Origin of the sequence: Kitasatospora sp. NPDC094028, from assembly GCF_049543595.1 — a bacterium.
Classification (GTDB): Bacteria; Actinomycetota; Actinomycetes; order Streptomycetales; family Streptomycetaceae; genus Kitasatospora.
Map to the genome: position 1 here is coordinate 1 of NZ_JBMVFA010000041.1, position 57,671 is coordinate 57,671.

Here is a 57,671-nt window from a genome sequence, read left to right on the forward strand (position 1 = left end):
CAGGGGGGACCCTGTGGGAGAGTAGGACGCCGCCGAACAATTCTTCAGAGAAACCCCCATCCGGATTCCGGATGGGGGTTTTTCGCGTTTCCGGCGGGGCGAACGCCGGCACCGCATCCCCGATCCCCGAGTGCTGCCGTGACACCTGCAGGTGGTGCTAGGTCCACCTCGGAACTGGGGTGTCATGGCCAGTGTGCGGGTCCTGGTGGTTCGTGAACACTGTGAGTCGACGATCGGTACCGGTGTCAGGAGCTTCCGTGACGACGACAGAGACGCGAACGAGTGCTGCCTCGACGCACACACAGGCCGGGGCGGCGCTGGCCGCGGGCGGCGAGGCCGTGCTGCGGCTGGCGACACTGGTCCTGAGGGCGACGCCGGCGTTCGTGCTGCCGCTGGTGGCCGGCTGGCTCGCCGCGGCGAGCACGGTGGGCCTCCTGCAGCGCTCCGCCCTGGTCGTGCCCTGTGCCATCGCCGCGGGGCTCCTGGGGGTCGGCGTGGTCGGCGGAGCCCTGTTCGTGCGCCGGCCGGCGGCCGGCACCCGGCGACAGCTGGAGGGCTGGTACGGGATCCGGATACCGGCGGTCTACCAGCCGCGTCCGGAGCTGGAGCCGGACGAGCGCGGTCACTGGTGGACGGGGTACTCGTACCACCGCTCGCGGTCGGTCGCGCAGGTCGCGCAGCTGCTGCACTGGGCGTTCCGGGACCGGGCGACCCGGAGCGAGATCCTCTGGATGTTCGTCAATCCCGCGGCCGTGTTCGCGCTGGCCGGGCCGGTGGCCTTCCTGCTGGGGTTCGGGGCGGTCTACGCCCTGGTCGGGCCGCGGTTCGGCGGCCCGTTGAACGGCGGTAGGGAGTCGCTGCTGGTGAACGGTGCGCTCGGGCTCGGCATGATCGCGGTCGGAGTGCTGATCGCGCCGTACGCGGTGCGGGCGTACGCCACCGTGGCCCGCCGGGTGCTGGACCAGGACGGCCGGGCGACGCACGCCCAGCTGACCAAGCGGGTGGCCCGGTTGACCGAGACCCGGGCGGACGCGGTGGGCAGCCAGGCGGCCGAACTGCGGCGGATCGAGCGGGACCTCCACGACGGTGCGCAGGCCCGGCTGGTGGCGATCGGGATGACCCTGAGCACCATCGAGCACCTGATGGACACCGACCAGACCGCGGCTCGCACGCTCCTCGCCGACGCCCGGCAGTCCTCGGAGCGGGCCCTGCAGGAGCTGCGGGACCTGGTGCGCGGGATCCACCCGCCGGTGCTGGCCGAGCGCGGACTCGGCGACGCCGTCCGGGCGTTGGCGCTGGACAGCGCGCTGCCGACCGAGGTGTGCGTGAGCGTGCCGGAGCGGCTGCCGGCCCCGGTGGAGGCGGCCGTCTACTTCAGCGTCTGCGAGCTGCTGACCAATGCGGCCAAGCACTCCCGGGCGGACCAGGTATGGGTGGACATCCTGTACCGGGCGGGCTCCCTGCGGGTGGCCGTGACGGACGACGGCGTGGGCGTGGCCGATCCGTCACGGGGAAGCGGGCTCCGCGGCATAGAGCGGCGATTGGGTACCTTCGACGGTGTCCTCGCCATCGACAGCACGTCGGGCGGTCCGACCACTATCACCCTGGAGCTGCCGTGCGAGTTGTCCTCGCCGAGGACCTCTACCTCCTCCGCGAAGGCCTGATCCGGCTGCTGGAAGCGCACGGCTTCACGATCGCCGCCGCCGTCGAGACCGGCCCCGAGCTGCTGGACGCGCTGCTGACCCACCGCCCGGACGTCGCCGTGGTCGATGTGCGGCTGCCTCCGACGCTCACCGACGAGGGGCTGCAGGCCGCCCTAAAGGCGCGCCGGGAGATCCAGGGCCTTCCGGTTCTGGTGCTGTCCCAGCACGTCCAGCAGCTGTACGCACGGGAGTTGCTGGCGGACGGCACCGGCGGGATCGGCTACCTGCTGAAGGACCGGGTGTTCAACGCGGGACAGTTCATCGACGCGGTCCGCCGGGTGGCGGCCGGCGGGACGGCGATGGACCCGGACGTGATCGCGAAGCTGATGCACAGCACCTCGCGCCGCCCCGGCCCGCTGCAGCGGTTGTCCCCGCGGGAGCGCGAGGTGCTGGAGCTGATGGCCGAGGGCTGTTCGAACTCGGCGATCGCCGCCCGTCTGTCGGTGAGCGACGGCGCGGTGGCCAAGCACATCGCCAACATCTTCACCAAGCTCGAACTCGCCCCCGCCGATGACGCCAACCGCCGGGTGCTCGCCGTGCTGACCTACCTCAACGGCACGGCCGGGCCCACCGCCTGACGGTTCGCCCGGGCGCCCGCCCGGGGCCGGACCGGGCGCGCCGCCGGGTGGGGGACCGGCCGGGCGGTGACGGCCCAGGCTGCGGAAACGCCGAAACAGGCGTACGAGTAAACTCCGGTGAGCCGAGCCCGGAGGTCGCCCAGCCGTCCCGGAGGCCCGACCACCGACGACCGACCACGGGAGACCGGCGGTCGGCGGTCGGCAGTCGAGGCAGCGTACGGCAGCAGCCGACATCCAGGGGTTGATAGACGTAATGGCACGCCCAACGCTCACCAAGGCCCATCGCGGCCTGCTCGGCCTGGTCGCGGCCGGCGCCTGCATCATCTCGGGCATCGGCTTCGCGGGCTCGTACAACGCGGTGCGCGAGCTGGCGGAAAAGAAAGGTTTCGGCGCTTTCTCCTACGCCTTCCCGATCGGCGTCGACGCCGGCATCGTCGTGCTCCTCGCGCTCGACCTGGTGCTGACCTGGCTGCGGATCCCGTTCCCCATGCTCCGCCAGACCGCCTGGCTGCTGACGGTCGCCACCATCGCGTTCAACGCGGCCGCATCCTGGGGTGACCCGCTCGGCATGGGGATGCACGCCGTCATCCCGGTGCTCTTCGTCGTCGTGGTCGAGGCCTCCCGGCACGCGGTCGGCCGGATCGCGGCGATCACGGCGGACCGGCACATGGAGTCGGTCCGGGTGATGCGCTGGATCCTCTCCCCGGTGCCGACCTTCCGGCTCTGGCGGCGGATGAAGCTGTGGGAGCTGCGCTCCTACGACGAGGTCATCAGGCTGGAGCAGAACCGCCTGGTCTACCGGGCGCAGCTGCGCTTCCGGTACGGCCGCGGCTGGCGGCGCTCGGCGCCGATCCAGGCGCTGCTGCCGCTCAAGCTCGCCAAGTTCGGCGTGCCGCTCGACCCGGCGCTGCTCGACCGGCTGGACGACGAGGGCCGGGAGCTCGCTGCCAAGGAGGCCGGAACGACGCCGCAGCCCGAGCTGGAGGCCCGGGCGCCGGAGGTCCAGCAGGTCCAGGAGACCCAGGCCGCCGCGGCCGTCGCCCCGGCGGAGGCGGCTGCGGTCCCGCACCAGCAACTCCGGCAGCAGGCCCTGCACCCGCAGCACCCGCAGCCGCAGTCTCACCCCGAACCCGTGCAGCCCCAGGCCCAGGGCGAGCCCCAGATCCAGGCGCAGGCCCAGGTCCAGCCGCACCCCCAGGCGCCCCAGCCGGTGCCGGCCCAGGTCACGGCTCAGCCCCAGCAGGCCCAGCCCCACCCCCAGCAGGTCCAGCCGCAGCAACCGCAAGCCGCGGCCCCCGCTCCGGTGACGGTTCCGCCGGTGCCCGTGGAGGTGGCCGGGCCGGTGCTGGCGAAGCTGGCCGCCGTGCGCCGGCGCGCCGAGTCCGAGCCGGCCGGCGAGCCGGAGGAGACCCCGCAGCAGCGCGGCGAGGAACTGGACGTCTGGGCCGCACGCCAGGTCCGCCCCGCCGGCCACCGGCCCGACGCCGCCCCGGCGGCGCCGGCCGTGCCCGCCGCCCCCGCCGCTCCCGCCGGCCCGGTGACCACCCCGGCCCCGGTGCACCCCACCCCCGCCGACGCCGCTCCGGTGGCGCCCGCCGTCCGGGCGCCCGGCAAGTCCTCGCCGTGGTTCAACGCGGCGGCCCCGGGCCCCGAGGAGCCGGCCGTCGCTCCGGTCGAGGAGCCCGTCGTCGCCGAGCAGTCCGTGTCCGGTCCGGCGCCCGCGCACCTGGACCTCGACGTGGCGTACGAGGGCCTGCTCTCGTACATCGACAACCACGGCCACCAGCCCGACGCCCAGCGCCTCGCCGAGTGGCTGACCACGGAGTACGGCGTCAGCGGCAAGGGGCCGGACGGTTCGGTCCACCCCAAGGAGGTCGCCGACCTCTACCCGCGGCTGAACGAGCGCTACCAGGCCGCCGGGAGGGACTGACCGACCGCCCATTGACGGCCGATCCCGCCGGGACTACCTTCGCCTCAACAAATTGTTGAAGCGAAGGTTCGGCATGGGAGGCCGCGATGGCGCAGGTCGAGGTCGACGGTGACGGTCCGACGGGCGGAGCCTCCTTCTCCGCCGCCGCCCGGGCCGCCGTGGAGGCGCTGCTCGCCCCGGTCGACGCCGACCTGGCGCGCCGCTACCCGGGCGAGCCCGGGACCAGGCAGCCGGTGCACACCGTCTACGTCCCCGCCGACGCCTTCGGCGCCGACACCGTGCGGGACTGGGGCCGCCGGGCGCTGGAGGCCTTCGACACCCACGCCGCGACCCCGGCCGAGCTGGCCCGCGCCCTCGGCGTCGCCGACGACGACCTGCTCGCCGACGTGCACGCCCGGGTCCGCGCCAAGCTGGAGCGCGAGCCGGTCGAGGACCTGCGGATCGACTTCGAGGACGGCTACGGCCCCCGCCCGGACGCCGAGGAGGACGCGGCCGCCGTCCGCGCTGCCGAGCTGGTCGCCGCGGCGGTGGCCGAGGGCTCCGCGCCGCCGTACCTCGGGATCCGGATCAAGTGCCTGGAGGCGTCCGTCCGCGCCCGCGGCATCCGCACGCTGGAGCTGTTCCTCGCCACCCTGCTGGCCGGCGGGGGCCTCCCGGACGGCCTGGTGCTCACCCTCCCCAAGGTCACCTACGCCGAGCAGGTCACCGCGCTGGTCCGGCTGCTGGAGGACTTCGAGCGCCGGGCCGGGCTGCCCGCGGGCCGGCTCGGCTTCGAGATCCAGATCGAGACCACCCAGGCCGTCCTCGGCCCGGACGGCCGGGCCACCGTGGCCCGGATGATCGGGGCCGCCGAGGGCCGGGCCACCGGCCTGCACTACGGCACCTTCGACTACAGCGCCGCCTGCGGCGTCAGCGCGGCCCACCAGAGCATGGACCACCCGGTCGCCGACCATGCCAAGGCGGTCATGCAGGTCGCCGCGGCCGGTACCGGGGTCCGGCTCTCGGACGGCTCCACCAACGTGATCCCGACCGGCTCGACCGCGCAGGTGCACGCGGCCTGGAGGCTCCATCACGGCCTGGTCCGCCGCTCGCTGGCCCGCGCCTACTACCAGGGCTGGGACATGCACCCGGCGCACCTGCCGACCCGCTACGCGGCCGTCTACTCCTTCTACCGGGAGGGCCTGGGGCCCGCCGCCGCCCGGCTGGCCGCCTACGTCGCCAGGACGGGCGGGGACGTGATGGACGAGCCCGCCACCGCCCGCGCGCTCAGCGGCTACCTGCTGCGCGGCCTGGACTGCGGCGCCGTCGACCCGGCCGAGGTCACCGCGCTGACCGGCCTCGACCGCGCCCGGCTGGACGCCCTGGCCGGCCGCTGACCCCCGGCCGCGCGCCAACTAGGCTGGCGGTGCCGCCCCTCGTGCTCGGGCGGCGTCGCCAGCCGTCGCCGTTCCCGGGAGAAGCACCGCGCCATGTCCGCCACGCCGGAACCCACCGCCAGGCCGTACCTCACCATCCGGCGGGCCGGCAGCCACGAGATCGAGATCAAGAAGTCCCGGTTCATCTGCCACCTCGCCCGGGTCGCCGACGAGGACGAGGCGCAGGCCTTCATCGCCGGCATCCGCAAGCAGTACTGGGACGCCCGGCACAACTGCACCGCCTTCGTGGTCGGCGAGGAGCAGCGCCGCGAGCGCTCCAACGACGACGGCGAGCCCGGCGGCACGGCCGGGGTGCCGATGCTGGAGGTGCTGCGCCGGCGCGGCCTGACCGACACCGTCGCCGTGGTGACGCGGTACTTCGGCGGGATCAAGCTCGGCGCGGGCGGCCTGGTCCGGGCGTACGGGAGCGCGGTGTCGGAGGCGGTCGACGAGATCGGCCTGCTGGAGCGCCGGCCGGTCGCCCTGCTTGCGGTGGCGGCCGACCACATGCGCGCCGGGCGGGTGGAGAACGACCTGCGGGCGGCCGGGTACGCGGTGAGCGACCTCGCCTACGAGGCCGCCGGGGTGCGGATCGAGGTGGGCGTGCCGGAGCCGGAGGTGGCGGCGTTCCACACCTGGCTGGCCGAGGCGACCGGCGGCACCTCGGTGGCGGTCCCGGCCGGGCGGACGTACGTCGAGGTCCCGGTCTGACGGAACGGGTGCGGCGCGGCCACCGGGGGCGGGGGCCGCTCCCCGGCGGTCGCCCGGCGTAGCCGAGGCGTCGCGCCACGCGGGGTACCGCTTGAACAGATTCACCCGAACGTAGGGACGTGTCCCGGAGTCGGAACTTCGGCTCCGGGTTGTGGCGTTTCCTGGGCAAGGTTCCGGCAGAACCGGACGAATGACCCATCGATGGAGGACACAGGACCCCACGCCGCACCACGGAGGTACGCGCATGACCTCAGCCCGCTTCCCGTCGCGGACCGGCACCGACCCGGCCGGCCCCCGAGGGCCCGCGACGCCCTACCGGATGACCGTCACCACCGCGCTCCCGCACGCCGAGGCCGTCGCCCTGGCCGACGAGCAACTCGCTTCCTGGCTGAAGCAGGAGGGCTGCGAGGAGCCCCCGCCCGCCCGCCGTGCCGACCCCGGACGGGCCGCCACCGAGCCGCCCCCGACCGGACCACTCCCGACCGAGCCGCCCTCGACCGAACAGCCCGTGGCCGAACGCCTCCGCCTCGGCGACCGCGTCCTGCTCGACCGCGACCGGGGCCCGCTGCGCGGCGGCCGGGGAGCCGGCCGCTACGACCGCCGCCGCCTGCGAACCCCGGCCCCGCACGGCACCGGTCAGCTCACCCTCACCGTGGCCACCGCGGCCGGCGGCCCCACCTGGGTCCGGCTGGAGGCCGAGACGCACAGCACCGGCAGCGGTGTGCGCACCCCCTGCCGGGTGCCGGTGCCCGAACTGGCCTACTCCCTCCTCCCGCTGCTGGACGCCGCGGACGGTCCGGCCGCCGTCCACCTCGCCCCCCGGGTGATCACGGCCGCCGAGGTGGACGGGCTGATCGACGAGCTCTGCGACCCGGAGCGCCGGCTGCCCACCGTGGTCGCCAGCGTCCCGGCGCACCACGAGCTCGACGACTGGGTCGAGCAGGTGGTCCGCCCGCTCTGCCTGCAGCTGCCCGGCCTCGCCACCACCTACGTGCTGGACGCCGACGCCCGGCTCGGGTTCAACGTCGCGCTGGAGTACCACAGCGTCTACGGCGGGGCGGTGCGCACCTACCTGCCCGAGGTCGACCCGGCCTCCCGGCAGGACGGTGCCCGGCACCCGGTGCTCGTCCGGGGCCGAATAGAGCAGGACGTCCGGCGCGCCGCCGGGCTGCTCGCGCGCGAGCCGCGCCGGCTCGCCGCCGAACTGCCGCTGCCGCCGGCGCTCGCCGCCGTCCCGGTGCTGCGCGTCCCCCCGCCGGCGGCCCCCGCCGCCCGCAGCGAGGCGGTCGCCGTGTCCGGCCCGGCCGGCACCGGCGAACTGGCCGCGCTGGCCCGCGAGGAGCGGCAGGACCGGGCCGAACAACAGGCCAGGGCGGACGAGTTGGAGCGGGTCCGGCACACCCTGCGGCAGGAGCGCCGGGAACACCGGGAGCACACGGGCCGGCGCGAGGCCCACGAGGGGCGCCTTTGGTCCGCCGCCCGCGCCCTCACCGGCCGCCACTGCACCGTCCCGCCCGGCCCGGCCGGGCGCCCGGCCGCACCGCCGTCCACCGGGCCCGCCGGCCGCTCCGGCAAGCCCGAGACCTTCACCGAACTCATGGCCAGGCTCGCCGAGTTCCCGCTGCTCACCTTCACCGGCGACCAGAAGGCCGCACTCGCCCTGGACGGGCTGCAGTGCACCGGCGCCGGCTGGGCCCGGCTCGCCTGGGACGGGCTGACCGCCCTCCAGGAGTACGCCGAGGCGGCCGTGCGCGGCTCGGCCGGCGGCGACTTCAAGCAGTGGTGCGAACACACCCCGGCCGGCTGCCACCGCTTCCCGCCGCGCAAGGCGGTGCGCGGGGAGTCCCGGACGGTGTTCAGCCACACCAAGTGGAAACGCGAACGGATGCTGCCGGTCCCGGAGTCCGTGGACTCCTCGCGGCGCGCCTTCATGGGCGCCCACCTGCGGATCGGCGGCGGCCGCACCGCGCCCCGGCTGCACTACCTCGACGACTGCTCCGGCAGCGGCCGGATCTACGTCGGCTACATCGGTCTGCACCTGACCAACACCCGCACCAACTAACGCGCGCGGCCGGCCCCGGCCCGGGGCCGACCGGGACCGACTCGGAGGCCTGGCTGACCGCCGAGCCGGTTCGGTGGACAATGTCCGACAGGGGCGTGGCCGAAGGGCCACCGGTCGCCCCGGGCAGGTGTCGGACGAGCATGGGGGAACGACGACCGATGCAGTACTCAGCAGACGGCCGGCCCGACGGCAGCGCGACCGCGCAGTTCCCCCAACCGGGCTTCCTGGCCTCGGTGTTCCACGACCTCGGCGTCGACCAGGACGTCGACCAGGACGCGGACCGGGGCCCGGGCCAGGACCCGTCCCGGGCCCCGGAGCCGGACCTGGCCGCCGCCGAGCCGGAGGCCGCCGCCGAGCCGGACGGCGCCACCGCACCGCCCGGTGACGGCCCGTCCGGTTCCGAGGAGGAGGCGGTCGCGGCGCACGCCCGGGCCGCCGCCCTGACCCACCACCGCACGCAGACCGTCCGGACCGAGCACGACCGGCTGGCCGACCTGCTGCGCCGGGCCGCCCTGCCCGTCTCGGCCATGGACTTCGAGAGCCAGCTGCGCCGCTACGAGCCCCGCCCCTTCGCGGCGGACGGCCCCGGCCCGGACACCGAGGCCGAGCCCCGCTGGGAGGACTTCGCCCCCGCCGAGCCGCCCGCGGCCGATCCCGAGAGCGGCCCCTCCCGCCGCCTGCTGGACTCCGGCTACCAGCGCGAACTGGCCCGGGCCCGGCTCACCCACCAGCGCGCCCTGCGCGAGTTCCGCACCCGCCGGGCCGAGGCCGGCAGCCCGGCCGCCGACGACGCCCGGCGTGCCCACGAGGAGGCCGAGGAGGCCCGCGCCCGCGCCGTGCGCGAGTACAACGACAGCCTGGAGGAGTGCCGCCGGGCCTACCGGCTGGCCGAGCCGGCCGCCGTCGAGTCGCTGCTGGAGCGGGCGCTGGCCGCCGCCGAGACCGCCACCCAGGACCTCCCGGCCCCCTGTCGCGCGGTGTTCCGCCCGCTCACCCGCACCGCCGTCCTCGACCTCGACCTGCCGCCGCTCGACCTGGTGCCCTCGCTCACCGGCTACCGGCTCGGCCCGGACGGCGAGATCGCCCCGGTGCCGCGCCCGCCCGCCGACCGGGCCGCCGACTACCTGCGACTGGTCGCCCGGCTCGCCCTGCGCGCGCTGCAGGCCGCCGACGCCGTCGACACCGACGAGATACTCGCCGGGGTCGTCCTCAACGGCTGGCTGCGCGAGCCCGGTTCCGCCGAGCCGCTCTGCCTGGTCAGCGTGGACGCCGACCGCGACGCGCTGGCCCGCACCCGGCTGCTGCCGCCCGCCGCGCCGTACGAGGAACGCGACGACGAGGGCGTCTACGCCGACGCCGAGCAGGACGAGGCGCTCGTGCGGCTGCGCCAGCTCGGCGCCGCCGTCACCCCGGACCCGTACGCCCGGGCCGCCGTCCAGCCCGCCGCCCGGGCCGGCGCCGCGGTGCCCGCCGCGGCCGACCTGTCCGCCAACGAGTTCGCCCAACTGGTGCGGGACCTGCTCACCCGGGGCGGTCTGACGGAGTGGAGCGTGCGGCTGCGCGGCCCGGCCGGGCTGGTCGCCACCGCCGAGGGCACGCCCGGCAGCGCGCTGCCGGGCCGCTGGATGGTCTGGGCCTCCCGGGACGCCGAACCGGTCGGCACCGACCACATCGCCACCCTGGCCGAGGGCGTCCGCGAGGAGTCCGTCGAGCGCGGCCTGCGGCTGACCACCGGCCACTTCACCGACCGGGCCCTGGACCTCACCGCCGAGGAGAGCCACCGGCACATCCACCTGGTCGACGGCGACGGCCTGCGCGAACTCGCCCGCACCCACCTCGGCCTGCCGTTCGGCACCGGCCGCTCGGTCTCCTGAGCCGCCCCGGGCCCGGGCCCGGCCCCTCGCGACGGCGGCTCACCCCGACGGCCCGCCCGGCGGGCGCCGCACCACCCCCGCCCGGAGGCTGAGGAGCGGGCCCGGCCGGACGGTACCCCGGCCGCTCTTCGTCGAACGGCCGTCCGGTACGGTCGGCGGTCGGCCCGGCCACGGGCGGACCCCGGGGGGAGAGGCATGGGCAGAGCGCTCGGCAGACCGTACAGCGGCACCAGGAAGACGGCCGGGCCGACGCAGGCGTCCGGGCAGCCGGCGGAGGCGGCCCGATGACCGCCGTCGCCGTCGCCGCCGGCGCCTTCCTGATGACACTGATCGGCGGCTTCGTCGCCCAGCGCACCGGCGACCGCCGCCACCTGGTGCTCGGCTTCGCGGCCGGCCTGATGCTCGGGGTGGTCGCCCTCGACCTGCTGCCCGAGGCGCTGCACCAGGCCCCCGACGAGGTGCACGGCGTACCGCAGGCGCTGCTGATGTTCGCGGCCGGCTTCCTCACCATCCACGTGGTCGAGCGCGCGGTCGCCATCCACCGCGGCCACGAGGGCGAGTACGCCGAGCACAGTCACGGCGGCCACCACCACGGGCGCCGCGAGGGGCGGCAGGGCCTCGGCCTGACCGCCGCGCTCGCCCTGGTCGGGCACAGCGTGATGGACGGCTTCGCGATCGGCGCCGCCTTCCAGGCCGGCACCACGGTCGGCACCGTCGTCGCCATCGCCGTGGTGGCCCACGACTTCGCGGACGGCTTCAACACGTACACGATCACCCGGCTCTACGGGAACAACCGGCGGCGGGCCCTCACCCTGCTCGCGGCGGACGCCCTCGCACCGGTCTCCGGCGCCGCGATCACCCTGGCCTTCACCATCCCGGAGCACCTGCTCGGCCTCTACCTGGGCTTCTTCTCCGGCTTCCTGCTCTACCTGGCGACCTCCGACATCCTCCCCGAGGCGCACAGCCCGCACCCGTCCCGCAGCACCCTGCTCTGCACCCTCGCCGGGGTCGGCTTCATGTGGCTGGTGATCGGCCTCGCCAACTGAGGCGCGCCCCCGGGCCCGCCGCCCGGGCGGGCCGCGCCGCGGCCGGGCTCAGCGCGCCGCACCGCCCGGCTGCGCGGGCCGCCGCGGCGGCCCGGCCGCGAGGAAGCGCACCTCGGCGGAGCGCAGCACCCGCAGCAGCACCGCCTGGTCGGCGGGGCTGACCTCGCCGAAGTACTCCTGCGCCACCTCGTCGCGGACCTTCCCGATCCGCTCGACCGCCGCCCGCCCGGCCTCGGTGAGCAGGATCCGCACGGCCCGCCGGTCCGCCGGGTCCGGGCTGCGCTCGACCAGGCCGGCCTCCTCCAGCGCGTCGACCACCGTGGTCGCCGAGCGCGGGGCGATGTGCAGCTTGTCGGCGAGGTCGCTAAGCCGCATCGCGCGGTCCGGCAGCTCGCAGCCGGGCGCGTGGGCCAGCGTGCGCAGCGCCCGGGCCTGGCCGGGGGTGATGCCGTACGGGTCCAGGCGCTCGCCGGTGCGGCGGCGGATGCGCTTGATCGCCCTGGTCATCGCGTCGGCCAGCTCGGCGGCGTCCAACTGCTCACCGGCCTGCTCACCTGCCTGCTCACCGGCCTGCTCACGGGCCTGCTCACCCGTACCGTCGTCCGCCTGGTCGTCGGTCGGGGCGCCCGCCGGGTCGTCGGTCGGCGTGGTGGTCATGGGCGGTCTCCTCGGCAGGCGTCCGCCCAAGCGTATCGGCGCCGGTCCGGGACCCGTGGCCGGTGGTGGAGAAGCGTCCGGAAAAATGTTGAGTCAAGCTCAGTATCTGGGTTAGCTTGTCCCTGAGTGAGGGGACCCTAAGTTCCCTCCCCGAATCTGGAGGGCCCATGCCCCGCTCCGAGGCGCGCGTCGCCACCGACCGCCCCGCCCGCTACGCCAAGCAGCTCGCCGCCCACATGGGCCGCAAGATCGAGGCCACCTTCTCCGAGGAGACCGGCCGCGGCACCCTCGTCTTCGGCGCCGGCACCGCCACCCTGGAGGCCCAGCCGGACGCCCTGCTGCTCGTCGTCGAGGGCGAGCGCGAGAACCTGCCCGGCCTGGAGGACGTCGTCGGCCGCCACCTCGTCCGCTTCGGCGCCCGCGACGAACTCGTCGTCGCCTGGCACCGCGACAACGGCGAGGCCGGTCTCGTTCACCGCAACGACGACCCCGAGGCCTGAGACCCCCGGCCGCTCGGCCGGGGCAGCCACCGGTCGAGCGCCCACAGCACCAGCACGGCCAGGCACCAGCTGGCCACCACGTCCAACAGCCAGTGGAATTCGCTCCACACCAGCCCGGCGCCCACCCCGAGCGCCGGCGCCACCGCACCCGCCGTCAGCCCCCGGGCCGTCCGCGGCCCGGCCGCCCGGGCCAGCAGCAGCGCCGCCACCCCGTACGAGAGCGTCGCCGTCGCCGTGTGCCCGGACGGGTACCAGCCCCACTGCTCCGGCGTCAGCGGCTCCCCGAGCGGGCCCGGCCGGGCGAACGCCGTCTTCGCCGGCACCACCAGCAGCGGGATCAGCAGCGCCGTCGCTGCGGCCGCCGGCAGCGGCCACCACCAGCGCGCCGCCCCCGCCCGCCGCCACCACCAGGAAGCCAGCACGCCGCACGCCAGCAGCACCGGCACGGCGGGGACACCGCTGCCCAGGTCCGACAGGGCGTGGCCGAGCGGGTCGAGGACGGCGTTCGGGCGGGCCGACCGCACCGCGCCGCGCACCGCCCGGTCCAGCCCCAGCAGCGGCCCGTCCACCACCACCTGCCAGGACACCACCAGCAGCAGCACCGCCGCGACCACCGGAACCGCGACCGAGCGGGCCGCCCGGCCCAGGGCAGCGGACAGCCGCCCCGGAGCAGGGGGGAGAGCTCCGGGGCGGCTTGGATGATCGCCGTTCCGTGCGCCCCGGGGGGTGTGGGTCGGACGGTCGGTCGATCGGTCTTCGGTGTGTGCCGACCCTCCCGGGGCGGCCTGGTTGTCCGTGCCGTGCGCCCGCGATCCCGCCACCGGGGGCGGCTGCGCAGGCGGCTCAGCCAGGGGCTGGGGCTCGCTGTCCATCTGTGATGACACTACGTCACCCGTCCTTCCCGGCCGAGCGCCTTCAGCGATTCCGCACATCATCTTCACCCCGCGCCGGGCAACCCCACGGTCGCCGAACCGGTCTCTTGCGCCGACCACCGGGGCACCCCGGCGAATCCCCCGGGACACCCCGCCGGGACACTCCCCGGACAACCGAACGGCCCGTGGGGACCAGAGGTCCCCACGGGCCGTTCAGCGCTGTCCGGACAACCCTCCGGCGGGAGTCGCCACCTGGCCGGCGGCGCCGCTCAGGCGGCGGCGAACGCGCCTTCCAGGATGTCCAGGCCCTCGTTCAGCAGGTGCTCCGGCATCACCAGCGGCGGCAGGAAGCGCAGCACGTTGCCGTACGTGCCGGCGGTCAGCACCACCAGGCCCTCGGCGTGGCAGGCCTTGGCGATGGCCGCGGTGGCCTCCGCGTTCGCCTCCTTGCCGCCCGGCTTCACCAGCTCGATCGCGATCATCGCGCCGCGGCCGCGGACCTCGCCGATGATCTCGTACTTCTCCTGCATCGCCCGCAGGCGGCCCAGCATGATCTCGCCGATCCGCTGCGCCTTGCCGTTGAGGTCCTGCTCCTTCATCGTCTCGATGGCGCCCAGCGCGGCCGCGCAGGCCACCGGGTTGCCGCCGTAGGTGCCGCCCAGGCCGCCCGCGTGCGCGGCGTCCATGATCTCGGCGCGGCCAGTCACCGCGGCCAGCGGCAGACCGCCGGCGATGCCCTTCGCGGTGGTGATCAGGTCCGGGACGATGCCCTCGTCGTCACAGGCGAACCACTGGCCGGTGCGGCAGAACCCGGTCTGGATCTCGTCCGCGACGAACACGATGCCGTTCGCCTTCGCGAACTCCACGATCGCCGGCAGGAAGCCCTTGGCCGGCTCGATGAAGCCGCCCTCGCCCTGGATCGGCTCGATGATGATCGCGGCGACGTTCTCGGCGCCGATCTGCTTGGTGATGACCTCGATCGCCTGCGCGGCGGCCTCGGCGGCGCAGTTCTCGGCACCCGTCAGCCAGCGGTAGGGGTAGGCCACCGGCACCCGGTAGATCTCCGGGGCGAACGGGCCGAAGCCCTGCTTGTACGGCATGTTCTTCGCCGTCAGGCCCATGGTCAGGTTGGTGCGGCCGTGGTAGCCGTGGTCGAACACCACGACGGCGGTGCGCTTGGTGTAGGCGCGGGCGATCTTCACCGCGTTCTCCACCGCCTCGGCACCCGAGTTGAACAGCGCCGTGCGCTTCTCGTGGTCACCCGGGGTCAGCTCGTTCAGCTGCTCGGCGACGGCCACGTAACCCTCGTACGGGGTCACCATGAAACAGGTGTGCGTGAAGGCGGCCAGCTGCTCGCTCGCTCGGGCCACCACGGCCTCGGCGCTGTTGCCGACGTTCGTCACGGCGATGCCGGAACCGAAGTCGATCAGCGAGTTGCCGTCCACGTCCTCCAGCACCCCGCCGTTGGCGCGGGACACGTACACCGGCAGGGTGGTGCCGACACCGGCCGCCACCGCACCCAGCTTGCGGGCCTGCAGCTCCTGCGACTTCGGACCGGGGATCGCGGTGACCAGGCGGCGCTCCTGCGGGAGCGGCGTTGCGGCGCTCATGGGGTTCTCCAGACTTCTCGGCTCGGTGCTTCGCAGGCTACGGCCGCCCTCACCGGCCCGGCATGCGCCACTCGGTAGCACTGAGCCGTCCGACTTGTCCGGCACGGCCAGCACGGGTGGCGCGACTACCCGCAGACCCGGCTCCACTACCCTGAGCGCGGGCGTGTCGCCGGCGCGGCGGCATGGGTATGGCGGCACCGACGGCGGTCGGACCGGGCGGGCGAGGGAGCGGGGCCGTACATGGCACAGGACGGGGCACACCACCACGGCGAGCGCACCACCACCAGCCGCCCCCCGACCCCCCTGCCGCACCAGCGGCCCGGCGACCCCGCCGCCTCCTCCTTCGACCTCGCCACCTGGGCCTGCGCCCCCCGCCCCGCGGCCGAACCGGGCATCTACCGGCTCGGCTACCACCGGATCGACCCGGAACGAGCGGAGGCGGCACGGGTCGCGACCTGGCCGCTGCTGCTGCGGGCGGTGCTCAACGCGGTGGTGGGGTGGCTGGCCTATCTCTATGGCACACAGCTCCTGACCTACGTACTGGTGTGGTTCGGAGGGCAGACCGGCATCGGTCCGCTCGCCTCACCGTCCGAGTCCGAGGCCATGCTCACGCTCCTCGTGGTCAATGCCCTCGTCATCGGCATCGTCATCAAGGTCTTCGGCCGGATGGGCCGTTGGCCCGAGGTGTGGCGCCGGTACGTGGCTCCGCTGCTGTCGCGGGCGGTGACGCAGGAGGCGGCCGACCCGGCGGACGGGGCCGCCGCGGAGGTGGCCCGGGGGCAGGACCCGTGGGACGGGCTGCGGCAGGGCGGTGCGGCCGAGGCGGCGGCGCGGCTGGAGGCGGAGCCGGTCGGGGACATCGACTACGTGCGGATCCAGCGCGCCTGGGAGTCGGCGCAGGCGGACCGGGTGTTCGTGCCGGCCTTCGTCGACCAGGTGGCGGCGCGCGGGGCGGCGGCCTTCGCGCACCCGTCGGAGATGCGGGAGCTGCCCGCCCGCACCGAGCGGCACGATCTGCTGCTGGGCCAGGTGCGGCTCGGCACCGCCCAGGACGTGCCGAAGAACCCGGTGGACCACCGGGCGGCCGGCTTCGCGCTGGACCCGGCGGTGCTGGGCACCTCGCTGCTGGCGGTCGGCCCGGCGGGCACCGGGAAGACGGCCCGGCTGGCCCGCCCGGTGGCCGAGGCGCTGTGCCTGCAGGCCCTGGCCGGCACGGCCTGTGTCGTCGTGGTCGGGGCGGCGGACGCCGATCTCGGCCCCGACGCCTGGTACGACGTGGTGATCGCGCCCGGCGACCCGGGCTCGGTGTACGGGTTGGACCTGTACGGCGCGGCGCAGGATCCGGACGAGGCGGCCGCCCGGCTGGCCGAGGCGCTGCTCCCGGACGAGCTGACGGCCCGTGCGGAGCACGCCCGCACCGCGCTCCAGCAGGTGGTGGGCCCGTTCCACGCCGCGTACGGCCGCTACCCGGGGGTGCGCGAGCTGCGGGCGCTGCTGGGCGGGGATCCGGACGCGCTGGCGGCCCTGGTGAAGGCGCTCGGGGTGGCGGGCCGGCTGACCGCGTACGAGCGGGACCTGGAGCACCGGGAGCGCCAGCGCGGCCGGGCGGACGATCCGGGGGCGCTGCTGGCGGACCGGCTGGCGCTGCTGGACCGGCCCGCTTTCGAGGGCGCGTTCGCGACAGACGGCACCGGCCGGCCGCCGTTCGCGATGCGGGTGCTGGACCACCCGCTGCGGGTGCGGGTGAAGCTGCCGGAGCGCGGCAGCCCGGAGGCCGCCCGGATGCTGTCGCGTCTGGTGGTGGGTCAGTTCGTGCAGGCGGCCGGGGTCCGCGAGGACCGGTCGCTGTTCGCCGGCCTGGTGGTGGACGACGCCTCGGCGGCGTTGGACGCGACGGCGGTGCGCGGGTTGCAGCGGATGCGCGGGGCGAACGCGGGCGCGGTGCTGCTGCTGCGCACGCTGGTGGACCTGCCGGAGGCGTTGCGGGCGCCGTTGTTCGGGGCGGTCGGCTGCCGGATGGCGTTCCCGGGGATCGCGCCGTGGGACGGCCGGCTGTTCTCGGAGGCCTGGGGGACGCACCTGGTGCAGGAGACCGCGGTCACCCACACCCCCGACACCTCGGGCGGTGTCATAAGGCGGGCCGGTCGGCTCGGGCGGAAGGCGTTGTCGGGGACGACGGCGCAGACGGAGTCCGTGACGACGCGGGATGTGGAGCGCCTGCGGTGGTCCCCGTCGGATCTGGCGCACGCGTTGCCGGCGGGGCACGCGGTGGTGTCGTTGACGGCGGTGTCGGGGGAGCAGGTGCCACCGCTGTTGGTGGATCTGCGGAGCTGAAGCGGTGCTGAACCAGGGCTGAACCGGAGCTGAAGCCCGGCAGGGCCCGGGGCCGCGCCGGGCACGGGTGGCCCGCCGGGCGGAAGTCGCCTTCGAGGTGGATTCGGCAGTGCGGGTTGTCCGGGGCGTCCATAATGAAGGGGAGAGACCCTCACCAGTCCCACGTCCCTCTCCTCGCCCGGCCGCAATGGCGCGGTCAGGTCGATCCTTCGAAGGTGCCATGCCCCCCACACTCGCCTCCGTCGTCCGCAACACCTCGCTCCACCTGACGGTTCTCGCCGGTGCGGACCACCTGGAGCGGCCGGTCCGCTGGGTGCACACCAGTGAGCTGGACGATCCGACGCCGTTCCTGGAGGGTGGCGAGCTGCTGCTCACCACCGGGATCAAGCTGGGCCGTACGGCGGCGCAGTTGCAGGCGTACGTGCACCGGTTGGCCGATGCCGGGGTGGTGGGGCTGGGCCTGGGGGTGGGGCTGTCGCACACGGAGGTGCCGCAGCCGTTGGTGGACGCGGCGGCGCAGCGGGGGCTGCCGTTGCTGCGGGTGCCGGAGCCGACGCCGTTCATCGCGATCAGCAAGGTGGTGTCGGCGGCGCTGGCCGCGGAGCAGTACGAGGCGGTGACGACGAGCTTCGAGGCGCAGGAGGAGCTGACCCGGGCGGCGCTGGGCAAGGACGGCACGACGGCGGTGGTGCGCCGGTTGGCGGCGCGGCTGGGTGGTTGGGCGGCGCTGTACGACGGGTCGGGCGCGCTGTCGGTGGTGGCGCCGGACTGGGCGGCGCGGCGGGCGGGGCGGCTGGCGGCGGAGGTGGACCGGCTGCGTCGGCGGCCGGCGCCGTCGAGTGCCGCGCTGCAGGGGCGCTCGCCCGGGATAGACACGGCGGACGAGGACTACGTGGTGGTCCAGTCGCTGGGGGCGGACCGGCGGGCCCGGGGCTTCCTGGCGGTGGGGACCGAGGACCGGATCACGCCGACCGAGCGGTACGTGCTGAACGCGGCGGTGGCGCTGCTGACGCTGACGCTGGAGCGTTCGCGCGAGCTGCGCCAGGCGGAGGAGCGGATGGGCGCGGCGCTGCTGCGGATGGTGCTGGCCGGCGAGGTGGCGACGGCGCGCCAGGTGGCGGCGGGGCTGTTCGGCGGGCTGCCGGAGGGGACGGTGCGGGTCCTGGTGGCGGGGGCCGGGGCGGCGGCCGCGGATGCGGCGGAGGCGCTGGGCGAGCTGGGCGACCGGGCGGAGCAGGCGGGCGGCCGGGTCGGCGAGAAGCTGCTGGTGGCCCGGGAGGAGGGGGCGCAGGGGCCGCGGCTGGTGGTGCTGGCGCTGGACCACGGCGCGGTGCACCGGGCCTGCCTGGGGGCGGTGGAGGAGCACGAGGGCCTGTCGCTGGGCGTGTCGGCGCCGGCGGCGCTGGAGGACGCGGGGACGGCGCACGCGCAGGCCGAGCGGGCGTTGGCGGTGGCGCTGCGCGGCGGCCGCCGTTCGGTGGACCACGAGGAGGTCGGCGCGGGGTCGCTGCTGCCGCTGTTGGGCGAGGACGCGGTGACGGCCTTCGCGGAGGGGCTGCTGCGGCCGTTGCGCGAGCACGACCGGACGGCGCGCGGTGACCTGGTGGCCTCGTTGCGGGCGTGGCTGTCGCGGCACGGGCAGTGGGACGCGGCGGCGGCCGATCTGGGGGTGCACCGGCACACGCTGCGGTACCGGATGCGCCGGGTCGAGGAGCTGCTGGGCCGTTCGCTGGACGACACGGACGTGCGGATGGAGCTGTGGCTGGCGCTGCGCTCCGGCGAGGAGTAGGCGCCGCGTTCCGGTGGGGGCGCCGCGTTCCGGTGCTGCGGCCAGACGGGTCTGGACGGGATGGAGTGGCCCCGGGGCGGAACGCTCCTCGGTGGCCAATCCGGTCGGCGGACGGTCGCACCTACCCTCGGGTCAGGTCCCACTCCCGTGGGCCGTACGACGACGAGGAGAGGGCCGGTACCACGGTGACCACCACGCACGATTTCTGGCTCGCCGGCCGCCGGGCGAGCGGCGACGCCGACTTCGAGGTGCACAACAGCTGGGACGGTCGGCTGGTCGGCAAGGTCAGCGTGCCGACCGAGGCGCAGGTCGAGGAGGCGCTGGACGCCGCCGTCGCCGCGCTGCCGGTGTTCGCCGCCACGCCGGCGCACCAGCGTGCCGCCGCGCTCGACCACGTGGCGAAGCGGCTGGCCGAGCGGACCGAGGAGATCGCCCGGCTGATCACCGCGGAGAACGGCAAGCCGATCAAGTGGGCCCGCGGCGAGGTAGGCCGGGCCGTGTCGGTGTTCCGCTGGGCCGCCGAGGAGGCGCGCCGCACCAACGGCGAGACGATGCGGCTGGACACCGACCCGGGCGGCGTGGGCCGCTTCGCGGTGGTGCGCCGTTTCCCGCGCGGCGTGGTGCTGGGGATCGCCCCGTTCAACTTCCCGCTGAACCTGGTCGCGCACAAGGTCGCCCCGGCGATCGCGGTCGGCGCCCCGATCATCCTGAAGCCGGCTCCGGCGACGCCGCTGTCGGCGCTGGTGCTGGGCGAGATCCTGGCCGAGACGGACCTGCCCGCCGGTTCCTGGTCGGTGCTGACCGTGCCGAACGACCGGATGCCGGCGCTGGTGCAGGACCGGCGTCTGCCGGTGATCTCCTTCACCGGTTCGGACAAGGTCGGCTACCAGATCATGGACTCGGTGCCGCGCAAGCACACCACCCTGGAGCTGGGCGGCAACGCCGCGGCCGTGGTGCTCGCGGACTGGTCCTCGGAGGCGGACCTGGACTGGGCGGCCACCCGGATCGCGATGTTCTCCAACTACCAGGGCGGCCAGTCCTGCATCTCGGTGCAGCGGGTGATCGCCGACGCGTCGGTGTACGACGCGCTGGTGGAGAAGGTCGTGGCCAAGGTGAAGGCCCAGGTCACCGGCGACCCGAACGACGACGCGACGGACGTCGGCCCGCTGGTGGACGAGAACGCCGCGAAGCGCGTGGAGTCCTGGGTGGAGGACGCGGTCGCCAAGGGCGCCAAGGTGCTGGTCGGCGGCAGCCGCGAGGGGGCGACGTACGCCCCGACCGTGCTGGCCGAGCTGCCCGCCGACGCGATCCTGGCCAAGGCCGAGGTGTTCGGCCCGGTGCTGTCGCTGCACCGGGTGGACGGCGTGGACGAGGCCTTCGCGGCCGTCAACGACTCGCCGTTCGGCCTGCAGGCGGGCGTGTTCACGCACGACCTGCAGACCGCCTTCCGGGCGCACCGGGAGCTGGAGGTCGGCGGCGTGATCATCGGTGACGCGCCGTCCTACCGCGCCGACCAGATGCCGTACGGCGGTGTCAAGGACTCCGGCGTCGGCCGCGAGGGCGTCAAGTACGCGATGGACGACTACACCGTCGAGAAGGTCATGGTCCTGACCGGTCTGGACCTCTGACCGGTAGGGACACCCGGAGGGCCCGGTCCGCGCGTCGGACCGGGCCCTCCGCCGTGCGCGCGGACGGCTGCCGGTCAGCCGTCGTGGCCGGCCGCGGCGGCCACCGCCTCCTCGACGGTGGCGTTGCCGGCGACCAGTTCCAGGGTCTGCCCGGCGGTGCCCGGTTCGCGCAGCAGGGCGGCCAGGACGGCGGCCACGTCGGCCCGGTCGACGGCGCCGCGGTCGACCGAGGGGGCGAGGCGGACGAGGCCGGTGCCGGGGCAGTCGGTGAGCCGCCCGGGGCGCAGCACCGTCCAGTCCAGGGTGGCGCGGGAGCGGACGGCGTCGTCGGCGGCGCCCTTGGCCCGCAGGTAGGTCTCGAAGATCTCGTCGGTGGGGTGGCGGGCGGCGGGGTCGGCGCCCATCGAGGAGACCATGAGGTAGCGCCGGACCCCGGCGAGTTCGGCGGCGTCGGCGAGCAGGACGGCGGCGTCGCGGTCGACGGTGTTCTTGCGGGCGGCGCCGCTGCCGGGCCCGGCGCCGGCGGCGAAGACCACGGCGTCGGCGCCGGCGAGGAGTTCGGCGAGCTGCGCGGCGGTGGCGCTCTCCAGGTCGAGCAGCAGCGGTTCGGCGCCGGCCGTGGTGAGGTCGTGGGCCTGTTCGGGGCGGCGGATGATCCCGGCGGGCCGGTCGCCGCGGTCGGCGAGCAGCCGTTCCAGTTTCAGCGCGATCTGTCCGTGCCCCCCGGCGATGACGGTACGCATGCTCCGACCCTAGGGGGTGTGGCCCGGGTCGTCAGCTCGGGCGGGCCGGGCCGGGCGTCCGCCGGGGTGTCGCGGCAGGTCACAATGGGCGCATGACTTCGCTCGCCCATCCGCACCTGCGTTTCACGCCCACCGTGGCGGACCCCTCCGGCCCCCGGGAGCTGGTGATCCTCGGTTCCACCGGGTCGATCGGCACCCAGGCCGTCGACGTGGTGCTCCGCAACCCGGAGCGGTTCCGGGTGGTGGCCCTGTCGGCGGCCGGCGGGCGGGTGGAGCTGCTCGCCGAGCAGGCGCTGCGGCTGGGCGTGCACACCGTGGCGGTGGCCGATCCGGCGGCCGAGCCGGCGCTGCGCGAGGCGCTAGCGGCGAAGGCCGCGGGCTGTGCGCTGCCGGCCGTGCTGGCCGGTCCGGACGCGGCGACCGAGCTGGCGGCGATGGAGTGCCACTCGGTGCTGAACGGCATCACCGGCTCGATCGGGCTGCGGCCGACGCTGGCCGCGCTGGAGGCGGGCCGGGTGCTGGTGCTGGCGAACAAGGAGTCGCTGATCGTCGGCGGTCCGCTGGTGAAGGCGGTGGCGAAGCCGGGGCAGATCGTGCCGGTGGACTCCGAGCACGCGGCGCTGTTCCAGGCGCTGACCGGCGGCACCCGGGCCGAGGTCCGCAAGCTGGTGGTGACGGCGAGCGGCGGCCCGTTCCGCACCCGGACCAGGGAGCAGCTGGCCGGGGTGACCCCGCAGGACGCGCTGGCGCACCCGACCTGGGCGATGGGCCCGGTCGTCACGATCAACTCGGCCACCCTGGTGAACAAGGGCCTGGAGGTGATCGAGGCGCACCTGCTGTACGACGTGCCGTTCGACCGGATCGAGGTCGTGGTCCATCCGCAGTCGGTGGTGCACTCGATGGTGGAGTTCTCCGACGGGTCGACGCTGGCGCAGGCCAGCCCGCCGGACATGCGGATGCCGATCGCGCTGGGCCTGGGCTGGCCGGACCGGGTGCCGGACGCGGCCCCGGCCTGCGACTGGACCAAGGCCGCGACCTGGGAGTTCTTCCCGCTGGACGACGAGGCGTTCCCGGCGGTGGAGCTGGCCCGGGAGGTGGGCACCCTGGGCGGCACCGCCCCGGCCGTGTTCAACGCGGCCAACGAGGAGTGTGTGGAGGCTTTTCTGAAGGGGGGCCTCCCCTTCACCGGAATCGTGGACACTGTTGCGAAGGTCGTCGGCGAGCACGGCACGCCGGCGGCGGGAACTTCCCTGACGGTCGAGGACGTCCTGCACGCGGAGGACTGGGCCCGGGCCCGGGCGCGCGAGCTGACGGCGGGCTGACGGTCCGGCCGAAGGGCGGCCCGGCCTTCCCGCCGGGCCGCTGTCAGCGTGAGGCTTGCGGTAGGACGGTATGACGATCGGAGCGGCATGACGGAGGAGCAGCAGTGGTAGCGGTGATGACGGCGATCGGCATCCTGGTCTTCGTGGTCGGGCTGCTGGTCTCGATCGCCTGGCACGAGCTCGGCCACCTCTCCACGGCCAAGCTGTTCGGCATCCGGGTGCCGCAGTACATGGTCGGCTTCGGCCCGACCATCTGGTCCCGCAAGAAGGGCGAGACCGAGTACGGCATCAAGGCGATCCCGTTCGGCGGGTACATCCGGATGATCGGCATGTTCCCGCCGGGCGAGGACGGCCGGATCACCAAGCGCAGCAGCTCGCCGTTCCGGACCATGATCGAGGACGCCCGCGAGGCCTCGTACGAGGAACTGCAGGACGGCGACGAGCACCGGCTCTTCTACACCCGCAAGCCGTGGAAACGCGTCATCGTCATGTTCGCCGGGCCGTTCATGAACCTGATCCTGGCGTTCGGGCTGTTCCTGACCGTGAACATGGGCTTCGGCGTGCCGAGCACGGTGCCGACCATCGGCTCGGTCTCCCAGTGCATCGTCAAGGCCGGCCAGCCGACCGACACCTGCCCCGCCGGCGCCGAGCCGACCCCGGCCGCCAAGGTCGAGCTGAAGCAGGGCGACAAGGTGCTCTCCTTCGACGGCGACCGCATCCGCGACTACGACCAGCTGCAGGCGGACATCCGCAAGTCGGCCGGCCGGACGGTGGCGATCGTGGTCGAGCGGGACGGGCGGCAGGTCACGCTGAACCCGACGATCGCCACGAACCAGGTCCAGAAGTACGACGCCAACGACCGGCCCGTCAAGGGCCAGACCGTCGAGGCCGGATTCCTCGGATTCACTCCGAAGCGTGAAGTCGTCCAGCAGACCTTCGGGCAGTCCGTCGACCGGATGTACGACATGGCCGACAACGGGGTGAAGTCGCTGGCCGCCCTGCCCGGCAAGATCCCCGGCCTGTGGAACGCCGTCGTCGGCGACGCCCCGCGCGACCCGGACTCGCCGATCGGCATGGTCGGCGCCGCCCGGGTGAGCGGCGAGGTGTTCTCGCTGGACATCCCCGGCAGCCAGCGGATCGCGTTCTTCGTGAACCTGCTGGCCGGGATCAACCTCTCGTTGTTCCTGTTCAACATGCTGCCGCTGCTCCCGCTGGACGGCGGCCACGTCGCCGGCGCGCTCTGGGAGTCGGTCCGCCGCGGCGTCGCCCGGGTGCTGCGCCGGCCGGACCCGGGCCCCTTCGACGTGGCCAAGCTGATGCCGTTCGCCTACGTGGTGGCGAGCGTCTTCATCGGATTCACCGTCCTGGTGATGATCGCCGACCTGGTGAATCCGGTGAAGATCAGCTAGGAGTTCCGGGGACCGCGGGTGTGCTCGGTCCCGACACCGTGCCGTACCGTGGAGGCCGGGTGCGCGATTGTCAGCGTGCCCGGCCTCGGCCGTCCCTGCGGTCGGGCGGTCGACCACACCTCTACCCCGGGGAACCCTGCGCACATGACCGCGATCTCGCTCGGTATTCCGTCCCTGCCGCTCAAGCCGCTCGCTAAGCGCCGCTACTCCCGGCAGATCATGGTCGGCAACGTCCCGGTCGGCGGTGACGCCCCGGTCTCGGTGCAGTCGATGACCACCACGCTCACCTCGGACGTCAACGCGACGCTCCAGCAGATCGCCGAGCTGACCGCGTCCGGCTGCCAGATCGTCCGGGTCGCCGTCCCCTCCCAGGACGACGCCGACGCGCTGCCGATCATCGCCAGGAAGTCGCAGATCCCCGTCATCGCGGACATCCACTTCCAGCCGAAGTACGTCTTCGCCGCGATCGACGCCGGCTGCGCGGCCGTGCGCGTCAACCCGGGCAACATCAAGGCCTTCGACGACAAGGTCGGCGAGATCGCCAAGGCCGCCAAGGATGCCGGGGTGCCGATCCGGATCGGCGTCAACGCCGGCTCGCTCGACAAGCGCCTGCTGGAGAAGTACGGCAAGGCCACCCCGGAGGCGCTGGTCGAGTCCGCGCTGTGGGAGTGCTCGCTGTTCGAGGAGCACGACTTCCGCGACATCAAGATCTCGGTCAAGCACAACGACCCGGTCGTGATGATCAACGCCTACCGCCAGCTCGCCGCCGCCTGCGACTATCCGCTGCACCTCGGCGTCACCGAGGCCGGCCCCGCCTTCCAGGGCACCATCAAGTCCGCGGTGGCCTTCGGCGCGCTGCTCGCCGAGGGCATCGGCGACACCATCCGGGTCTCGCTGTCGGCGCCGCCGGCCGAGGAGATCAAGGTCGGCAACCAGATCCTGGAGTCGCTCGGCCTGCGCCAGCGCGGCCTGGAGATCGTCTCCTGCCCGTCCTGCGGCCGCGCCCAGGTGGACGTCTACAAGCTCGCCGAGGAGGTCACCGCCGGCCTGGAGGGCATGGAGGTGCCGCTGCGCGTCGCCGTCATGGGCTGCGTGGTGAACGGGCCGGGCGAGGCGCGCGAGGCGGACCTCGGCGTGGCCTCGGGCAACGGCAAGGGGCAGATCTTCGTGAAGGGCGAGGTCATCAAGACCGTGCCGGAGTCGAAGATCGTCGAGACCCTGATCGAGGAGGCCCTCAAGCTCGCCGAGCAGATGCAGGCGGAGGGTGTCGAGGCCGGGGCGCCGGTCGTCGTCGCGGGGGAGTGACCCCGCAGGACGCGTGAGTTCTTCCGGAAGCGGGGCCGTCCGTTCGCGGACGGCCCCGCAGCCGTAGCCGGGTGGGGACACGGAGTAGGGTGCGGCCAGAGTCGTCTCAGTGAGGTGCTGTCTCGATGCTCGATCGAGGTGTGATGCTCCCCAGCTCGTTCCAGGCCGCGCGGGCTCTGGCGACCACGCGCGTGCTGGAGCCCCCGGATCTCGTGGAGGCTCTGGCGGTCCTGCACCGCGATCCGGTCGCCAACGCCTTCGTCGCGGCCCGGGTCGAGGCGGTCGGGCTGGACCCGTGGCGGCTCGGCGGGGAGATGTGGGGCTGGTACGACGCGGACGGCGTGCTCGACGCCCTCTGCTACGCGGGCGCCAACCTCGTCCTGGTCGACGCCGGGCCGCAGGCCGTCGCGGCCTTCGCCGAGCGCGCCCGCCGGCAGGGCCGGCGCTGCTCCTCGATCGTCGGGCCGGCCGAGTCGACCGCCGCCTTCTGGGCGCTGCTGGAGCGCAGTTGGGGGCCCGCGCGCGAAGTCCGGGCCCACCAGCCGCTGTTGGCCACCTCCGTGCCGTCCGCCGAGATCGCGCCCGATCCGCTGGTGCGCCGGGTGCGGCGGGACGAGGTCGAGACCCTGATGCCGGCCTGCGTGGCGATGTTCATCGAGGAGGTCGGGGTGTCGCCGCTGGCCGGCGACGGCGGGCTGCTCTACCAGGCCCGGGTGGCCGAACTCGTCGCCGCCGGGCGGTCGTTCGCGCGGTTCGGGGAGGACGGGCAGGTGGTGTTCAAGGCCGAGGTCGGGGCCGTCACGGCCGGGGCCTGCCAGATCCAGGGCGTGTGGGTCGCGCCCGAGCACCGCGGGCAGGGCCTGTCCGAGACGGGCATGGCGGCGGTGCTGGACGTCGCGCTGCGCGAGGTGGCGCCGGTGGTCTCGCTGTACGTCAACGACTTCAACCTGCGGGCCCGCGCGGCCTATCGGCGGGTGGGGTTCCGCGAGGTCGGGGCGTTCATGAGCGTCCTCTTCTGAGTCCGCCGCGGCGGGCGCCGGCCGGGCCGCCGATCTTCTGCCGCCCTTCGCCAGCGTCGCGGGGCCGCTGGTAGTAACGTCCGGGGCATGGATCAGCTGACCGGGGTGACGATCGAGGCCATCGACCTCGCGGCCTGGGCGCCGCAGGCGCTGGACGTCCAGGCGGTGGCGTTCGGGCTCACACCGGAGGAGGTCGCGGTCCGGCTGCACATCGTCGGGCGGCACGCCCGGCAGCCGGGGGTGATCGCGCTCGGGGCGATGAGCGGCGGGCGGCTGGTCGGTTTCGGGTACGGGATGCCGAACCAGCGCGAGCACTGGTGGAGCACGGTGATCGAGCCGTACCTGACGGCCAGGGGCCACGGGGACTGGCTGGACGGGGTGTTCGCGGTCACCGAGCTGCACGTGCTGCCGGAGCACCAGGGGCAGGGCATCGGCTCGCGGCTGATCCGGTCGCTGTGCGAGCGGTCGGGGCTGGACCGCAGCATCCTGTCGGCGATCGACGCCGAGACGCCGGCCCGCCGGCTCTACCGGGCGCTCGGCTACCGGGACTTGGCGCGGGCGGTGCATTTCCCGGCGACGGACCGGCTGTACGCGGTGATGGGGGCCCCGCTGCCGCTGCGCGGGCTCGGCGCCCGGTAGGCAGGGCTCAGAGCGCGCCGGCGAACTCCAGGTACAGCTCGGCGTCGCCGGGGCGGGCCTCGGCGAGCGCGCGCAGCGCGAGGTCGACGGCGCGCAGGAGCGTCCAGCCGCGCAGGCGCTCCCGGTCCACCTCCAGGGCTTCGGAGAGCTGGGTGAGCCGACGGCGCAGGGCGGCGGGCGCGCCGGGGGAGCCGATCAGGGTGTCGGCCCGGTCCAGCGCGAGGCGGGCCAGGTCGTAGGCGCGTTCCCCGGCGAGCGGGCGCGGGTCGATCGCCAGCCAGGGGGCGCGGTCGGCGGCGAGGACGTTGCCGTGGTGGAAGTCGCCGTGCAGCAGGACGGTCTCGACGCCGGTGTCGGCGGTGAGCTCGCGGGCGGTGGCCAGCGCCTCGGTGACCACGGCCCGGGCCGCGGCGACGGCCGGGTGGTCCCCGTGCTCCGCGAGCCGGGCGGCGGTGTCGGCGGCCCGGTCGGCCGGCCCCGGGAGGGCGTGCCCCTCGGGCGGTGCCACCCAGAGCCGGTGGAGCAGGCTGGTCGCCTCCAGCATGGCCTTCGGCTCGGCCAGCGAGCGCAGCGGGACCTCGCCGTGCAGGCGCTCCAGCAGCAGCACGCCCTCGCCGGGGTCGGCGTCCAGCAGCAGCACGGCGCCGCGGCCGGCCCAGTGGCCGAGGGCGGTGTGCTCGTGCGCCGTCTCGGGGGTGGGCAGGCCGGTCTTGAGGACGGCGGGGGAGAGGTCGTCCCGGTGGACGTAGGTGACCAGGCTGAGGCTGCCGCCGGGGTCCAGGGTGCGTTCCGGGGTGAGGTCCCAGCGGGCGAGGTGGGCGGCGACCCGCTCGGGGAGCCCGGCCAGCCACCGGCGGCCGGGCTCCCCGTGGGCCGCGGTGACGGTGCGGGTCAGCCGGCTGGGGACGGTGAGGTGTGGTGTTGCTCCCGACATGCCCGGCCTTCCGGTTGGTGCTCCCCCACGGGTGGTGGTGGGTCCATTGTCGGGGATGACCGTCAGCTCGGGGTGGTGGTGGAGGGGGAGGCGGGCGTGGTGGCGGCGGCCGGTGCCGGTTCGGCGATGCCGGGGAAGGGCTGGCCGGGGGCGCCCCAGCGGCGGGCGCGCACGGCGCACTCGTGCAGGGCGGTGGCGGCGGCGGGCCGGTGCGGGGCGGGCAGCGCGGCGACCAGGTCGGCGTAGACGGTGGTCAGCCGGGTCTCCAGGTGGGCGGCGAGGCGGCCGGCGGCGGCCGCGTCGGTGACCGGGAAGGGCAGCTGGTAGCCGGCGGCGGCGGGCGCGGGGGTGGCGCCGAGGCCGGTGACCAGGCGCTGCCAGGCGTCGCGGCGGGCCTCGTGGGCGGCCAGGGCGGTCCGGGCGTCGGTGCGCTGCTGGTCGTCGGGGAGGCGGGCACCGACCACGCCGTAGCCGTAGACGGCGGCGTGCTCGGCGCCGAGGGCGCCCTGGAGGGCGGTGAGGACGGCGGCCGGGGCCGGTCCGGGGGTGGTCGTGGGGGTGGCCGAGGGCGACGGCGCGGCGGTGGGCGGGGCGGCCGGCGCGGTGGTGTCGCCGAGGTCGGCGGCCTGCAGCAGGTCGGCGGCGGCGACGGAGGCGAGCAGCCGGGCCAGGGCCGGACCGGCGGCGCCGAGCTCGGCGAGCAGGGCCTGGGCGGCCTGCCGGGCCGCGGCGGCCGGGGTGGCGGGGGTGGTCGGGGTGGCGGCGGTCGGGGTGCCGCCGGGCGCGGGGGTGCCGGACACCGTCGCCGGACCGGGTGTGCCGGTGGCCGGGCCGCTCGCCGTCCCGGTGGCGCCGGCGGGGAGCGTGTCGGCGAGCGCGGCGCGGTGCCGGACCGTTTCGCCGCGCAGCCGCTGGAGCAGCGCGGTCTGCGGGCCGCCGGCGGCGAGCTGGGCGTCCTGGGCGGCCAGCAGGGCGTCGGTGGCGGCGACGGCGCGCAGCCGGACCGGGGCGTCCGGATCGGGGGTCGGGCCGGCCCCGCCGGGGGTGTCGGAGTCGCCGCCGGTGCTCGTGCAGCCGGCCAGGGTGAACAGGCCGAGGGCGAGGAAGGTCCGTCGGCTGGGTGGCTGCATCGGGGTCACTCCGGGGATGGGCATGGCAGGACGGCCTCCCCGCCCCTCGTTGGCGTGAATGATTACAGAATCCACACGATTCGGGGTGGGGAAAACGGGTGGGAGGGCCTCGGTGGGCGGGTGTGAGCTTGCTCGCAGTGGGTGGCGTGCCGGCTGCGGGGGGCGGTCCGGAATCGGTGGTTGGGCACAGCACCGGCTAGGCTTTGGGCCGAGCTGCCGTGACCCGTGGGGTGCGGAGCGACCTTCTGACAACAGCAGACGCGGCCGAGGAGTCCACCCGGATGAGCACCACCCACACCGACCGGCTGCGCGCATTGCTGGAGCCGCTGGCCACGCAGGCCGGACTGGACCTGGAGGACGTCAGGGTCACCAAGGCGGGCAACCGGCGGCAGGTCCAGATCGACGTCGACACCGACGAGGGCGTGGACATGGACGCCGTCGCCGAGTTCAGCCGGGTGGTCGGCGAGGCCCTGGACGCGTCCGACGTGATGGGCGAGGAGCCCTACCTGCTGGAGGTCGGTTCGCCGGGTGCGGAGCGGCCGCTGGCGCTGCCGCGGCACTGGCACCGGGCCGAGGGCCGGCTGGCCGCGATCCACCTGGTGGACGGCGGGGAGCTCGTCGCCCGGGTGCTGGCGGCGGACGAGGACGGCGCGCTGGTCGAGGTGCAGCCGGTGAAGGGGCGCGGCCGCCCCAAGGAGCGCCGGCTGGAGTACACCGAGGTCGCCCGGGCGCGCGTCCAGGTCGAGTTCAACCGCAAGGACGACGACGACCTCCTCGACGAGGAGGACGGCGGTGACGACGGTGCGCAGTGAACCGGGGGTCGGGCAGAGCATTCGGAACGTGACGAAAGACGAGGAGGCGTAGCCGTGGACATCGACATGAGTGCCCTGCGCACGCTGGTCAACGAGAAGAACATCCCCTTCGACCTGCTGGTCGAGTCCATCGAGTCGGCCCTCCTCACCGCGTACCACCGCACCGAGGGCTCGCGCCGCCGGGCCCGGGTGCACCTGGACCGCAAGAGCGGCCATGTGACCGTGTGGGCGCTGGAGGACGCGGCCGAGCTGGACGAGGGCGTCGAGCCGAAGGAGTTCGACGACACCCCGAGCGGCTTCGGCCGGATCGCGTCCAGCATCGGCATCCAGGTGATGATGCAGCGCCTGCGCGACGCCGCCGACGACCAGACCTTCGGCGAGTACGCGGGCAAGGAGGGCGACATCGTCACCGGTGTCGTCCAGCAGGGCAACGACCCGAAGAGCGTGCTCGTCGACATCGGCAAGCTGGAGGCCATCCTCCCGCCGCAGGAGCAGGTCCCTGGCGAGGACTACCGGCACGGCACCCGGCTGAAGTGCTACGTGGTCGCGGTGCGCCGCGGTGTCCGCGGGCCCTCGGTGACGCTGTCGCGCACCCACCCGAACCTGGTGAAGAAGCTGTTCGCGCTGGAGGTCCCGGAGATCGCGGACGGCAGCGTCGAGATCGCCGCGATCGCCCGTGAGGCCGGTCACCGCACCAAGATCGCGGTCTGGTCGCGCCGGTCCGGTCTGAACGCCAAGGGCGCGTGCATCGGCCCGATGGGCGCCCGGGTGCGTGCCGTCATGGGCGAGCTGCACGGCGAGAAGATCGACATCGTCGACTGGTCGGAGGACCCCCGCGAGATGGTCGCCTCGGCGCTGTCCCCCGCGCGGGTGACCAGCGTGGAGATCGTCGACCTGGCCCAGCGTTCCGCGCGGGTGATCGTGCCGGACTACCAGCTGTCGCTGGCGATCGGCAAGGAGGGGCAGAACGCCCGTCTGGCCGCGCGTCTGACCGGCTGGCGGATCGACATCCGGCCGGACACCGAGGGCCAGCCGGAATCGGCGGGCGAGTAGTCGGTGTTGTTCCAGGCGTACCCGCCGGTCCCTCCGGGATCCGCGGGGCGGCGCCATGTCGCTTCGGAGGGGTAGACTTGCCTTCGTCTGGCCGGACGCATGTCCGAGCACGCCCGGAACGCACCTGCGTGGGCTGCCGCAAGCGCGCGGCCAAGCACCAGCTGTTGCGTGTCACGGCGGTCGAGGGCGTCTGCGTCCCCGATCCCCGTGGCGCACTGCCGGGCCGGGGCGCACATCTGCACCCCGATCAGGCCTGCCTCGACCTCGCGGTCCGTCGCAGGGCGTTCCCCCGGGCCTTCCGGCTCCAGGGGACGCTCGACACGGAACGGCTCCGCGGGTTCATCGAGGAGCGGGCAGGCGGAGCCGCCTAGGCACGCTCCCGCGACGGCCGCCGCCCCGCGCGGCGGAGAACCACCGCAACAAGCACAGCGCTCGGGCAGCCGCGCGCCGTGCCACCAGTCAGGTACCTCGCGATGTGGAAGTAGGTCGAGATTGCGATGAGCACTCGATGAGTACGCGATGAGTACGCGATGGGTACGCCCATGAAGTAGCGACAGTCCGGCGGACGAGACCCCCGGACTCATAGACAGGAGTGAAGTGGCTAAGGTCCGGGTTTATGAACTCGCCAAGGAGCTTGGCTTGGAGAGCAAGGCCGTCATGGCCAAGCTCACCGAGCTCGGTGAGTTCGTCCGTTCGGCGTCCTCGACCATCGAGGCGCCGGTCGTGCGCAAGCTGACTGACGCGCTTGGTGTGGCCCCCACCGGTGGTGGCGCTGCCAAGCCTGGCCCGCGGAAGCCCGCGGCGCCCCAGCCCGCGGCAGGTGCCGCGGGTGCACCCAAGCCGGGTGCCCCGACCCCGGGTCCGCGCCCCAGCGCGACCCCTGGTCCCCGTCCCACGCCGACCGCAGGTCCGGCCGCCGCGGCTCCCGCCGCTCCGGCCGCCCCCGCCGCGCGTCCGGCCGGTGCGCCGACCCCGGGCCCGCGCCCGGCGGCGCGTCCCGCCGCCGCCCCGGCGGCCCCGGCCGCGCCCGCGGCCGAGTTCTCCTCGCCGGCTCCGGCCGGTGACGCCCCGCGTCCGGCCGCCCAGGCCCCGCGTCCGGCGGCCCAGGCCTCCGGCGGTGCCCGTCCGGGCCCGCGTCCGGCCGGTCCGCGTCCGGGCAACAACCCGTTCACCTCGGGCAGTGCCACCGGCATGGCCCGCCCCGGCGACCGCCGTCCGGCCGCGCCGGGCGCTCGTCCGGGTGCTCCGGGTGCGCAGGGCGGCGACCGTCCGCGTCCCGGTGGCGACCGTCCGCGTCCGGCCGGTGCGCCGGGTGCCGGTGCGCCTCGCCCTGGTGGCGACCGTCCGCGTCCGGCCGGTGCGCCGGGTGCCGGTGCGCCGCGTCCCGGTGGCGACCGTCCGCGTCCGGGTGGTGCGCCGGGTGCCGGTGCGCCTCGCCCTGGTGGTGCTCCGCGTCCTGACGGCATGCCCCGTCCGGCCGCGCCGCGCCCCGGTGGCCCGACCCCGTCCGGCATGCCGCGCCCGAACCCGGGCATGATGCCGCAGCGTCCGGCCGGCCCGCGTCCGGGCCCCGGTGGCCGTGGTCCGGGTGGCCCCGGCGGCCGTCCGGGTGGTCCGGGTGCCGGTGGCGCCCGTCCGGGCTTCCAGGGCCGTCCGGCCGGTCCGGGCTCGCGTCCGGCCGGTGGCGGCTTCGGCGGCCCCCGTCCCGGTGGCGGTGCTCCCGGTGGCGGCGGCGGCTTCGGCGGCCCGCGTCCGGGTGGCTTCGGCGGTCGTCCCGGCGGCCCGGGTGCCCGTGGTGGCACGCAGGGCGCCTTCGGTCGTGGCCCGGGCGGTCGCCCGGCTCGCGGTCGCAAGTCGAAGCGGGCGAAGCGCCAGGAGTACGAGGCCATGCAGGCCCCGTCCGTCGGCGGTGTGATGCTGCCTCGCGGCAACGGCCAGACCGTTCGCCTGTCGAGCGGCGCCTCGCTGATGGACTTCGCGGAGAAGATCAACGCCAACCCGGCCGCGCTCGTCTCCGTCATGTTCAACCTCGGTGAGATGGTCACCGCGACGCAGTCGGTCTCCGACGCCACGCTGCAGCTGCTGGCGGACGAGATGGGCTTCGTCCTGGAGATCGTCAGCCGGGACGACGAGGACCGCGAGCTGCTGGAGTCGTTCGACATCGACTTCGGCGCCGACGAGGGCGACGAGGACCAGCTGGCCCCGCGCCCGCCGGTCGTCACCGTCATGGGTCACGTCGACCACGGTAAGACCCGCCTGCTGGACGCGATCCGCAAGTCCAACGTGGTGGCCGGCGAGGCCGGTGGCATCACCCAGCACATCGGTGCCTACCAGGTGGCGACGATCGTGAACGGCGAAGAGCGCCCGATCACCTTCCTCGACACCCCGGGTCACGAGGCGTTCTCCGCCATGCGTGCCCGTGGTGCCAAGTCCACCGACATCGCGATCCTGGTGGTCGCGGCCAACGACGGTGTCATGCCGCAGACGGTCGAGGCGCTGAACCACGCCAAGGCCGCGGGTGTGCCGATCGTGGTCGCCGTCAACAAGATCGACGTCGAGGGCGCCGACCCGACCAAGGTCCGCGGCCAGCTGACCGAGTTCGGCCTGGTGGCCGAGGAGTACGGCGGCGACACCATGTTCGTCGACATCTCCGCGCGCCAGGGTCTGAACATCGAGCAGCTGCTGGAGGCCGTGGTCCTGACCGCGGACGCCTCGCTCGACCTGCGGGCCAACCCCGAGCAGGACGCGCAGGGTATTGCGATCGAAGCCCACCTGGACAAGGGCCGCGGCGCCATGGCGACCGTCCTGGTCCAGCGCGGTACCCTCCGCGTCGGTGACTCGATCGTCGTGGGCGACGCCTACGGCCGCGTCCGCGCCATGCTGGACGAGAACGGCAACAGCCTCGCCGAGGCCGGCCCGTCCCGCCCGGTGCTGCTGCTCGGTCTGACCTCGGTGCCCCGCGCCGGCGACAGCTTCATCGTCGTCGACGAGGACCGCACCGCCCGCCAGATCGCCGAGAAGCGCTCGGCCCGCGACCGCAACGCCGCCTTCGCGCAGCGTCGGGTCCGGGTGTCCCTGGAGGACCTGGACAAGGCCATCGCCGCCGGCTCCATCGAGCAGCTCAACCTCATCATCAAGGGTGACGTCTCCGGTTCCGTCGAAGCCCTTGAGGACGCCCTCGTCAAGCTGGACGTGGGCGAGGAGGTCGAGCTCCGGGTCCTGCACCGCGGTGTGGGTGCCATCACCGAGTCCGACGTGGACCTGGCGATGGGCTCGGACGCCATCATCATCGGCTTCAACGTGCGCGCCGAAGGCCGTGCGCGTACCGCGGCCGACAAGGAAGGCGTGGACGTCCGGTACTACTCGGTCATCTACCAGGCGATCGAGGAGATCGAGAACGCCCTCAAGGGCAAGCTCAAGCCGGAGTACGAGGAGGTGCGCCTCGGCGCCGCGGAGATCCGCGAGGTCTTCCGCTCCTCCAAGTTCGGCAACATCGCCGGTGTCCTGGTCCGCGACGGTGTCATCCGCCGCAACGCCAAGGCCCGCCTGCTGCGCGACGGCAAGGTCGTGGCGGAAGCCCTCACCATCGAGGGTCTGCGCCGCTTCAAGGACGACGCGACCGAGGTCCGCGAGGGCTTCGAGGCCGGTGTCACCCTGGGGTCGTTCAACGACATCAAGGTCGAGGACATCATCGAGACCTACGAGATGCGCGAGAAGCCGCGCGCCTAGTCGGTGTCAACCGGGGCCGGTCGACGGGTGGTATTTCCGTCGACCGGCCCCGGTCTCGCTGTGTAGGGTCCTCGGCGTCGGCCCGGTTCCGGGCCGGCGTCCCCGAGGCCTTCCAGGTCGGCGAGACCTGTCATACATGTTCGTGGGAACACTCACCTTCGACCTGCTGCTGGGCGACGTCCACTCGCTCAAGGAGAAGCGTTCGATCGTGCGGCCCATCGTGGCCGAACTGCAGCGCAAGTACAGCGTGTGCGCTGCCGAGACCGGGAACCAGGACCTGCACCGGCGGGCCGAGATCGGCCTGGCGGTGGTATCCGGCGAGGCCGGGTACGTCACCGAGGTCCTGGACAGCTGTGAGCGGTTGGTCGCCGGCCGCCCCGAGGTGCAGCTCCTCGCCGCGAGGAGGCGCTACCACAACGACGACGACGAATGAGGACCGTGGAGCCGGTCGGCGGAAGTCGCCGTTCTCACACGGATCAGGACCGAGAGCGCCCGCAAGGCCGGGCGCGGGCCGGTACTTTGGGGCGTGGGCCCCGAACGGGCGCGCAGCTCGCCCGGGTACCGGGCCCATTGCACGAGGAGGCAACGTGACCGACACCGCTAGGGCGCGCAAGCTCGCCGACCGCATCCAGGTGGTCGTCGCCCAGACCCTGGAGCGGCGGATCAAGGACCCGCGGCTCGGGTTCGTGACCATCACCGACACCCGGGTGACCGGCGACCTGCGCGAGGCCACCGTCTTCTACACCGTCTTCGGTGACGAGACCGAGCGCGAGGCCACCGCGGCCGCGCTGGAGAGCGCCAAGGGCGTGATCCGCTCCGAGGTCGGCAAGATCGGGGTGCGCTTCACCCCGACGCTGACCTTCGTCGCGGACGCGCTGCCGGACAACGCCCGGAACATCGACGACCTGCTCGACCGGGCCAAGGCCATCGACGCGGCGGTGCGCACCACCGCCGCGGGCGCGACCTACGCCAGCGACGCCGACCCGTACCGGGTGCCGGCGTCCGAGCGTGACGACGAGGACGAGTAGTCATGGCGGGTGAGCCGGCGCGCGGCGCCTCGCGAACCGGTTCGACCTCGGGGGCGTCCTCCACCAGCACGGTGGAGGGTGCCCTCGCGGCGCTCCCGGGGCCGCGCGCCGAGGAGAGCGGCCGCGAGCTGGTCTGGCAGCAGGTGGTGGCGGAGATCGGCCGGGCGCGCTCGATCGACCTGATCTGCCACATCTGCCCGGACGGCGACGCGCTGGGCTCCTCGCTGGCCGCCGGGCTGGCGCTGCGCGCGCTCGGCAAGGAGGTGCGGGTCTCCTTCGGCGACGAGCCGCAGATCGTGCCCGAGTCGCTGGCCTTCCTGCCCGGCCAGGAGCTGATCGTGCCCGCCGCCGAGGTGCCCGAGGTGCCCGAGCTGGTGCTCTGCTTCGACGTGGCCGCGCAGAGCCGGCTCGGCCTGCTGCACGACAAGGCCTTCGCCGCGCCCGTCCTGGCGGTCTTCGACCACCACGCCTCCAACCCGGGCTTCGGCACCCACCAGCTGATCGACCCGGCCGCGCCGGCCACCGCCGTCCTGGTGGACGAGCTGCTGCGCCGGCTCGGCGTCGAGCTCGACCAGGACCTGGCCACCTGCCTCTACACCGGGGTCGCCACCGACACCGGCTCGTTCAAGTACCGGGCGACCACGCCCGCCACCCACGAACTCGCCGGGCGGCTGCTGGCCACCGGCATCCGGCACGACCTCATCTCCCGGCAGCTGTGGGACACCTCTTCCTTCGGCTACCTGAAGGTGCTCGCGGCCGCCCTCGACCGGGCCGTCTACGAGCCGGACGCGGCCGGCGGGCTGGGCCTGGTGTGGACCTGGGTGCCGTACGAGGACCTCGCGCTGTTCAGCGTCACGGTCGAGGAGATCGAGGGGCTGATCGACGTGCTGCGCCGCCCGGCCGAGGCCGAGGTGGCGCTGGTCCTCAAGCAGGATCCGGACGGCACGCTGCGCGGCTCCTCGCGCTCCAAGGGCGCGGTGGACGTCGCCGCGGCCTGCGCCGAGCTGGGCGGCGGCGGGCACGTCTTCGCGGCCGGGTTCAGCGCCCGGGAGGGCGTGGCCGCGGTGGTCGACCGGTTCCGGGCGGCGCTGCGGCCCGCCCGCTGACGATCCCGCGTTGACTATCCTGCGGTGTCCACTCCCCTGGAAGAATCTGCCAGCAACCGCTGGTCTGGAGAAAGAACTCGATGAAGCGCAAAGGCACCGGCCCGGACGGCCTGGTGATCGTCGACAAGCCCGAGGGCATCACCTCGCACGGGGTGGTCGCCAAGCTGAGGTGGCTGGCCGGGACGCGGAAGGTCGGCCACGCCGGCACGCTGGACCCGATGGCCACCGGCGTGCTGGTGATCGGCGTCGAGCGGGCCACCCGGCTGCTCGGCCACCTGATGCTCACCGCCAAGACGTACGAGGCGACCATCCGCCTCGGCCAGACCACGATCACCGACGACCGGGAGGGCGAGGTGACCGCCTCGACCCCGGCGGACGCCGTCACCCGGGAGGCGATCGACGCCGGGATCGCGGCGCTCACCGGCCCGATCATGCAGGTGCCGTCCAAGGTGAGCGCGATCAAGATCGACGGCAAGCGGTCGTACGCGCGGGTGCGCGAGGGCGAGGACTTCGAACTCGCCGCCCGGCCGACCACGATCCACTCGTTCACCGTGCAGGGGCAGCGGGCGGCGGTGGCCGAGGACGGCACGCCGGTGATCGACCTGGACGTGACCGTGGAGTGCTCCTCCGGCACCTACATCCGGGCGCTGGCCCGCGACCTCGGCGCCGGGCTCGGCGTCGGCGGGCACCTGACGGCGCTGCGGCGCACCAGGGTCGGCCCGTACGGGGTGGAGTCGGCGCGCACCCTGGAGCAGCTGGAAGCCTCCGTCACCGGCGAGTCCGCCACCGGGCTGGACGTGCTGCCGATCGCGGAGGCCGCGGCCGCCGCCTTCCCGCGCTGGGACCTGGACGAGGCCTCCGCCGAGAAGCTGTCGCACGGCTCCCGGCTGAAGGCGCCCGGGATGGGCGTGGACGGGCCGATCGCGGTGTTCGGGCCGGACGGGCGCTTCCTCGCGCTGGTCGAGGAGAAGGGCGGGCAGGCCAAGCCCGTCGCGGTCTTCGTCGGCTGAGAGCCGCCTTCCGTCCGCGGAGAACCGCTCGTCACGGACCCCCGCCGGGATTCCACCCGGTGGGGGTCTCGGCGTTCCCGGGGGCGCGTTCACCCCTGCGGGGGAGCGCGCGAGGTGAACGCCGGTGGTGAGCGGCGCGGGCGCGGTCGGGCCGCCCGCGCGCCGGGCAGGCTCCCCGCGGCGGCCGAGCGACCGATGACGGGGGGAAGGGCCATGGCGGGGTTCCTGGAGGGCGATCCGGGGCGGTACCTGCTGCACATCCGCGACCTCGCCGGGCGGCTGCACGGCCTCGGCTTCGTCGCCGACCCGCACGGCACCGTGCTGACCGCCCACCAGTGCGTCGCCGCCCTCGACCGGCTCGTCCTGCACACCCCCGGCGGCCAGACCCGGGTGCTCGGCCCGGACGCCGTCCAGCCGCTGCCCGGGCACGGCCTCGCTTTGCTGCGCACCGACGCGGTGGGCGGCCTGTCCGTCCCGCCGCTGCCGGTGGCCGCCGCCGGCGCCGGGCACGAACTGCTGCTGCCCGCGCTGGCCGGCGCGGACGGCCGGGCGGTCGCGCTGCGCTGCGGGCTGCTCGGCGCCGCCGACGGCCTGCTGCTGCTCGACGTGCCGGTGGTCGGCGGCGTCGCGGTGCCGGCCGGCGCGCCGGTGCTGGACGCCCGCAGCGGCGCCGTGGTCGCCCTGGCCGTGCCCGGGCCGCACGCCGCCCGGTACGGCGGCGCCCTGCCCGCGGTGCCCGCCGGCGGCGGCGCGGCGGCCGTCGCCGCGCCGCTGGCCGCCCTGCTGGCGCGCAACGCGGCGGCCGTGCCCGCGTACGGGCCGGCGCTCAACCTGGCCGGGGTGCTGCGGCTGACCGCCGCGCGGACCGCGGCCGCCGACGCCGGGCCCGGCGGGGCGGCCGGGCTCGTCGCCGACCGGATCGACCGGCCGGACGGCCTGGCCGGGGACGAGCCCGAGGCCACCGTCACCGCGCTGGTCGGCGCCCCCGGCAGCGGCCGCTCCACCGAACTCGCCGCCCTCGCCGCCCGCCGCGCCGACGCGGCCCGCCCGCTGCCCACCCTCCGGCTGCGCGGCGCCGACCTGCGCGCCGGGGACCGCTCGCTCGCCGAGCCCGTCGAACGCGCGCTGGCGGCCGCCGCCGCCGCGCTCGGCGCCCCCGCCCCCGCGCCCGAACCCGTGGCGGCGCTGTGCGCGGCCGCCGGCAGCCCGCTGCTGATCGTCCTGGACGGCCCGGAGGAGGCCCCGGCCCCGCTCGACGGGCGGTGGCTGCGCGGGGCCGGGCAGTGGCTCACCGGCTGCGGGGCCCGGCTGCTGACCGCCTGCGGCGAGCAGTTCTGGGAACGGCTCGCCGCCGAACCCTGGGGCCGCGGCCCGAGCCCCGCGCCCCGCCCCGACGACCCGGCCCCCGCGGGCGACCTGGCCGGCGCCCCCACCGTGCGGATGGACGCCGGCGGCCCCGGCACGCCGACCCTGGCCGGGCACCGGCTCGGCCCGCTGCCCGCCGAGGCCGCCGACCGGCTGCGCCGCCGCCACGGGCTGCCGCCCGACTTCCCCGGCGGCGCCGACGCCCGGCACCCGCTGGCCGTCCGGCTGGCCGGTGAACTGTGGTCCGAGGGCGTGCGCGGCGGGCCGGCCCGCCGCAGCGACCTCTTCGCCGCCCACCTGGACCTGTGCTGCCTGCGGATCGCCCAGCGGCTGACCGGGAGCGGCCGGCCGCGCCGCCCGGGCGCCCACCGCCGGGGCGCCGCCCGGCCCGCCGCGCCCACCGGGCCCACGCCCGGGCGGGTGCGCCGGCTCGCCGCCGCGGTGGCCGGGCGGGTGCACGAGGCGGCCCGGCGGATGCTCGGCGGACAGCCCGGCGGGCTCGGCCGCGACGCCTTCGAGGAGCTGTTCCCGACCGGCGGCGGCTGGGCCGCGGCGGTGCTCGCCGAGGGCCTGTTCGTGCCCGCCGGTCCCGGATTCCGCTTCGCCCACGGGGAGTTCGCCGACTGGCTGCAGGGCCGGCACCTCGACCTGGACGCGGCGCTGCGACTGCTGCTCGGCGAGGCCGCGGACAGCACGCCCGGCGGCGGGGCCGAGGCCGTCCCCCGGCACCGGATCGGCCCGGTCGTCGCCGCGCTGGCCCGGGTGGCCGAGACCTGGGGCGCGACCGCCCTCGACCCGTGGCTGCACCGGATCGACCGCGCCCTCGACCTGCGCCCGCCCGGCAGCGAACCCGCCTGGTGGGCCGCCGCGTTGCTGGCCGCCGGGCTGGCCGCCAGCCCGGACCCGGCCGAACACCGGGAACTGCTCGACCGGTTGGCCGGCCGGATCGTCGACCGGTCGGCCGGCGCCGGAGGCCCCGCCGCCCTCCCGGCGGACGGCCTCGGCCGCTTCGGCCCGGATTTCTGGACCGGCCTCGGTCTGCCCCCGGCCGTCGAACTCGCCCTGCTGCGACGCCTGGTGGCCGCGGACCGGCCCGGCCGGCCGGGCTACCTCGGCGCGGCGGCCGAGCGGCTGCGCGCCGACCCCGTCGCGGTCTTCCCGCTGCTGTGCGCCTGGTTCGAGGACCGCACGCCGCCCGTCGCCGCCGACCTCGCCCACGACCTGCTGCACGCCCACCGCCGGCTCGCCCTCGACGAGTTGGCCGACGCCCTGGCCGACGCCGCGCACCCCAGGGCGGACGCGCTGCTCACCGTCCTGGCCGCCGAGGAGCCCTCCGCGTTGTGCCGCGCCGTGGACCGCTGGAGCCACGACCGCCGGCCCGAACGGCACGTCGCGGCCGCCGCCCACGCCCTGCGGACGGCCCCGTACGCGGCCGGGGCCGGTGCCGAACTGCTGCGGCACACCGCGCTGACCCTGCTCGCCCGCGAGGACGAGCCCGGCCTGCACGGCGCCGCACTGGCCCTGCTGGTCGGCGACCCGGCGACCCGCGCCGAGCACCTGCCCGCCGCGCTCGCCCGGCTGCGGGCCGGCGGCGACGCCTTCCTCACCCCGCGGGCGCTCGCCCCGGCCCTGGACGGCGACCCGGAGCCGGTGCTGGCCGCCCTCGCCGACGCGCTGACGGCCCCCGGCGCGGCCGTCGCCGAGACGCTGCGGGTGCTCGCCGACGCCCGCACCCCGGCGGCCGCCCGGCGCGGCGCCGAACTCGCCGCCCGGCTGCTGCGCGAGCACCCGGTGCTGGCCGGCCCGGTCGCCACCGACTACCTCGGCCGCCGGCTCGCCGCCGCGCCCGGCGGGCCGCGCACCGGGGAGCACGCGGCCGGGCCCGCCCGGCTGCAGCTGCGGGTGCTGCTCGCCGCCGCGCTGGGCGCGCGGGCGGCGGCGGTGCGGCGGCCGTTCGCCGACGTGCTGTCCGTCCCGGTGCCCGACCCGGCGGCGGACGCGCTGCGCTGCGAGCTGCTGGACACCCTGCTCGCCGCCGAGACCGACCCGGCGGTACTGACCGCCGTCGTCGAGCGGCTGGCCGAGCATTGCGCGGCCGAGAAACCCGCCCGGGCGCGTGCCGTCCTGGCCCGTGTGGCGCCCGCGCTGCCCGGCGCGGACGGGCTGCTGGTGCGCTGCGCCGGCCGCTCGGCGGCCTTCGCCCGGCTGCTGGCCGACTGGTTGCCGGCCGGCCCCGGGGACGCCGTCCCGGCCCCGCCTGACGGGCCCGGGCTGGCCCGGCTGAGGGCGCTGGCGGCGGCCGGACGGGACCCGCAGTACGCCGCCGCCGAGGCCGAGCGGGCACCGCTCGCGCCCGTGGTGCGCCCAATCCGTATTCCGGTGCCGGAGCCGAGGCAGGCGCATGGCACGCTATAGGGGTTCGGTTTTGGGCGTTTGAGCGTACGAGGGTACGCACCGTACGGACAAGGAGCGGTCGGGTGCAGCGCTGGCGTGGCCTGGAGGAGATCCCCGGTGACTGGGGGCGCAGCGTCGTCACCATCGGCTCGTTCGACGGGGTGCACCGCGGGCATCAGCTGATCATCGGACGGGCGGTCGAGCGCGCCCGCGAACTCGGCGTCCCCTCGGTCGTGGTGACCTTCGATCCGCACCCGCGCGAGGTCATCCGCCCCGGCAGCCACCCGCCGCTGCTCGCACCGCACCCCCGCCGTGCCGAGCTGATCGCCGAGCTGGGCGTGGACGCGGTGCTGGTGCTGCCGTTCACCCAGGAGTTCTCCAAGGAGTCCCCGGAGGCCTTCGTCCAGCAGGTCCTGGTGGACGCGCTGCACGCCCGGGTCGTCATCGAGGGCCCCAACTTCCGCTTCGGGCACAAGGCCGCGGGGGACGTCGCGCTGCTCACCGAGCTGGGCCGGGCGGACGACTTCGAGGTCGAGGTCGTCGACCTGCAGGTGTGCGGCGCGGCCGGGGACGGCGAGCCGTTCTCGTCCAGCCTGACCCGCCGCCTGGTCGAGACCGGGGACATGGCCGGCGCCGGCGAGGTGCTCGGCCGCCCGCACCGGGTCGAGGGCGTGGTGGTGCGCGGCGCGCAGCGCGGCCGCGAACTCGGCTACCCGACCGCCAACGTGGAGACCGTGCCGCACAGCGCGATCCCGGCGGACGGCGTGTACGCGGGCTGGCTGACCGCGCAGGGCGAGAGGATGCCGGCCGCGATCTCGGTCGGCACCAACCCGACCTTCGACGGCACCGCCCGTACCGTCGAGGCGTACGCCATCGACCGGGTCGGCCTGGACCTGTACGGGCTGCACGTGGCCGTGGACTTCCTGGCCTACCTGCGCGGGATGGAGAAGTTCGACTCCATCGAGGCGCTGCTGGACCGGATGGCCGACGACGTCAAGCGCGCCCGCGAGCTGACCGACGCCGGCTGACCCGCGGACACGCGAAGGGCCCGCCGACCGGATGGTCGGCGGGCCCTTCGGCCGTTCAGCGGCTCACTGCCCGGGCGCCTGCGGCGGGTAGCCGTAGCCGGGGCCCGGCTGCTGCGGCTGCTGCGGAGGCCAGGGCGCGGGGGCGCCTTGCGGCGGCGGGTAGCCGTACCCGGGCGGCAGGGCCTGGCCGGGCTGCGGCTGCTGGGGCTGCTGCGGCTGGGGGGCCCACGGCGAGCCGGGGGCGGGCGGCGCGGTCTGCTGGGCCGGGGCCTGCTGCGGGTCGCCGTACGGCTGCGGCTGGCCCGCGTGCGCCTGCTGCTGCCAGCCGGCCTGCTGGGCGGCCGCCTGCTGGGCCCGGACGATGTCCTCGCCGACCAGGGTGGCCAGCTCGAAGTACGCCTCGCGGACCTTGGGCCGCATCATGTCGAGGTTGACCTCGGCGCCGGCCGCCAGGCTCTCGTCGAAGGGCACCACGACCACGCCGCGGCAGCGGGTCTGGAAGTGCGCGACGATGTCCTCGACCTTGATCATCTTGCTGGTCTCGCGGACCCCGGAGACCACCGTGATGCTGCGCTGCACGAGGTCGGCGTAGCCGTGCGCGGAGAGCCAGTCCAGGGTGGTGGAGGCGCTGGAGGCGCCGTCCACGCTCGGGGTGGAGACGATGATCAGCTGGTCGGCGAGGTCCAGCACCCCACGCATCGCGCTGTACAGCAGCCCGGTGCCGGAGTCGGTCAGGATGATCGGGTACTGGCGGCCCAGCACGTCGATGACCTGGCGGTAGTCCGAGTCGTTGAAGGTGGTGGACACCGCCGGGTCGACGTCGTTCGCCAGGATCTCCAGGCCGGAGTTGAGGTCCTGCGAGGTGAACTGACGGATGTCCATGTAGCTGCGCAGGTACGGGATGGCCGTCACCAGGTCGCGGATGGTCGCGCCGGTCTGGCGCTTGACCCGGCGGCCCAGGGTGCCCGCGTCCGGGTTGGCGTCGATCGCGATCACCTTGTCCTGGCGCTCGCTGGCCAGGGTCGCGCCGAGCGCGGTGGTGGTCGTGGTCTTGCCGACACCGCCCTTGAGGCTGATCACCGCGATCCGGTAGCAGCTCAGCACCGGCGTCCGGATGATCTCCAGCTTGCGGGCCTTCTCGGCGGCCGCGGCCTTGCCGCCGAACTGGAACCGGGGCTGCTGGCGCTGCTGCTTGGGCTGGCTGCGCAGCAGGCGGTCCGAGGACAGCTCGACGGCGGCGGTGTAGCCGAGCGGCGCGCCGTGCGCGGTCTGCTGCGGCGCGGCCGCCTGCTGGAACGCGGCGGGCTGGGCGGCCTCGGCGCCCTGCGGCGGCCAGGGCTGCTGCGGCTGCGCGGCCGGGCCGGGCTGGCCGACCGGCCCGGGCTGCGGCTGGGCCGGCGGCTGGTAGGCGCCGGGCTGCGGCCAGCCGCCCTGGCGCGGGTCGACCGGGACGGGCGGCGGCGTCGGAGCCGGCGGGGCCGGGGCCTGGGCCTGCTGGGCCGCCTGCTGCTGCGCGGCGGCCTGCTGGGCGGCCCACGCGGCCATCGGGTCCGCCGGTGCGGGCTGGGCCGGGTCGCCCTGCGGCGGGTAGCAGTTCGGCGGGTAGCCGTAGCCGGGCGCCGGCTCCGGGGCCGGCGCCGCCGGGCCCGGGGGGTAGCCGTAGCCGGGCGCGGGCTGCGGCAGCGGGCCCGGGGCGGCCGGTGCCTGCGGGGCCGGGGCCGGGGGCTGGACGGCGGGGGGCTGGGCCTGGGCCGCCGGGAACGGCTGGGGCTGCGGCTGCGGGGCCGACTGTGCGGCCGGCTGCGGGATCGGCTGTGCGGCCGGGACGGGCTGCGGCTGCGGCGGCTGGTGCTGCGACAGCGCCTCGGCGCTCGGCCACCCCGCGGCGACGGCCGGGGGCTGCTCGGCGCCGGGCCCCGCGGGGTGGCCGGGCGCGGTAGGCACGACGGGGGCAGGGGCAGGGGCAGGGGCGGGCGCGGGGGCGGCAGCGGGCCCGGCGGCCGGCGAGGGCGCCGGAAACGGGACGTGCTGCGCCTCGGCCTGCACCGGCGGCGCGGCTGCGGGCGTGGCTGCGGGCGCGCCGGCACCGGCGGCAACAGCCGGGGCAGCGGCGGCGGCAGCCGGCTCGACGCCCGCGCCGGCCGCCGCCGCCGGCCCGGGAGCCGTCGCGGCCGGGGGCGCGGCCGCCCCCGAGGTGTCCGTCTGCACGTACCAGGACGGGGGAGTGTAGTCAGGCGCGTCCGACCAGTCGTCGTCGTCCTCCGCCGCGTTGTCGCCGACGTAGACGCCGTCCCGATCGCTGCTCACTAGGGCTCCCTCGTGTTCGCCGCCGCTTGTTCAGCGGTGCCGTTGCCGCAACAAAGACTAGGCCGTTCGGCTGCCCCTGTTGAAGGCGGCTTCGGTTCCGAACCGGGATCGACCGGGGCACGAGTGCCGCTCAGTCCATCCGGCGCGGGCCTCCGAGGATCTGCTGTTCGGCCTGTCCGGCGACGGCCCGGACGTACTGACGCCGCATCCGGGTGGTCCACAGGGTGAGGTCGTCGCCGAGGGTCGGCAGCGCGGCCACGTCCTCCGGCGGGAGCGACAGCACCCGGCCGACCAGCTCCGCCTCCTGCGGCATGATCCGCTGCACGCCGACCAGGTCGGCCGCGTTGAGCACCCGGGCGGCGTTCGGGCCGAGGTACGGCAGCACGGTCAGCGTGGACTGCCAGGGCGCGGCGGAGAGCCGGCTGCGCGGCGGGCGGGCGCCGAGGTCGCGCACCACCAGCACCGGCGAGGCCACCGAGGCGCCCTGCGGGCCGAGCCGGCCGACCTGGTGGAGCGTCACGCACGGCTGTCCGCCGCCGGCGGCCTGCGCCATCGGGCCCCACAGCTGGCCGCGGGCCGTCTCCACGGCGACCCGGGCGCCGATCGCGGCGGCCCGCAGGGCGATGACCTGCGCCGTCCACACGCCGCCGACCAGCACCAGGTCGAACGCGGTGGGGCGGAACAGGCCGAGCACCGCGGGCAGGCCCTGCGGGTCGACGCCGATCACCACGCCGTCGTCGCCGACCGGGAAGGCCAGCGCCGCGAGGTCCGCGGGCTCCAGTACGTGCTTCTCCCGCTTCGGGCCGCGCAGCCCGAAGCCGGGCAGGATGCGCGGCCGCACCCGGGGCCGCTCGGCGCCGGGCGTCGGGCCGGGCACGGGGTAGGTCTGGTACGCCATCAGGACGCTCCTCCCAGCGGCAGGGTGGCGAGCACGCCGGGGGCCTGCTCCAGGTCGAGCCGGACGAGGCCGAGGCCGGCGCTCTGCGCCCGGGCCTCCACCTGCCGGCCGAGCTGCCCGAGCTCGTCCTCGTTGCGCCCGGTGACCCGCAGGTGCCCGGTGACGGTGACGGAGCCGCCGGTGCCGTGCCCGGCGGTCAGGCTGAAGGTGCTGGCGAGCGCGGGGGAGCCGGTGATGAGGTTGACCAGGTCGGGCGCGGCGATCCGGCCGGCGCCGCCGCCGGGGCGGCTGAGCTGCGGCCAGCGGGAGATCCAGTACGTGCTGTGCCAGCGGTCGTCGATCCGCCAGAACCGGTTGCCCTCCTGGGTGCGGCGGGTGGTGCCGCCGCCGCTGCCGGTGCCCTGGCGGCCGGCGACCGCGATCGGGTTGGCGCAGGTGGAGATGGCCAGGGCGGCGATCAGTTCGCGCTCGTCCAGCACGGTCGCGTTGAACCCGGCGCTGTTCAGCCGCCCGGCCAGCTGGTCGGTGACGCGCTGCAGCGCCTTGCGGGCGCCCTCCTCGCCGCCGCCGCGGGCCCGGACGGCGGCCGCGGCCCGTTCCGGGTCGAGCTTGAGCGCGATCCAGGTGAGCCGCAGCCCGGGGGTGGCGGTGCCGTCCGGGAGTTCGCGGTAGGCGCGGGCGGCCAGCGACTGCTCGGGCACGTGCGGGGCCGGGGCGGGCTGGGTGTGCTGCACCAGCTGGACGGACTCCAGCGTGACGTCGTCCACGGTGAGCGCCGAGCAGACGACGTCCAGCGGGAGCGGCAGCGCGGTGCGCGCCGGGCGCAGCGGCTGGTCCTTGGCCTGGACGAGCAGCACCGAGCTGAGGAACGTCCCGTCGCCGACCATGCCGGTCTCCCGGCGCACCGGCCGGCCGCCGAGGTCGGCCTCGGTGGCGTGGGTGCAGGTGCGCAGCGCCGGTTCGAGTTCCAGGGCGGGGGCGAGGGCCGGGTCGGTGCCCGCCGGCGGCAGCAGCGTACGGGCCTGCCGCCGGCGGGACTTGAGGGCCGAGCGGACGCGCAGCAGCTCCGGGACGGACCGGCCGCGCAGCCGGATCGCGGCGAGCAGGAGCAGCACCAGCGAGACCGCGCCGAAGCCCGCCGCGACCGGTCGGCTGATCGTCCAGCCGACCGCGACGAGGGCCGCGGCGACCTCGACCAGCACCAGCTGGTGGAGCTTCAACCGGCCGCCGAGCAGGCCGGGCCGGGGGTTGACGCGGACCGTGACGGGCCCGCCGCCGGCCGCCGGTGCCGTGGTGCTCGCGGGCGGGCCGCCGCGCCGTCCGCGGCCGGCGCGGCTCGGCCGTCCGGCCTCGGCCGCTGGTCCCGCCGCCGCTTCTGCGTTGCCGCGGCGTCGTCGAGCGGTCTGGTTCGGCATCCCCCGGTGGCCCCCCTTTTGACTCGGATGTCGCGGCCCGGCTGGCTGGCTCGTGGACCGTACCCGTACCGTACTCACCGTCCGCTGCCGCATCGTAGAGGGTTCGGGCCCTCTCTTTCAGATCCAGCCGGTCGCCCGGAGGGTGCGGGGCACGGGGGCGGGCCACCGGGCGGAGGTCCGGCAGGCCGACAGGGGCAAGTCCGACAAGGGGGACGACGAGCACATGGCATCGCGCCGGGACGAGCTGAACGCGTACACCTTCGCCAGGAAGCGCACGGTGGGCGCGTTCCTGCTGCCCACCGGTGGCGGGAGCGACGAGGACGCGCCGCGCCCGGTCAAGGCGGTGCTGCCGAGCGTCCTGGTCGGTGCGCTGGTCGTCGCGGGCTTCGGGGTGTGGGGGGTGTTCAAGCCGAGCGCGCCGCTGCACTGGGACGAGGGCAAGGCCATCATCCAGGGCAAGACGTCGACCACCCGGTACGTGATCCTGACCGACCCGGACGGGCGGACGAAGCGGCTGCACCAGGTGCTGAACATGTCCTCGGCCCGGCTGGTGCTGCCGGCCGGCGCCCCGGTGGTGGTGGTCGCCGACGACGTGCTGGACCGCTACCCCAACCACGGCCCGACGATCGGGATCCCGTACGCGCCGGACAAGTTGCCGAGCAGGGACAACGCGGACAAGGCGATGAAGTGGTCGGTCTGCGACCGTCCGGGTTCGGACGACAAGCAGGAGACCGTCAACCAGGCGGTGTTCGTGGCGGCCGGTCAGGACGCGGCGGCGCTCGCCGCCAAGGACCGCATGCTCGGCCCGGACCAGCTGCTGCTGGTGCAGCAGGCGGACGACCAGCAGGTGTCCGCCGCGCCGGCGGCCGGCCAGCCGGCCGCGGGCCCGGCGGGCGTGTTCCTGGTGGATGCGCAGGGCCGCAAGCACGAGATCGGCTCGCCGCAGTCGGACGCCAACGAGCGGAAGTCGCTGATCACCGCGGTGTTCGGCCCGAACGCGGTGCCGCAGCGGGTCAAGCGGGAGTGGCTGGACACCCTGGTGGCCGGCACCCCGGTCACCTTCCCGAAGGTCGAGGGCGCGGTCGACAGCCAGGGCGCCAACACCAGGGTGGAGCTGAACAACCAGGCGGACCGCCGGGTGGGCCGGCTGGTGCACTACCAGGACCGCCACTACGTGGTCGGCAAGGACCGGCTGTACCTGGTCACCCCGTTCCAGGCCGAGCTGATCCGGCAGAACCCGGCCTTCCAGATGCTCTACAAGTACGACCAGGACCAGAAGCCGCGCAGCGACGAGATGACCCCGGCCGACCAGGCCAAGAACAACAGCGACGTCCGGCTGCCGGACACCGCGGCGGACTGGCCGCTGAAGTCCGGCGCGCCGGTGAACAACTGGCAGGCCCCGCAGGACGCCCGGCTGGTGGTGTGCAGCACCTTCGACGGCGTCGCCGAGGACGGCAAGACGTCCCGGCGCAGCGTCTGGGCCGGGACGGGGTACCCGGCGCAGTACAACAACGGCGCCGGCGCGGCCTACGTGACCCCGGGGCACGGCCTCTTCTACCGGGCGATGGACGCCGGCGCCGGCGGCTCGGGCACGGACTTCCTGATCACCGAGACCGGCCTGCGCTACTCGGTGCCGTCCAACGGTGACGGCGGGGGCCCGGCCGCCACGCCGTCCGGCGCGCCGGGGACGCCGACCGCGAAGCCGACCGGCGCACCGCCGACCCCGGGGGCGGGCGATCCGCAGCAGCCGCAGCAGGACGAACCGGGCGGCAACCAGGCCCGGTTGGGCTACCAGGGTGTCCAGCCGCTGCCGGTGCCGCACGAGTGGTCGAACCTGGTGCCGGCCGGTCCGCCGCTGACCGCGAAGAGCGCCGCACAGCCGCAGAACGCCTGAGCGACCAAGCGGGGCAACGGACTTGGCCTGCGTGTCATGGTCTGGTAACTGGTCGCCGCTCGGTGTTGGGCGAGCTGCGTGTGCCGACTACAGTGCTGCTGGCATCACAAGGAGATGCGACGGGTGGGCCGCTCCGGGCCCCTCCGTGCACACAGTGTTTTCTCATGGGGGACGGTGGAGCATGGGTCAGTTCACGATGACCGCGCAGGAGATGACGGAGTTCGCCAAGCAGATCGGTGAGGCGATCCACAAGATCGAGCAGGAGCAGACCAAGCTCCACAACACGGTCACCAACATCGGCGGCGGCTGGAAGGGCCAGGCGGCCAACGCCTACACGACCCTGCAGACCCAGTTCAACGAGGACATCAAGGGCCTGAACCAGTCCCTCAACGCGATCAAGGACGCGATCGAGCGGACCACCGCGCACTACGCCCAGACCGAGGCCGACCAGCAGGACCAGTTCCGGCCGAAGGGCTGATCGCGGCGCCCACCGTCGCGCCGATCGCCCTACCGCTCCGCTCCGTCGTTCCACCGGATGCCCGCCGCCGACCGCGCGGGCACCCTTTCCTCGTCCAGGGAGACACCGTGTCCGACCAGATCCACGTCAACTTCGAGACCCTCCACCACGCTTCGGAGGAGGTCAAGAACGTCGCCTCGCGCATCGACCACCTGCTGAACGACCTCAAGGGCAACGTCAAGAAGATCTCCGGCAGCTGGGTGGGCAAGGCCCAGGAGGGCTACCAGGCCCACCAGACCCAGTGGGACACCAAGGCCGCCCACCTGCAGAGCGTCTGCAAGCAGATCGCCGACTCGCTGGAGAGCGCCGCGGTGAGCTACCGGCAGACCGAGGACGCCAACGTCAAAGCCTGGAGCTGATCCCGCGGTCCCCGCGACGGGGACACGGGCACGGGGCGGGTACCGGATCTCCGGGCCCGCCCTTCGGTGCGCCCGGCAGGAACTGCCCAGACCCGGCCAGTGGGGGAGCGAGTTGAGGAGCGACAGGGTGTCCGGACGCGGGTACCGGAAGGCGGCCGCGGCGTTCGCCGCGCTCGCGGTGCTGGGCGGCCCGCTCGCCGCCCCGGCCCGTGCGGACGGGCCTGGCCTGGCCGCCGCGGGCGACTGCCCGAAGAACGCCCCCGACGTGCAGACCGTGCCGTGGTCGCTGCAGCGCCTGCTGCTCGACCAGCTGTGGCGCCCCGGGCGGGGCGGCGGCGTGGTGGTCGCGGTCATCGACACCGGGGTGGACGACCGCAACCCGCAGCTGAGCGGCAAGGTGCTGATGGGCTCCAACCTGCTCGTCAACCCGGAGACCAAGCAGCCGCTCGACGCCACCACCTCCAAGGACGACCCGGTCGGCCACGGCACCAAGGTGGCCGGCATCATCGCCGCCGGCCAGCGCGACCGGACCGGCTTCGTCGGGCTCGCCCCCGACGCCCAGATCTACTCGATCCGGCAGAACGACAGCGAGGGCCACGGCGACGTCTCCAGCCTGGTGGCGGCCGTCAACGAGGCCGTCGGCGTCCGGACCAGGCCGCAGGACAAGGGCGGCCCGATCAACGTCCAGGTCATCAACATCTCCCAGGACGTGCGCGGCGCCGGCGACAGCCGCTTCGGCGGCTACCAGGAGCTGAAGGCCGCGATCCAGCACGCGGAGGACGCCGGCGTGGTGGTCGTCGCCTCCACCGGCAACGACGGCAAGGAGGGCGACACCTACCCGGGCGCCTTCCCGACCGTCCTGGCGGTCGGCGCCTCCGACCGCAACAACGAGCGCGCGCCGTTCTCCCAGTACGGCTCCTTCGTGAAGGTCGCCGCGCCCGGCGTCGAGATGCTCTCCACCGTCCCCGGCGGCGGCCAGTGCGTGGACAGCGGCACCAGCTTCGCCGCCCCCTACGTCTCCGGGCTGGCCGCGCTGCTGAAGGGCGCGCACCCGGACTGGTCGCCGGCCCAGGTGCGGGCCTGGATCGAGCAGACCGCCCAGCGCACCCGGCGCGATCCGGACCGGTTCACCGGCTGGGGCGTGGTGGACCCGGTCCGGGCCGTCACCAAGGCGCCCGCCGTCGCGCCGACCGCCGCCGTCCCCGACGCCCCCGTCCAGTTGGCCGCCGCCCCGATCGTGCCGCGCCCGGTCGGCCTCGGCGAGACCCAGGCGGACCGCGACGGCCGCACCGCGACGTACGTGCTCGGCACCGGCGTGCTGCTCGTCGCGCTGCTCATCGGCGGCGGCGTGGTGCTGCGCGACCGCCGCCGCGCCGCGGAGCGGAACTGACGGTGTAACACCCCGCCCCGCCCGCCGCATCAAACAGGTGTCGGGAGCGGGGCGGACCACGGGGGGCGGCGCACATGGGGTGGATCGGGAACGGCCGGGAGGCCAAGGACGCGGAGTTCCTGGAGCTCGTGTCCAGCCGGACCGGTCACCTGTACCGCTCGGCCTGCCTGCTCACCAGCGGCGACACCCACTATGCCGAGGACCTCGTCCAGGAGGCCCTCAGCCGGATGTACGTCCTGTGGCGGCGCAGCGCGTGGACCGGCCGGTCCCGGATCGACAACCCGGCGGCCTACACGCACACCGTGATGGTCCGCGCCTTCCTGGCGCAGCAGCGGCGCCGCTCCAGCGGCGAGCGCCCCACCGATTCCCTGCCGGAGCCGGAGGGCCGGGAGGACTCCGACAGCACGCTGCGGCTGACTCTCCTCGACGCGCTCGGCCGGCTGTCGGCGAAGGACCGCGCCGTCCTGGTGCTGCGGTACTGGGAGGACCGCAGCGTCGAGGAGACCGCCGAGGTGCTGCGCGCCTCCTCCGGCGCCGTCCGGACCCGCACCACCAGGGCGTTGGCCAGGCTGCGCACGCTGCTCGGCGACTCCCTGGGCGAACTCGCCAACCGCTGAGGCCCGTTGGACGCCGTCCGAGCAGCCCTCCGAGCAGCCGTCCGAGCAGCCGTACGGACGGCCGGGCCGCGGCCGGGAGCGACGTACCGGCTTTCCGAACATCCATGACGCAAGGAGAAGGTGATCACCCGTGTCCGAAAACGACAAGTTCGAGGACGATCTGCTCGTCGCCATGACCCGCACCGGCGAGGGCTTCCGCACCGAGCAGGGCGAGTTGGTGGCCGGCGGCTACCAGCTCGGCCGCCGCCGCTGGCGCCGCCGTTCGGCCGCCGCGGTGGTGGGCGGCGCGGCCGCGCTGGCCCTGGTCGGCGGCAGCGCGTTCTACCTTTCCGGCTCCACCGGCGGCTCGCCGGCCGCCGCCGACACGGTCAGCGCCGCCTCGGCCCCGAGCACCGGCGCGGCGGGCACCGCCCCCGCCACCGCCACGCCCGCCGCCGCCCCGGCGGCCAAGCCGATCAGCGGCGCCGAGGTGCTGGCCACCTTCCAGGCCCTGCTGCCCAAGGGCCAGGTGACCGACGCCCAGGGCCACGGCACCGACGAGCACAAGGGCATCGGCGCGTACGCCCAGCTGGTCTTCGACGACGGCCAGGGCAAGTCGCTGATGGGGGTCTCGCTCCAGAAGCACCGCCCGAGCCAGAACCAGCCGCGCACCTGCCCGGCGGACTTCACGATCAACTGGATCGACTCCTGCGCGGTGACCACCCTGCCGGACGGTTCGACGCTGATGCTCAACCAGGGCCACGAGTACTCGGACCACCGGGCCACCACCAAGGAGTGGTTCGCTTCGCTGACCCGCCCGGACGGCGCCGAGATCTTCTTCAACGAGTGGAACGCGGCACAGGAGAAGGGCGCCCCCGACAGCCGCCCCACCCCGCCGATCACCCTGGACCAGATGAAGGCGCTCGTCACCGACAAGTCCTGGGACAAGCTGCTCTCCTCGCTCAAGTACGACAGCAAGGACCCGGCGGTCGAGGCCTCGGGCGTTTCCGCGGAGGAGAGGCGCGCCACGCTGACGAAGCTGCTGCCCGCCGGGGTGGAGCTCGGCAAGGACCGCAGCCTCGGCGGCCCGGGCGGCAACGGCAACATGTCCTTCTACGACCTGACCGCCGGGCAGGCGAGCGGCGGCCTGGAGCTGCGGATCGACAACTGGTCGCGGCAGTACGACGACAAGGACGACCAGCAGCAGGCCGAGCAGGCCCGGCAGAAGGAGTTCAAGGACGCGACCGTCCTGCCGGACGGCAGCAAGCTCGTGGTGCACGTCGCCGAGGACTCCAGCGCGAAGGCCCTGCCGACCCAGGCCGACGTGCTGCGCCCGGACGGCCTGCACATCATGGTCGCCGACATGTTCAACGAGAAGCAGGTGCTGACCGTGGACCAGCTGAAGGCGATCGCCACCAGCCCGGAGTGGAAGCTGAAGAAGTGACCACCCGATGAAACGGCGGTGCCCCGGGCTGGGGGAGGCCCGGGGCACCGCCGTGTGGGGGAGGGGAGGTGGTCAGGACTGCTGGTCCTCCGGGAGGGTGATCACCCAGCGGGTGTCCTGCCGGGGCCGCAGGTAGAACAGCCAGTAGAGGGTGGCGGCGGCGGTGATGCCGCCGGTCCACAGCAGGGGCTCGGCGTCCAGCTTGGTCATCACGTAGAGCAGGACGCCGATCAGCACGACGGGGACGACCGGCCACAGCGGCATCCGCCAGGCGGCGGCGTGCTTGTGGTGGGCGCGGCGGCCCAGCAGCGCGGCGACCGCGACCAGCAGGTACATCCCGGTGACGGCGACGCCGGTGATGTTGCTCAGCAGTTCGCCCTTGACGAAGCAGAGCGCGGCGCCGGGCAGGCCGACCGCCAGGGTGGCGATCCACGGGGAGCCGAACCGGCCGAGGGTGGCGAAGGCCTTGTTGACCGGCTCCGGCCAGGCCTTGTCGCGGGCGGAGGCGAACAGCACCCGGGAGTTCTGGATCACCATGACGATGCCGGCGTTGATGATGGCCAGCGCGACGCACAGGCTGATGAAGGTGCCGACCGCGGAGTTGCTCCAGTCGGTGACCAGGGTGGAGAGGTCGCCGCCGGTGAGGGTGGCCAGGTCGGGGGCGCCCACGGTGATGGCGACGACCGGGACGAGGATGACGGCGGAGGAGATGCCGAGCGTCCACAGCACGGTGCGCGAGACGTTGCGGCGCGGGTTCTCCATCTCCTCGGAGAGGTAGACGGCGGTGGAGAAGCCCTGGGTGATGAACAGGGCGATGCCGAGCGCGCCGACGATGGCGCCGATGCTCACCGTGGTGGCGGCGCCGTGCTTGTCGGCGACCACGCCGTGCAGCAGGCTGGGGGCGCCGCTGTGGGCGTGGGCGAAGCCGAGCACCGAGACGACGCCGGCCGCGATGACCTCCAGGACCAGGAAGATGCCGGTGATCCAGGCGTTGGCGCGCAGGTCGAGCAGGCCGGCCAGGGTGGCGGCGAGCATGACGGCGGCGCCGGTCATCGCCTTGTCGACGTGCAGGACGGGTGCGAGGTAGTCGGCGGTGCCGAGCGCGATGACCGAGGGGACGACCATGACCACGATCAGCGAGAGCACGAAGACCAGCCAGCCCATCAGCCGCCCGGCCAGGGTGCCGACCATCGCGTACTCGCCGCCGGCGCTGGGGATCAGGGTGCCGAGCTCGGAGTAGCAGAAGGCGACGGCCACGCACAGCACGGTGCCGATGGCGATGGCCAGGGCGGTGGCGCTGCCGATGCTGGAGAACAGCTGCGGCACGATCACGAACAGCGTCGACGCCGGGGTGACGCAGGACAGCGTGAGGAGCGTGCCGCCCACGATGCCGATCGAGCGCTTGAGCTGCTGGGGGGCACCCGCGTCGGCCGCCTGGGCGGTCACGGACTGTGGCGGGCGAAGCGTGTCGGTCATGTGGCTTCCGATCGGCTCTGTGCGGTCCTGGGATGGGAGCGGTATCGCCTCCGCTGGCTGACTGCTCGGGTCCTGGTCAGTGCGCTCCCGGGCCGCAATGGAACCGTGGCGTATGGAACGCGTCAACGCCGCAACCGCTTCGGATTCCGTTGCGGATGACCGCATGAACATGCGATCCGAAGATCACGTTCGGTCATCGCGCCGTTTGTCCGACTTGTTACTTTGGCCGCATCACACCTGAATCCAAGGTGAACGCGGGATTGCGCGCCGTGATTCAAAGGCGCCGGTCCGGGCGGGCGGCGATACGCCCAGGTGGCCGCAGGAGCCCCCGGCGTAGCGCCGGCCGGGTACGGGAACCGCAGCCCTCGCCCGGAAAGATCTCTGTAACGTTTCAGCACCCGAGACGCCGAAGGGGCCGGACCCGTCGGGTCCGACCCCTTTCGCTCACTGTCCGTAACCACCGGCGGAGGCCGTCCGGCCGCCGCCCCCCGGTCACGTCACCGGCAGCCAGCCCGTCTGCACCATCTGCCCGGCGGTCACCCGGCGCGACACGTACACCCCGCGGCCCGGCGGCAGCGCCTGCGGCCGGACGGTGCCCAGCAGCGCGCCCTCGTCCCGGTTCCCGGACAGGATCACGCCCTGCCCGCCCAGCTCGCGCATCCGCTGCAGCACCGGCTCGTACAGCGAACGCCCGGCGCCGCCCGCGCTGCGGGCCACGATCACCCGCAGGCCGATGTCCCGGGCGAACGGCAGGAACTCCGCCAGCGGCGCCAGCGGGTTGCCCGAGCTCGTCGCGACCAGCTCGTAGTCGTCGACGATCACGAACATGTCCTTGCCGCTGTACCAGCTGCGGTTGCGCAGCTGCTCGGCGGTCACGTCCGGGCCCGGCAGGCGGCGCGCGCAGGCCCCGCGCAGCATCTCCACGATCGTCGACATGGCCGGCTGCGCGGCCGCGTACTCCACCAGGTACTCCTGCGGCACCGTGCCCAGCAGCGCGCGCCGGTAGTCGCCGATCACGATGCCCGCCTGCTCCGGCGTGTAGCGCTCGGTGATCTGCTTGATCAGCATCCGCAGCAGCGCGGACTTCCCGGACTCGGTGTCGCCGAACACGATGAACAGCGGGTCCGTCTCGAAGTTGACGAACACCGGCGCCAGTTCCGCCTCGTCCACGCCGAAGGACACCCCGCGCTCCGGGTGCTCGAAGCCCTTCGGCAGCGACGTCCCGTCCAGGACGGCCGGCAGCATCCGCACCTGCGGGGCGCGCGGCCCGGCCCAGGCCCCGTCGACCGCGGCGACCAGCGCGGCCACCCCGTCCTGCAGGTCCTCCACCGCGCTGGAACCGTCCAGCCGCGGCAGGCCGCCCAGGAAGTGCAGCCGCTCCGCGGTGATGCCCCGCCCGGCCAGCGGCGGCACGTTCTGCGCCACCCGGCGGTCCACCTCGGACTCCATCGAGTCGCCGAGCTTCAGCTCGGTGCGGTTCTGCAGCAGGTCCTTCAGCGCCGGGCGCACCTCCGCGTACCGGGCCGCGGTGATCACCAGGTGGACGCCGTAGCCGAGGCCGCGCTGGGCGATGTCGGCGATCACCGGCTCCAGCACCTCGAACTCCTGCTTGAAGGTGTTCCAGCCGTCGATCATCAGGAACACGTCGCCGAACGCCTCGTCCGGCAGCTGCCCGGCCGCCCGGCGGGCCCGGTAGGTCGCGATGGTGTCGATCCCGGTGGCCCGGAACAGCTCCTCGCGCCGGTTCAGCACCCCGTGCACCTCGGAGACCATCCGGCGCACCTTGTCCACGTCCAGACGCCCGGCCACCCCGCCGACGTGCGGCAGCCCGGCCAGCGAACCGAAGCTGCCCGCGCCGAAGTCCAGCAGGTAGAACTGCACCTCGCGCGGGGTGTGGGTGAGCGCGAACGAGGCCACCGTGGTGCGCACCACCGTCGACTTGCCCGAGCGCGGGCCGCCCACGACCAGGCCGTGACCGGCCGCCCCCGCGTAGTCGAGCTCCAGGATGTCCGTCTTCTGCTCGCGCGGCTTGTCCACGACGCCGATCGGCACCCGCAGCCGCCCGCCCGGGTACCCGGGCGCGGTCAGCCCGCGCTCCGGCACCACCTGCAGCGGTGGCAGCAGGTGGTCCAGGCTCGGCGCGTCGGCCAGCGGCGGCAGCCACACCTGGTGCGCCGCCGGGCCCTGGCCGGCCATCCGGTGCACGAACACGTCCAGCACGGTGTCCACCAGCGCGTCGTCCTGCTCCTGGACCGCCGGCACCTCCTCCTCCACCGGGTCCGGCAGCTCCACGTACGCCGCGGTGAACTCCACCGGGCTCGCGTTCAGCCGCCGCCCGCCGGTCGACAGCTGCTGGCCCGGCGCCCGGTACGGCCCCGAGACGTACGCGGCCTTGAACCGGTCCATCACGTCCTCGCCGAACTTCAGGTAGCCGACGCCCGGCACCGGCGGCAGGTGGTACGCGTCCGGCACGCCGATCGCCGCCCGCGACTCGGCCGCCGAGAACGTCCGCAGACCGATCCGGTACGACAGGTAGGTGTCCAGGCCGCGCAGCTTGCCCTCCTCCAGGCGCTGCGAGGCCAGCAGCAGGTGCACGCCCAGCGACCGGCCGATCCGGCCGATCTGGATGAACATCTCGAT

General features: G+C 74.8%; 44 protein-coding genes (1 of these 44 running past the window's edge). 33 read left to right on the forward strand and 11 right to left on the reverse strand.

From position 1 onward, the window contains the following. Nucleotides 1-257 precede the first annotated feature (257 nt). The 8 genes from ACPC54_RS36595 (at nucleotide 258) to ACPC54_RS36630 (ending at nucleotide 11,319) form a co-directional block, all read left to right on the forward strand. A complete protein-coding gene (locus ACPC54_RS36595) occupies nucleotides 258-1,664 on the forward strand; it encodes a sensor histidine kinase (protein WP_498971072.1) in 1,407 nt (468 codons plus the stop codon). Continuing rightward, complete coding sequence (locus tag ACPC54_RS36600) at nucleotides 1,616-2,281, forward strand: response regulator transcription factor (RefSeq protein WP_498971074.1); 666 nt, start codon at nucleotides 1,616-1,618, stop codon at nucleotides 2,279-2,281. The genes ACPC54_RS36595 and ACPC54_RS36600 overlap by 49 nt, the downstream gene beginning before the upstream one ends. Before the next feature lie 253 nt (nucleotides 2,282-2,534). Next, nucleotides 2,535-4,211, forward strand: a complete 1,677-nt coding sequence (locus ACPC54_RS36605) for a DUF2637 domain-containing protein (protein WP_498971076.1) — start codon at nucleotides 2,535-2,537, stop codon at nucleotides 4,209-4,211. A gap of 86 nt (nucleotides 4,212-4,297) precedes the next feature. Next, the gene (locus tag ACPC54_RS36610) at nucleotides 4,298-5,587 is read left to right on the forward strand and encodes a DUF6986 family protein (RefSeq protein ID WP_498971078.1); all 1,290 of its coding nucleotides are present in this window, start codon (nucleotides 4,298-4,300) and stop codon (nucleotides 5,585-5,587) included. 93 nt (nucleotides 5,588-5,680) lie between these two features. Then, nucleotides 5,681-6,337, forward strand: coding sequence for a YigZ family protein (locus ACPC54_RS36615; RefSeq protein ID WP_498971080.1), 657 nt, complete (start codon nucleotides 5,681-5,683; stop codon nucleotides 6,335-6,337). Nucleotides 6,338-6,581: 244 nt separating this feature from the next. Then, nucleotides 6,582-8,399: a hypothetical protein gene (locus tag ACPC54_RS36620; protein WP_498971082.1), complete on the forward strand. Its 1,818-nt coding sequence runs from the start codon at nucleotides 6,582-6,584 to the stop codon at nucleotides 8,397-8,399. 158 nt (nucleotides 8,400-8,557) lie between these two features. Continuing rightward, nucleotides 8,558-10,273: a restriction endonuclease gene (locus ACPC54_RS36625; RefSeq protein ID WP_498971084.1), complete on the forward strand. Its 1,716-nt coding sequence runs from the start codon at nucleotides 8,558-8,560 to the stop codon at nucleotides 10,271-10,273. A gap of 284 nt (nucleotides 10,274-10,557) precedes the next feature. Then, nucleotides 10,558-11,319 (forward strand): ZIP family metal transporter, encoded by a 762-nt coding sequence (locus ACPC54_RS36630; protein ID WP_498971086.1) that lies wholly within the window; start codon nucleotides 10,558-10,560, stop codon nucleotides 11,317-11,319. Between the two features lie 48 nt (nucleotides 11,320-11,367). On the opposite strand, the gene ACPC54_RS36635 is transcribed toward ACPC54_RS36630, so the two are convergent. Next, nucleotides 11,368-11,976: a MarR family winged helix-turn-helix transcriptional regulator gene (locus ACPC54_RS36635; protein WP_498971088.1), complete on the reverse strand. Its 609-nt coding sequence runs from the start codon at nucleotides 11,974-11,976 to the stop codon at nucleotides 11,368-11,370. A 167-nt stretch (nucleotides 11,977-12,143) separates the two neighbouring features. Here ACPC54_RS36635 and ACPC54_RS36640 point away from each other — a divergent pair, with 167 nt between their 5' ends. Further along, nucleotides 12,144-12,476 carry a DUF2218 domain-containing protein gene (locus ACPC54_RS36640; RefSeq protein WP_498971090.1) on the forward strand — a complete coding sequence of 111 codons (333 nt, stop codon included), beginning with the start codon at nucleotides 12,144-12,146 and terminating at the stop codon, nucleotides 12,474-12,476. Here ACPC54_RS36640 and ACPC54_RS36645 read toward each other — a convergent pair. Together ACPC54_RS36645 and gabT are read right to left on the reverse strand one after the other, a co-directional pair. Continuing rightward, nucleotides 12,449-13,090 (reverse strand): phosphatase PAP2 family protein, encoded by a 642-nt coding sequence (locus ACPC54_RS36645; RefSeq protein WP_498971092.1) that lies wholly within the window; start codon nucleotides 13,088-13,090, stop codon nucleotides 12,449-12,451. The genes ACPC54_RS36640 and ACPC54_RS36645 overlap by 28 nt on opposite strands. Nucleotides 13,091-13,617: 527 nt before the next feature. After that, nucleotides 13,618-14,958, reverse strand: coding sequence for a 4-aminobutyrate--2-oxoglutarate transaminase (gene gabT / locus ACPC54_RS36650; RefSeq protein ID WP_498971094.1), 1,341 nt, complete (start codon nucleotides 14,956-14,958; stop codon nucleotides 13,618-13,620). A 240-nt stretch (nucleotides 14,959-15,198) separates the two neighbouring features. Here gabT and ACPC54_RS36655 point away from each other — a divergent pair, with 240 nt between their 5' ends. The 3 genes from ACPC54_RS36655 to ACPC54_RS36665 all read left to right on the forward strand — a co-directional run bounded on the left by ACPC54_RS36655 (nucleotide 15,199) and on the right by ACPC54_RS36665 (nucleotide 20,709). Continuing rightward, nucleotides 15,199-17,292: a type IV secretory system conjugative DNA transfer family protein gene (locus ACPC54_RS36655; RefSeq protein WP_498971096.1), complete on the forward strand. Its 2,094-nt coding sequence runs from the start codon at nucleotides 15,199-15,201 to the stop codon at nucleotides 17,290-17,292. 220 nt (nucleotides 17,293-17,512) lie between these two features. Then, nucleotides 17,513-19,081 carry a PucR family transcriptional regulator gene (locus ACPC54_RS36660; protein ID WP_498971098.1) on the forward strand — a complete coding sequence of 523 codons (1,569 nt, stop codon included), beginning with the start codon at nucleotides 17,513-17,515 and terminating at the stop codon, nucleotides 19,079-19,081. 185 nt (nucleotides 19,082-19,266) lie between these two features. Continuing rightward, the gene (locus ACPC54_RS36665; RefSeq protein WP_498971100.1) at nucleotides 19,267-20,709 is read left to right on the forward strand and encodes an aldehyde dehydrogenase family protein; all 1,443 of its coding nucleotides are present in this window, start codon (nucleotides 19,267-19,269) and stop codon (nucleotides 20,707-20,709) included. 74 nt (nucleotides 20,710-20,783) lie between these two features. On the opposite strand, the gene ACPC54_RS36670 is transcribed toward ACPC54_RS36665, so the two are convergent. Next, a complete protein-coding gene (locus ACPC54_RS36670; RefSeq protein ID WP_498971102.1) occupies nucleotides 20,784-21,452 on the reverse strand; it encodes an SDR family oxidoreductase in 669 nt (222 codons plus the stop codon). A gap of 92 nt (nucleotides 21,453-21,544) precedes the next feature. Between ACPC54_RS36670 and dxr the strand changes: the two genes are divergently transcribed. The 5 genes from dxr (at nucleotide 21,545) to ACPC54_RS36695 (ending at nucleotide 27,146) form a co-directional block, all read left to right on the forward strand. Beyond that, a complete protein-coding gene (dxr, locus tag ACPC54_RS36675; RefSeq protein WP_498971105.1) occupies nucleotides 21,545-22,774 on the forward strand; it encodes a 1-deoxy-D-xylulose-5-phosphate reductoisomerase in 1,230 nt (409 codons plus the stop codon). A 104-nt stretch (nucleotides 22,775-22,878) separates the two neighbouring features. Then, nucleotides 22,879-24,183, forward strand: coding sequence for a M50 family metallopeptidase (locus tag ACPC54_RS36680; protein WP_498971107.1), 1,305 nt, complete (start codon nucleotides 22,879-22,881; stop codon nucleotides 24,181-24,183). A 144-nt stretch (nucleotides 24,184-24,327) separates the two neighbouring features. After that, complete coding sequence (gene ispG, locus ACPC54_RS36685) at nucleotides 24,328-25,488, forward strand: flavodoxin-dependent (E)-4-hydroxy-3-methylbut-2-enyl-diphosphate synthase (RefSeq protein WP_498971109.1); 1,161 nt, start codon at nucleotides 24,328-24,330, stop codon at nucleotides 25,486-25,488. A gap of 143 nt (nucleotides 25,489-25,631) precedes the next feature. Beyond that, nucleotides 25,632-26,507, forward strand: a complete 876-nt coding sequence (locus ACPC54_RS36690) for a GNAT family N-acetyltransferase (RefSeq protein WP_498971169.1) — start codon at nucleotides 25,632-25,634, stop codon at nucleotides 26,505-26,507. An 87-nt stretch (nucleotides 26,508-26,594) separates the two neighbouring features. Next, nucleotides 26,595-27,146 (forward strand): GNAT family N-acetyltransferase, encoded by a 552-nt coding sequence (locus ACPC54_RS36695; RefSeq protein ID WP_498971111.1) that lies wholly within the window; start codon nucleotides 26,595-26,597, stop codon nucleotides 27,144-27,146. 7 nt (nucleotides 27,147-27,153) lie between these two features. Here the strand turns inward: ACPC54_RS36695 and ACPC54_RS36700 are convergent, their stop codons facing one another. Both ACPC54_RS36700 and ACPC54_RS36705 read right to left on the reverse strand, forming a co-directional pair. Then, complete coding sequence (locus ACPC54_RS36700) at nucleotides 27,154-28,080, reverse strand: aminoglycoside phosphotransferase family protein (RefSeq protein ID WP_498971113.1); 927 nt, start codon at nucleotides 28,078-28,080, stop codon at nucleotides 27,154-27,156. Nucleotides 28,081-28,142: 62 nt separating this feature from the next. Then, nucleotides 28,143-28,712, reverse strand: coding sequence for a ferritin-like domain-containing protein (locus tag ACPC54_RS36705; protein WP_498971171.1), 570 nt, complete (start codon nucleotides 28,710-28,712; stop codon nucleotides 28,143-28,145). A 779-nt stretch (nucleotides 28,713-29,491) separates the two neighbouring features. Between ACPC54_RS36705 and rimP the strand changes: the two genes are divergently transcribed. From rimP to ACPC54_RS36755, 10 genes are all read left to right on the forward strand, one after another. Next, nucleotides 29,492-30,022 carry a ribosome maturation factor RimP gene (gene rimP / locus ACPC54_RS36710; protein WP_045702932.1) on the forward strand — a complete coding sequence of 177 codons (531 nt, stop codon included), beginning with the start codon at nucleotides 29,492-29,494 and terminating at the stop codon, nucleotides 30,020-30,022. Between the two features lie 54 nt (nucleotides 30,023-30,076). Then, on the forward strand, nucleotides 30,077-31,075 hold the full coding sequence (gene nusA / locus ACPC54_RS36715; protein ID WP_498971115.1) for a transcription termination factor NusA: 999 nt from the start codon (nucleotides 30,077-30,079) through the stop codon (nucleotides 31,073-31,075). A 77-nt stretch (nucleotides 31,076-31,152) separates the two neighbouring features. Further along, a complete protein-coding gene (locus tag ACPC54_RS36720) occupies nucleotides 31,153-31,446 on the forward strand; it encodes a YlxR family protein (RefSeq protein ID WP_078860788.1) in 294 nt (97 codons plus the stop codon). A gap of 226 nt (nucleotides 31,447-31,672) precedes the next feature. Then, a complete protein-coding gene (gene infB, locus ACPC54_RS36725; RefSeq protein WP_498971117.1) occupies nucleotides 31,673-34,804 on the forward strand; it encodes a translation initiation factor IF-2 in 3,132 nt (1,043 codons plus the stop codon). A gap of 136 nt (nucleotides 34,805-34,940) precedes the next feature. After that, nucleotides 34,941-35,237: a DUF503 domain-containing protein gene (locus ACPC54_RS36730; RefSeq protein ID WP_498971119.1), complete on the forward strand. Its 297-nt coding sequence runs from the start codon at nucleotides 34,941-34,943 to the stop codon at nucleotides 35,235-35,237. Nucleotides 35,238-35,391: 154 nt separating this feature from the next. Next, nucleotides 35,392-35,832: a 30S ribosome-binding factor RbfA gene (gene rbfA / locus ACPC54_RS36735; protein ID WP_498971121.1), complete on the forward strand. Its 441-nt coding sequence runs from the start codon at nucleotides 35,392-35,394 to the stop codon at nucleotides 35,830-35,832. Between the two features lie 2 nt (nucleotides 35,833-35,834). Beyond that, nucleotides 35,835-36,938, forward strand: coding sequence for a DHH family phosphoesterase (locus ACPC54_RS36740; RefSeq protein ID WP_498971123.1), 1,104 nt, complete (start codon nucleotides 35,835-35,837; stop codon nucleotides 36,936-36,938). A gap of 80 nt (nucleotides 36,939-37,018) precedes the next feature. Next, on the forward strand, nucleotides 37,019-37,948 hold the full coding sequence (truB, locus tag ACPC54_RS36745) for a tRNA pseudouridine(55) synthase TruB (protein ID WP_498971125.1): 930 nt from the start codon (nucleotides 37,019-37,021) through the stop codon (nucleotides 37,946-37,948). A 213-nt stretch (nucleotides 37,949-38,161) separates the two neighbouring features. Then, nucleotides 38,162-41,728: a serine protease gene (locus tag ACPC54_RS36750; protein WP_498971127.1), complete on the forward strand. Its 3,567-nt coding sequence runs from the start codon at nucleotides 38,162-38,164 to the stop codon at nucleotides 41,726-41,728. Between the two features lie 62 nt (nucleotides 41,729-41,790). Beyond that, nucleotides 41,791-42,735 carry a bifunctional riboflavin kinase/FAD synthetase gene (locus ACPC54_RS36755; protein WP_498971129.1) on the forward strand — a complete coding sequence of 315 codons (945 nt, stop codon included), beginning with the start codon at nucleotides 41,791-41,793 and terminating at the stop codon, nucleotides 42,733-42,735. A 63-nt stretch (nucleotides 42,736-42,798) separates the two neighbouring features. Here the strand turns inward: ACPC54_RS36755 and ACPC54_RS36760 are convergent, their stop codons facing one another. The 3 genes from ACPC54_RS36760 to eccE form a co-directional block, all read right to left on the reverse strand. Beyond that, a complete protein-coding gene (locus ACPC54_RS36760; RefSeq protein ID WP_498971131.1) occupies nucleotides 42,799-45,042 on the reverse strand; it encodes a MinD/ParA family ATP-binding protein in 2,244 nt (747 codons plus the stop codon). Between the two features lie 130 nt (nucleotides 45,043-45,172). Further along, nucleotides 45,173-45,940 (reverse strand): hypothetical protein, encoded by a 768-nt coding sequence (locus ACPC54_RS36765; protein ID WP_498971132.1) that lies wholly within the window; start codon nucleotides 45,938-45,940, stop codon nucleotides 45,173-45,175. After that, on the reverse strand, nucleotides 45,940-47,355 hold the full coding sequence (gene eccE / locus ACPC54_RS36770) for a type VII secretion protein EccE (protein WP_498971134.1): 1,416 nt from the start codon (nucleotides 47,353-47,355) through the stop codon (nucleotides 45,940-45,942). Before eccE ends, ACPC54_RS36765 begins: the two co-directional genes overlap by 1 nt. Nucleotides 47,356-47,578: 223 nt before the next feature. Here eccE and ACPC54_RS36775 point away from each other — a divergent pair, with 223 nt between their 5' ends. The 6 genes from ACPC54_RS36775 to ACPC54_RS36800 all read left to right on the forward strand — a co-directional run bounded on the left by ACPC54_RS36775 (nucleotide 47,579) and on the right by ACPC54_RS36800 (nucleotide 53,555). Continuing rightward, nucleotides 47,579-49,249 carry a type VII secretion protein EccB gene (locus tag ACPC54_RS36775; protein ID WP_498971136.1) on the forward strand — a complete coding sequence of 557 codons (1,671 nt, stop codon included), beginning with the start codon at nucleotides 47,579-47,581 and terminating at the stop codon, nucleotides 49,247-49,249. Nucleotides 49,250-49,430: 181 nt separating this feature from the next. Continuing rightward, nucleotides 49,431-49,727, forward strand: a complete 297-nt coding sequence (locus ACPC54_RS36780) for a WXG100 family type VII secretion target (RefSeq protein WP_498971138.1) — start codon at nucleotides 49,431-49,433, stop codon at nucleotides 49,725-49,727. A 107-nt stretch (nucleotides 49,728-49,834) separates the two neighbouring features. Beyond that, nucleotides 49,835-50,125 (forward strand): WXG100 family type VII secretion target, encoded by a 291-nt coding sequence (locus ACPC54_RS36785; RefSeq protein ID WP_498971140.1) that lies wholly within the window; start codon nucleotides 49,835-49,837, stop codon nucleotides 50,123-50,125. Between the two features lie 127 nt (nucleotides 50,126-50,252). Beyond that, nucleotides 50,253-51,515 (forward strand): type VII secretion-associated serine protease mycosin, encoded by a 1,263-nt coding sequence (gene mycP, locus ACPC54_RS36790; protein WP_498971142.1) that lies wholly within the window; start codon nucleotides 50,253-50,255, stop codon nucleotides 51,513-51,515. Between the two features lie 74 nt (nucleotides 51,516-51,589). Then, nucleotides 51,590-52,132, forward strand: a complete 543-nt coding sequence (locus tag ACPC54_RS36795; protein WP_498971144.1) for a SigE family RNA polymerase sigma factor — start codon at nucleotides 51,590-51,592, stop codon at nucleotides 52,130-52,132. Between the two features lie 130 nt (nucleotides 52,133-52,262). After that, a complete protein-coding gene (locus ACPC54_RS36800) occupies nucleotides 52,263-53,555 on the forward strand; it encodes a hypothetical protein (RefSeq protein WP_498971146.1) in 1,293 nt (430 codons plus the stop codon). A gap of 72 nt (nucleotides 53,556-53,627) precedes the next feature. Here ACPC54_RS36800 and ACPC54_RS36805 read toward each other — a convergent pair whose 3' ends face one another. After that, nucleotides 53,628-55,031, reverse strand: a complete 1,404-nt coding sequence (locus ACPC54_RS36805; protein WP_498971148.1) for an APC family permease — start codon at nucleotides 55,029-55,031, stop codon at nucleotides 53,628-53,630. Between the two features lie 492 nt (nucleotides 55,032-55,523). Beyond that, on the reverse strand, nucleotides 55,524-57,671 hold the 3' portion of the coding sequence (eccCa, locus tag ACPC54_RS36810; RefSeq protein ID WP_498971150.1) for a type VII secretion protein EccCa. 1,794 nt of this gene lie beyond the right edge of the window; 2,148 of the gene's 3,942 nt are visible here — the last part of the coding sequence; the start codon falls outside the window, past its right edge; its stop codon occupies nucleotides 55,524-55,526.

Excerpts from the sequence above, each read along its gene's own strand:
- ACPC54_RS36605 (WP_498971076.1), top strand. The coding sequence starts at position 2,535 with ATGGCACGCCCAACGCTCACCAAGGCCCATCGCGGCCTGCTCGGCCTG.
- ACPC54_RS36610 (WP_498971078.1), top strand. The coding sequence starts at position 4,298 with ATGGCGCAGGTCGAGGTCGACGGTGACGGTCCGACGGGCGGAGCCTCC.
- ACPC54_RS36615 (WP_498971080.1), top strand. The coding sequence starts at position 5,681 with ATGTCCGCCACGCCGGAACCCACCGCCAGGCCGTACCTCACCATCCGG.
- ACPC54_RS36620 (WP_498971082.1), top strand. The coding sequence starts at position 6,582 with ATGACCTCAGCCCGCTTCCCGTCGCGGACCGGCACCGACCCGGCCGGC.
- ACPC54_RS36625 (WP_498971084.1), top strand. The coding sequence starts at position 8,558 with ATGCAGTACTCAGCAGACGGCCGGCCCGACGGCAGCGCGACCGCGCAG.
- ACPC54_RS36630 (WP_498971086.1), top strand. The coding sequence starts at position 10,558 with ATGACCGCCGTCGCCGTCGCCGCCGGCGCCTTCCTGATGACACTGATC.
- ACPC54_RS36635 (WP_498971088.1), bottom strand. The coding sequence starts at position 11,976 with ATGACCACCACGCCGACCGACGACCCGGCGGGCGCCCCGACCGACGAC.
- ACPC54_RS36640 (WP_498971090.1), top strand. The coding sequence starts at position 12,144 with ATGCCCCGCTCCGAGGCGCGCGTCGCCACCGACCGCCCCGCCCGCTAC.
- gabT (WP_498971094.1), bottom strand. The coding sequence starts at position 14,958 with ATGAGCGCCGCAACGCCGCTCCCGCAGGAGCGCCGCCTGGTCACCGCG.
- ACPC54_RS36655 (WP_498971096.1), top strand. The coding sequence starts at position 15,199 with ATGGCACAGGACGGGGCACACCACCACGGCGAGCGCACCACCACCAGC.
- ACPC54_RS36660 (WP_498971098.1), top strand. The coding sequence starts at position 17,513 with ATGCCCCCCACACTCGCCTCCGTCGTCCGCAACACCTCGCTCCACCTG.
- ACPC54_RS36670 (WP_498971102.1), bottom strand. The coding sequence starts at position 21,452 with ATGCGTACCGTCATCGCCGGGGGGCACGGACAGATCGCGCTGAAACTG.
- dxr (WP_498971105.1), top strand. The coding sequence starts at position 21,545 with ATGACTTCGCTCGCCCATCCGCACCTGCGTTTCACGCCCACCGTGGCG.
- ispG (WP_498971109.1), top strand. The coding sequence starts at position 24,328 with ATGACCGCGATCTCGCTCGGTATTCCGTCCCTGCCGCTCAAGCCGCTC.
- ACPC54_RS36690 (WP_498971169.1), top strand. The coding sequence starts at position 25,632 with ATGCTCCCCAGCTCGTTCCAGGCCGCGCGGGCTCTGGCGACCACGCGC.
- ACPC54_RS36695 (WP_498971111.1), top strand. The coding sequence starts at position 26,595 with ATGGATCAGCTGACCGGGGTGACGATCGAGGCCATCGACCTCGCGGCC.
- ACPC54_RS36700 (WP_498971113.1), bottom strand. The coding sequence starts at position 28,080 with ATGTCGGGAGCAACACCACACCTCACCGTCCCCAGCCGGCTGACCCGC.
- rimP (WP_045702932.1), top strand. The coding sequence starts at position 29,492 with ATGAGCACCACCCACACCGACCGGCTGCGCGCATTGCTGGAGCCGCTG.
- ACPC54_RS36730 (WP_498971119.1), top strand. The coding sequence starts at position 34,941 with ATGTTCGTGGGAACACTCACCTTCGACCTGCTGCTGGGCGACGTCCAC.
- ACPC54_RS36740 (WP_498971123.1), top strand. The coding sequence starts at position 35,835 with ATGGCGGGTGAGCCGGCGCGCGGCGCCTCGCGAACCGGTTCGACCTCG.
- truB (WP_498971125.1), top strand. The coding sequence starts at position 37,019 with ATGAAGCGCAAAGGCACCGGCCCGGACGGCCTGGTGATCGTCGACAAG.
- ACPC54_RS36750 (WP_498971127.1), top strand. The coding sequence starts at position 38,162 with ATGGCGGGGTTCCTGGAGGGCGATCCGGGGCGGTACCTGCTGCACATC.
- ACPC54_RS36765 (WP_498971132.1), bottom strand. The coding sequence starts at position 45,940 with ATGGCGTACCAGACCTACCCCGTGCCCGGCCCGACGCCCGGCGCCGAG.
- eccE (WP_498971134.1), bottom strand. The coding sequence starts at position 47,355 with ATGCCGAACCAGACCGCTCGACGACGCCGCGGCAACGCAGAAGCGGCG.
- ACPC54_RS36775 (WP_498971136.1), top strand. The coding sequence starts at position 47,579 with ATGGCATCGCGCCGGGACGAGCTGAACGCGTACACCTTCGCCAGGAAG.
- ACPC54_RS36780 (WP_498971138.1), top strand. The coding sequence starts at position 49,431 with ATGGGTCAGTTCACGATGACCGCGCAGGAGATGACGGAGTTCGCCAAG.
- ACPC54_RS36795 (WP_498971144.1), top strand. The coding sequence starts at position 51,590 with ATGGGGTGGATCGGGAACGGCCGGGAGGCCAAGGACGCGGAGTTCCTG.
- ACPC54_RS36805 (WP_498971148.1), bottom strand. The coding sequence starts at position 55,031 with ATGACCGACACGCTTCGCCCGCCACAGTCCGTGACCGCCCAGGCGGCC.